48 protein-coding genes, 1 tRNA gene, 1 pseudogene and 1 riboswitch are annotated in these 55,470 nt (G+C 70.3%); of the genes and pseudogenes, 29 read left to right on the top strand and 21 right to left on the bottom strand.

Going from position 1 to position 55,470, the window contains the following annotated elements:
- The 5 genes and pseudogenes from AC08OJ_RS01400 to AC08OJ_RS01380 all read left to right on the top strand — a co-directional run.
- Nucleotides 1–334: pseudogene (locus AC08OJ_RS01400) on the top strand (lipase); the annotation flags it as partial.
- A 341-nt stretch (nt 335–675) separates the two neighbouring features.
- Nucleotides 676–1,827 carry an alkaline phosphatase PhoX gene (locus AC08OJ_RS01395; protein ID WP_476594876.1) on the top strand — a complete coding sequence of 384 codons (1,152 nt, stop codon included), beginning with the start codon at nt 676–678 and terminating at the stop codon, nt 1,825–1,827.
- 765 nt (nt 1,828–2,592) lie between these two features.
- Nucleotides 2,593–3,180, top strand: a complete 588-nt coding sequence (locus tag AC08OJ_RS01390) for a helix-turn-helix domain-containing protein (RefSeq protein ID WP_476594875.1) — start codon at nt 2,593–2,595, stop codon at nt 3,178–3,180.
- Nucleotides 3,181–3,740: 560 nt separating this feature from the next.
- Entirely contained in the window at nt 3,741–4,166 is a 426-nt protein-coding gene (locus tag AC08OJ_RS01385) for a peptide deformylase (RefSeq protein WP_476594874.1), read from the top strand.
- A 602-nt stretch (nt 4,167–4,768) separates the two neighbouring features.
- A riboswitch (cyclic di-AMP (ydaO/yuaA leader) is annotated at nt 4,769–4,912 on the top strand.
- 2 nt (nt 4,913–4,914) lie between these two features.
- Nucleotides 4,915–5,295: a transglycosylase family protein gene (locus AC08OJ_RS01380; RefSeq protein ID WP_476591525.1), complete on the top strand. Its 381-nt coding sequence runs from the start codon at nt 4,915–4,917 to the stop codon at nt 5,293–5,295.
- Nucleotides 5,296–5,503: 208 nt separating this feature from the next.
- Here AC08OJ_RS01380 and rlmB read toward each other — a convergent pair whose 3' ends face one another.
- Nucleotides 5,504–6,595 (bottom strand): 23S rRNA (guanosine(2251)-2'-O)-methyltransferase RlmB, encoded by a 1,092-nt coding sequence (gene rlmB, locus AC08OJ_RS01375; protein ID WP_476591561.1) that lies wholly within the window; start codon nt 6,593–6,595, stop codon nt 5,504–5,506.
- Between the two features lie 664 nt (nt 6,596–7,259).
- On the opposite strand from rlmB, the gene AC08OJ_RS01370 reads away from it, so the two are divergent.
- From AC08OJ_RS01370 to AC08OJ_RS01360, 3 genes are all read left to right on the top strand, one after another.
- Nucleotides 7,260–8,372 carry a PP2C family protein-serine/threonine phosphatase gene (locus AC08OJ_RS01370; protein ID WP_476591526.1) on the top strand — a complete coding sequence of 371 codons (1,113 nt, stop codon included), beginning with the start codon at nt 7,260–7,262 and terminating at the stop codon, nt 8,370–8,372.
- Nucleotides 8,372–8,872 carry a hypothetical protein gene (locus tag AC08OJ_RS01365; protein WP_476591527.1) on the top strand — a complete coding sequence of 167 codons (501 nt, stop codon included), beginning with the start codon at nt 8,372–8,374 and terminating at the stop codon, nt 8,870–8,872. Before AC08OJ_RS01370 ends, AC08OJ_RS01365 begins: the two co-directional genes overlap by 1 nt.
- Nucleotides 8,873–8,947: 75 nt before the next feature.
- Nucleotides 8,948–10,090: an FHA domain-containing protein gene (locus tag AC08OJ_RS01360; protein ID WP_476594873.1), complete on the top strand. Its 1,143-nt coding sequence runs from the start codon at nt 8,948–8,950 to the stop codon at nt 10,088–10,090.
- Nucleotides 10,091–10,203: 113 nt separating this feature from the next.
- Here the strand turns inward: AC08OJ_RS01360 and AC08OJ_RS01355 are convergent, their stop codons facing one another.
- The 5 genes from AC08OJ_RS01355 to AC08OJ_RS01335 form a co-directional block, all read right to left on the bottom strand.
- Entirely contained in the window at nt 10,204–11,784 is a 1,581-nt protein-coding gene (locus AC08OJ_RS01355) for a cysteine--tRNA ligase (RefSeq protein ID WP_476591529.1), read from the bottom strand.
- Between the two features lie 47 nt (nt 11,785–11,831).
- Nucleotides 11,832–12,224, bottom strand: a complete 393-nt coding sequence (locus tag AC08OJ_RS01350; protein ID WP_476591530.1) for a PPOX class F420-dependent oxidoreductase — start codon at nt 12,222–12,224, stop codon at nt 11,832–11,834.
- Nucleotides 12,225–12,328: 104 nt separating this feature from the next.
- The gene (gene ispF, locus AC08OJ_RS01345; RefSeq protein WP_476591531.1) at nt 12,329–12,889 is read right to left on the bottom strand and encodes a 2-C-methyl-D-erythritol 2,4-cyclodiphosphate synthase; all 561 of its coding nucleotides are present in this window, start codon (nt 12,887–12,889) and stop codon (nt 12,329–12,331) included.
- Complete coding sequence (ispD, locus tag AC08OJ_RS01340) at nt 12,886–13,656, bottom strand: 2-C-methyl-D-erythritol 4-phosphate cytidylyltransferase (RefSeq protein ID WP_476591532.1); 771 nt, start codon at nt 13,654–13,656, stop codon at nt 12,886–12,888. Before ispD ends, ispF begins: the two co-directional genes overlap by 4 nt.
- Before the next feature lie 242 nt (nt 13,657–13,898).
- On the bottom strand, nt 13,899–14,381 hold the full coding sequence (locus tag AC08OJ_RS01335) for a CarD family transcriptional regulator (RefSeq protein ID WP_476591533.1): 483 nt from the start codon (nt 14,379–14,381) through the stop codon (nt 13,899–13,901).
- Nucleotides 14,382–15,267: 886 nt separating this feature from the next.
- Between AC08OJ_RS01335 and AC08OJ_RS01330 the strand changes: the two genes are divergently transcribed.
- The 4 genes from AC08OJ_RS01330 (at nt 15,268) to AC08OJ_RS01315 (ending at nt 19,698) form a co-directional block, all read left to right on the top strand.
- On the top strand, nt 15,268–15,933 hold the full coding sequence (locus tag AC08OJ_RS01330; RefSeq protein ID WP_476591534.1) for a copper chaperone PCu(A)C domain-containing protein: 666 nt from the start codon (nt 15,268–15,270) through the stop codon (nt 15,931–15,933).
- A 99-nt stretch (nt 15,934–16,032) separates the two neighbouring features.
- Complete coding sequence (gene radA / locus AC08OJ_RS01325; protein ID WP_462185932.1) at nt 16,033–17,490, top strand: DNA repair protein RadA; 1,458 nt, start codon at nt 16,033–16,035, stop codon at nt 17,488–17,490.
- Between the two features lie 131 nt (nt 17,491–17,621).
- Nucleotides 17,622–18,701, top strand: a complete 1,080-nt coding sequence (disA, locus tag AC08OJ_RS01320) for a DNA integrity scanning diadenylate cyclase DisA (protein WP_476591536.1) — start codon at nt 17,622–17,624, stop codon at nt 18,699–18,701.
- A gap of 97 nt (nt 18,702–18,798) precedes the next feature.
- Complete coding sequence (locus AC08OJ_RS01315) at nt 18,799–19,698, top strand: HhH-GPD family protein (RefSeq protein ID WP_476591537.1); 900 nt, start codon at nt 18,799–18,801, stop codon at nt 19,696–19,698.
- A 17-nt stretch (nt 19,699–19,715) separates the two neighbouring features.
- On the opposite strand, the gene AC08OJ_RS01310 is transcribed toward AC08OJ_RS01315, so the two are convergent.
- The 5 genes from AC08OJ_RS01310 to pstS all read right to left on the bottom strand — a co-directional run bounded on the left by AC08OJ_RS01310 (nt 19,716) and on the right by pstS (nt 25,006).
- Nucleotides 19,716–20,411 (bottom strand): response regulator transcription factor, encoded by a 696-nt coding sequence (locus AC08OJ_RS01310; protein ID WP_476594872.1) that lies wholly within the window; start codon nt 20,409–20,411, stop codon nt 19,716–19,718.
- 225 nt (nt 20,412–20,636) lie between these two features.
- Nucleotides 20,637–21,413: a phosphate ABC transporter ATP-binding protein PstB gene (pstB, locus tag AC08OJ_RS01305; RefSeq protein WP_462185928.1), complete on the bottom strand. Its 777-nt coding sequence runs from the start codon at nt 21,411–21,413 to the stop codon at nt 20,637–20,639.
- Between the two features lie 121 nt (nt 21,414–21,534).
- Nucleotides 21,535–22,599 carry a phosphate ABC transporter permease PstA gene (gene pstA / locus AC08OJ_RS01300; RefSeq protein WP_476591539.1) on the bottom strand — a complete coding sequence of 355 codons (1,065 nt, stop codon included), beginning with the start codon at nt 22,597–22,599 and terminating at the stop codon, nt 21,535–21,537.
- Nucleotides 22,596–23,642 (bottom strand): phosphate ABC transporter permease subunit PstC, encoded by a 1,047-nt coding sequence (gene pstC / locus AC08OJ_RS01295; RefSeq protein ID WP_476594871.1) that lies wholly within the window; start codon nt 23,640–23,642, stop codon nt 22,596–22,598. Before pstC ends, pstA begins: the two co-directional genes overlap by 4 nt.
- Nucleotides 23,643–23,896: 254 nt before the next feature.
- Nucleotides 23,897–25,006 (bottom strand): phosphate ABC transporter substrate-binding protein PstS, encoded by a 1,110-nt coding sequence (gene pstS / locus AC08OJ_RS01290; RefSeq protein WP_476594870.1) that lies wholly within the window; start codon nt 25,004–25,006, stop codon nt 23,897–23,899.
- Nucleotides 25,007–26,012: 1,006 nt separating this feature from the next.
- Between pstS and AC08OJ_RS01285 the strand changes: the two genes are divergently transcribed.
- Nucleotides 26,013–26,321, top strand: coding sequence for a hypothetical protein (locus AC08OJ_RS01285; protein WP_476591542.1), 309 nt, complete (start codon nt 26,013–26,015; stop codon nt 26,319–26,321).
- 169 nt (nt 26,322–26,490) lie between these two features.
- Nucleotides 26,491–27,897, top strand: coding sequence for a proline--tRNA ligase (gene proS, locus AC08OJ_RS01280; RefSeq protein WP_476594869.1), 1,407 nt, complete (start codon nt 26,491–26,493; stop codon nt 27,895–27,897).
- A gap of 324 nt (nt 27,898–28,221) precedes the next feature.
- Here proS and pyrH read toward each other — a convergent pair whose 3' ends face one another.
- From pyrH to AC08OJ_RS01265, 3 genes are all read right to left on the bottom strand, one after another.
- Complete coding sequence (gene pyrH, locus AC08OJ_RS01275) at nt 28,222–29,025, bottom strand: UMP kinase (protein WP_462203087.1); 804 nt, start codon at nt 29,023–29,025, stop codon at nt 28,222–28,224.
- 824 nt (nt 29,026–29,849) lie between these two features.
- Nucleotides 29,850–29,926, bottom strand: a tRNA-Pro gene (locus tag AC08OJ_RS01270).
- A gap of 28 nt (nt 29,927–29,954) precedes the next feature.
- The gene (locus AC08OJ_RS01265; RefSeq protein ID WP_476591544.1) at nt 29,955–30,899 is read right to left on the bottom strand and encodes a metallophosphoesterase; all 945 of its coding nucleotides are present in this window, start codon (nt 30,897–30,899) and stop codon (nt 29,955–29,957) included.
- A 114-nt stretch (nt 30,900–31,013) separates the two neighbouring features.
- Between AC08OJ_RS01265 and AC08OJ_RS01260 the strand changes: the two genes are divergently transcribed.
- A complete protein-coding gene (locus tag AC08OJ_RS01260) occupies nt 31,014–31,472 on the top strand; it encodes a GatB/YqeY domain-containing protein (protein WP_476591545.1) in 459 nt (152 codons plus the stop codon).
- A 27-nt stretch (nt 31,473–31,499) separates the two neighbouring features.
- On the opposite strand, the gene AC08OJ_RS01255 is transcribed toward AC08OJ_RS01260, so the two are convergent.
- Nucleotides 31,500–34,142: a penicillin-binding protein gene (locus AC08OJ_RS01255; protein ID WP_476594868.1), complete on the bottom strand. Its 2,643-nt coding sequence runs from the start codon at nt 34,140–34,142 to the stop codon at nt 31,500–31,502.
- Between the two features lie 552 nt (nt 34,143–34,694).
- Here AC08OJ_RS01255 and AC08OJ_RS01250 point away from each other — a divergent pair.
- Nucleotides 34,695–35,051: a WhiB family transcriptional regulator gene (locus AC08OJ_RS01250; protein ID WP_462185921.1), complete on the top strand. Its 357-nt coding sequence runs from the start codon at nt 34,695–34,697 to the stop codon at nt 35,049–35,051.
- A 164-nt stretch (nt 35,052–35,215) separates the two neighbouring features.
- On the opposite strand, the gene bagB is transcribed toward AC08OJ_RS01250, so the two are convergent.
- Nucleotides 35,216–36,511, bottom strand: a complete 1,296-nt coding sequence (gene bagB, locus AC08OJ_RS01245; RefSeq protein WP_476591547.1) for an ATPase BagB — start codon at nt 36,509–36,511, stop codon at nt 35,216–35,218.
- Nucleotides 36,508–37,539 (bottom strand): ATPase BagA, encoded by a 1,032-nt coding sequence (gene bagA, locus AC08OJ_RS01240; RefSeq protein WP_476594878.1) that lies wholly within the window; start codon nt 37,537–37,539, stop codon nt 36,508–36,510. Before bagA ends, bagB begins: the two co-directional genes overlap by 4 nt.
- Before the next feature lie 232 nt (nt 37,540–37,771).
- Between bagA and AC08OJ_RS01235 the strand changes: the two genes are divergently transcribed.
- The 5 genes from AC08OJ_RS01235 (at nt 37,772) to AC08OJ_RS01215 (ending at nt 44,348) form a co-directional block, all read left to right on the top strand.
- Entirely contained in the window at nt 37,772–37,936 is a 165-nt protein-coding gene (locus AC08OJ_RS01235) for a DUF4177 domain-containing protein (RefSeq protein ID WP_462185919.1), read from the top strand.
- A gap of 1 nt (nt 37,937) precedes the next feature.
- Nucleotides 37,938–38,402, top strand: coding sequence for a RidA family protein (locus AC08OJ_RS01230; protein WP_476594867.1), 465 nt, complete (start codon nt 37,938–37,940; stop codon nt 38,400–38,402).
- A gap of 102 nt (nt 38,403–38,504) precedes the next feature.
- A complete protein-coding gene (locus tag AC08OJ_RS01225) occupies nt 38,505–39,443 on the top strand; it encodes an NUDIX hydrolase (protein WP_476591549.1) in 939 nt (312 codons plus the stop codon).
- A gap of 2 nt (nt 39,444–39,445) precedes the next feature.
- Nucleotides 39,446–40,333 carry an MBL fold metallo-hydrolase gene (locus AC08OJ_RS01220; protein WP_462185917.1) on the top strand — a complete coding sequence of 296 codons (888 nt, stop codon included), beginning with the start codon at nt 39,446–39,448 and terminating at the stop codon, nt 40,331–40,333.
- A 391-nt stretch (nt 40,334–40,724) separates the two neighbouring features.
- The gene (locus AC08OJ_RS01215) at nt 40,725–44,348 is read left to right on the top strand and encodes a tetratricopeptide repeat protein (protein WP_476591563.1); all 3,624 of its coding nucleotides are present in this window, start codon (nt 40,725–40,727) and stop codon (nt 44,346–44,348) included.
- Nucleotides 44,349–44,452: 104 nt separating this feature from the next.
- On the opposite strand, the gene AC08OJ_RS01210 is transcribed toward AC08OJ_RS01215, so the two are convergent.
- The gene (locus AC08OJ_RS01210) at nt 44,453–45,154 is read right to left on the bottom strand and encodes a Crp/Fnr family transcriptional regulator (protein WP_476594866.1); all 702 of its coding nucleotides are present in this window, start codon (nt 45,152–45,154) and stop codon (nt 44,453–44,455) included.
- Between the two features lie 105 nt (nt 45,155–45,259).
- Nucleotides 45,260–45,496, bottom strand: coding sequence for a hypothetical protein (locus tag AC08OJ_RS01205; protein ID WP_023840719.1), 237 nt, complete (start codon nt 45,494–45,496; stop codon nt 45,260–45,262).
- Between the two features lie 144 nt (nt 45,497–45,640).
- Between AC08OJ_RS01205 and nth the strand changes: the two genes are divergently transcribed.
- From nth to AC08OJ_RS01185, 4 genes are read left to right on the top strand one after another with little or no spacing between them, the layout of a single operon-like run.
- The gene (nth, locus tag AC08OJ_RS01200) at nt 45,641–46,375 is read left to right on the top strand and encodes an endonuclease III (RefSeq protein ID WP_476591551.1); all 735 of its coding nucleotides are present in this window, start codon (nt 45,641–45,643) and stop codon (nt 46,373–46,375) included.
- Nucleotides 46,372–47,202: an NUDIX hydrolase gene (locus tag AC08OJ_RS01195; protein WP_476594865.1), complete on the top strand. Its 831-nt coding sequence runs from the start codon at nt 46,372–46,374 to the stop codon at nt 47,200–47,202. The genes nth and AC08OJ_RS01195 overlap by 4 nt, the downstream gene beginning before the upstream one ends.
- The gene (locus AC08OJ_RS01190; protein ID WP_476591553.1) at nt 47,202–47,753 is read left to right on the top strand and encodes a hypothetical protein; all 552 of its coding nucleotides are present in this window, start codon (nt 47,202–47,204) and stop codon (nt 47,751–47,753) included. The genes AC08OJ_RS01195 and AC08OJ_RS01190 overlap by 1 nt, the downstream gene beginning before the upstream one ends.
- Nucleotides 47,754–47,771: 18 nt before the next feature.
- Complete coding sequence (locus AC08OJ_RS01185) at nt 47,772–48,956, top strand: MarP family serine protease (RefSeq protein ID WP_476594864.1); 1,185 nt, start codon at nt 47,772–47,774, stop codon at nt 48,954–48,956.
- A gap of 35 nt (nt 48,957–48,991) precedes the next feature.
- On the opposite strand, the gene AC08OJ_RS01180 is transcribed toward AC08OJ_RS01185, so the two are convergent.
- Entirely contained in the window at nt 48,992–49,906 is a 915-nt protein-coding gene (locus AC08OJ_RS01180) for an alpha/beta fold hydrolase (protein WP_476594877.1), read from the bottom strand.
- 176 nt (nt 49,907–50,082) lie between these two features.
- The gene (locus tag AC08OJ_RS01175) at nt 50,083–50,580 is read right to left on the bottom strand and encodes a phage holin family protein (protein WP_476594863.1); all 498 of its coding nucleotides are present in this window, start codon (nt 50,578–50,580) and stop codon (nt 50,083–50,085) included.
- 374 nt (nt 50,581–50,954) lie between these two features.
- On the opposite strand from AC08OJ_RS01175, the gene AC08OJ_RS01170 reads away from it, so the two are divergent.
- From AC08OJ_RS01170 to AC08OJ_RS01155, 4 genes are all read left to right on the top strand, one after another.
- Nucleotides 50,955–51,968 (top strand): hypothetical protein, encoded by a 1,014-nt coding sequence (locus AC08OJ_RS01170; protein WP_476591556.1) that lies wholly within the window; start codon nt 50,955–50,957, stop codon nt 51,966–51,968.
- Between the two features lie 288 nt (nt 51,969–52,256).
- Complete coding sequence (gene ssd / locus AC08OJ_RS01165; protein WP_476591557.1) at nt 52,257–53,465, top strand: septum site-determining protein Ssd; 1,209 nt, start codon at nt 52,257–52,259, stop codon at nt 53,463–53,465.
- Nucleotides 53,462–54,730 carry a TadA family conjugal transfer-associated ATPase gene (locus AC08OJ_RS01160; protein ID WP_476594862.1) on the top strand — a complete coding sequence of 423 codons (1,269 nt, stop codon included), beginning with the start codon at nt 53,462–53,464 and terminating at the stop codon, nt 54,728–54,730. Before ssd ends, AC08OJ_RS01160 begins: the two co-directional genes overlap by 4 nt.
- Nucleotides 54,731–54,795: 65 nt before the next feature.
- Nucleotides 54,796–55,470: type II secretion system F family protein (locus AC08OJ_RS01155; RefSeq protein ID WP_476594861.1), on the top strand; the 675-nt coding region annotated here is incomplete at its 3' end.

Here is a 55,470-nt window from a genome sequence, read left to right as displayed (position 1 = left end):
CGGCATTGGGATAAGGGGGGACGCCGACGACGTCCTCAGCATCGATGGGAAGAACGTGCTGAATGCCGCCGACGCACCCCGGTTCAAAATGGCCCTGGGCGTCTACCTGTTCGACCGGAATTCCGATGGCGTCACCCACCTCATGATGCCGATTCCGGCGTATTTCTGGATCGGCTTCATTACCGGCGTAGATGTGTTCATCCCGGCGGGTGAGCGTTCGGTCGAAGTCGCGATGACGCCGCGGGGAAAAACGGCCCACCGGGACGTTCTCCAGGTGCCCGCCTGGCCGTCGGACCGGCATCGCGTCACCCTGCACTTCACCGGCGATGGCTGAACGGATCGCCAGGCCTCGCTGGGACTCTGCCGCACGCCCGCCTGGTCGTCGACCCGTTCCACGTGAGTAACCAGCGCCCTCTCCGACGCGACCGCACAAGGCCAGCCCCCACCGCAACATCCGAATTACATCGAACATTGGGTAAGATTTCAGCTCGAATAATTACCGGGTCGATCTTGACTCTACGTTGATATTGTTGTCCAGCCGGTTTCACAATGTTCACGCCACAATTCTGTCGTATTTTCTCACCGTACGTTAGATTGCCAGCGGCACGGAATACTGTGGCTCGGGCGGAGACGCTCGGGCGAGCGCGGCATCCTCACGTGGAGATGGGAGCAGGAATGGATCGTCGAACTCTCCTTCGGACCGGTCTTGTTAGCGTCGGCGCGGCGGCCTTCAGTGGCTCGCTGTGGCGCGCGGCGGCCGTGGCCTACCCGGCGGTACCGGGTAACAGCCCCTACGGGCCGCTGCAGTCAGCCGACGCCAACGGAATCATGTTGCCGTCAGGCTTCACCAGCCGGGTGATCGCCCGATCCACCCAGACCGTGTCGGGCACCAGCTACACCTGGCACAGGGCCCCGGACGGCGGCGCCTGCTTCGCCAACGGCACGGGCTGGATCTATGTGTCCAACGCCGAGGTAGGCAGCGGCGGCGGCGGCGTGAGTGCCGTGAAGTTCAACAGCAACGCCAACATCATTGGCGCCTACAGCATCCTGTCCGGCACCAACCGCAACTGCGCGGGCGGGACCACCCCGTGGAACACCTGGCTGTCGTGTGAGGAGACCAGCACCGGCTACGTGTACGAGACCGACCCGTGGGGGGTCAACGCGGCTGTCCGGCGGGCCGCGATGGGCCGATTCAACCATGAGGCTACTGCCGCCGACCCGGACCGGAAGGTGATCTACCTGACCGAGGACGCGTCCGACGGGTGTTTCTACCGGTTTATGCCCACCACCTGGGGCAACCTGTCCTCCGGCACCCTGCAGGTACTCAAGGAGATCTCCGGCGTGCTGTCTTGGGCAAACGTGCCCGACCCCGACGGCAGCCCCACACCCACCCGCGACCAGGTCTCGGGCGCCAAGCTGTTCAACGGCGGCGAGGGCGCCTGGTACTCGGCCGGCAAGTGCTACTTCACCACCAAGGGCGACAACCGGGTGTGGGCCTACGACGCGGCGGCCAGCACCCTGGCGATCGTCTACGACGACAACGTCTCCGGCGCCCCGCTGACCGGTGTCGACAACATCACCGTCGCCGCCGTCGGTGACCTCTACGTCGCCGAGGACGGCGGCAACATGGAGATCTGCATCATCACCCCCGGCGACATCGTTGCCCCCTTCCTGCGCATCACTGGCCAGAGCTCCTCGGAGATCACCGGACCGGCGTTCAACCCGGCTGGTAACCGGCTGTACTTCTCCTCCCAGCGCGGCACCTCGGGCTCCAGCAGCGGCGGCATCACCTACGAGGTGACTGGTCCGTTCCGCACCTCGCTGTGATCGAAATCCTGTAACGGAGGAGCGGCGCGGGCATGCGCCCGACTGCGCGGAAGGCCTCCCCCTCGGGTCGGAACCGGCCGCCACCGTGACCGCCCAGCGGTCGAATCCCCGGGGTGTGGTTGCGACGGTCGACTCAAGCGCGGCCGGGCCCGTCGGTTCGGCGGGCTCCCCGGACTCGGGCAAAGGCCGAGGGTGGCCCTGCTTGGGCAGGGCAGGGCCACCTGTCCACGGACCCCTCCCGGAGGTCTCGGGCGTCACGCCCGGCTGCGGCTCGCCGTCACGCTGGCCCCGCCCGGCGGAGGTCGCGGCTCGACGCAGGGCGGGACCGGCCTGCCGCCAAGACTGACGCGGGCGACCGGGATCCGGAAACGTCAGTCAGGCATGCCTTTCTCGTATGGGCCGCGCGGATGTCGTCGTCTGCGCCACAGGCAACCGGGCGCTGGAGGGGAAGACTTCACCTATCTACGGCCCGGCTCCTAGGTGGCGTCCGTGACACCACCCCGGCCAGCGGCGACAGCACGCCACCAGCAGCCGTCGCTGTCCGCAAGGAGTCAGAAACGACATCCGCCATACACCGCGAAGACCCGGGAAGACCCGGGAAACCGCCGAGCCCGTGCTGTCGGATATCCGATAGTCGAGCATTCAGCCGAACATCTGTGCCCGTTTGGCATGGCGTCGTTATCCTGATGTGTCGACTGACGGAGGACTGATCGCCCGATTTCACTCCGGCCTTCACCGACCGTACCGACATGGAAGGCCGTTTCGATGTCGTACGAATCTGGACCTTACCGGGTATCGCCCAAGCTGCTGGCCCGGGAGGACTTCCGGACGGCGTGTGCGACGCGAGACTTCCGCGCGGTGTTCCGGCTGATGAAGAAATATGACGGTGCCAGTCAGAATCGCATCGCCTCGCCGGTGGAAGGGCTCAGCCAGAGCAGGGTCAGCCGAATCATGCAGGGCGAGGACCGCATCGCCCGGCTCTCCCTGATCGAACGCATCGCCGACGCGCTGCGTATCCCGGGTAGTTATTTCCACCTGGCCGCACGGCCGTGGGAGGCGGCACGGGACGTGCGCGAGCCGCCCGGGCCGCCGACGGTTCCGGCCGGACCCGGCCCGACGCCGGTGGCCCACGTCGCGACCCCCTCCGTCGACCCGGCCCCGGCCCCCCGGGCCCGTCGTCGCCGAGAGCCCGGGCCGGGTCCCCCCCGGACCGGGGGGCCTGGTCGTCGAGGAGGACCGGGCCGAACTCCGCTACGACTACGACGACAGCATGTACGTCGCCCACCAGCGAAGACGTCTTCTCAACGCCGGCAGCGAACCGGTCACCCGGTATCTGATGCGGATATCGGTTGACCGGTTCCCGGGAGATCCGGAACGCTCCGCGCGGTTGTACCGATCCGATCCACTGCGCTGGGAGGACCTCCAGCTCAGCGCACACTGCGGCGGCGAGCAGATGGCCTGGCAGGTCAAGACCGACTGGGACGCGCTCAAGGAGGTCTGGCTGCTCTTCGAGAACAGTCGAGGGCGATTTCCGCTCTATCCCGGCGAATCGGCATGGATCAACTACAGCTACCAGGTGAGCAGGGAGAAGTGGGGGCCGTGGTTCCAGCGTGCCGTGCGGGTACCGACGAGTTTCCTCTCGGTGCAGCTGGACTTTCCGGCCGAGCTGGATCCCGTGGTCTGGGGCATGGAAACGTCGATGACCGCCGATGCCTTCCCGTTCCGGACCGCAATCGCCCGCACCGACTCCGGCGACCGGCGGATCTTCACCTGGTCGACCACCGAGCCGCCGCTGCACGCCCGCTACCGACTGGAATGGAACTTCCGGGCCACCGTGCCGGAACGTGATCCGGCCGCGGAGACCGGAACACGTCCCAGCGATCAGATGGCGGCCGTTGGCATCGTGCAGGAGGGTGAGGCGATCCTGCGGCAGTCGGCCCGCCCGTTCGCCCTGCCCGACGAGGCCGAGGACGCGCGTCGGGTCGTCGGCCGAGCTGTCCTCCGCCCTCGAACGGGTATCCGCCCTGCACACCTTCGGCAAGGGCATGGGCATCGCCGCGCCGCAGGTCGGCATCAACCGCGCCGCAGCGATCGTGCGTACCCCGGGCGGCGACACGCTCACGCTGCTCAACCCCAGCGTCATCGAAACCTCCCGGGAGACCGACGAGCAGTACGAGGGCTGCCTGAGCTTCTTTGACGTCCGTGGCCTCGTCCCCCGGCCGCTGGAGCTGCACGTCGAACACACCGATATCGACGGCAACCGGCACATCACCGTCTATCGGCAGGGGCTGGCGCGGCTTGTCGCCCACGAGATCGACCACCTGCACGGTCAGCTCTAAACGGATCGGATGCGGGCCGGAACCACACCGATCCCGGTGGAGCAGTACCGGGGTACCGGCTCGGCCTGGTCCTACAACCGCTGACCGACCCGAACGCACCCGCCTCGCGGGCGGCATGACGGCTGGCGGCTGGCGGCTGGCGGCGACGCAGCGCCGGGACCGGGTGTCCGGCACCGACTGGTAGATCCGACATATGACATGATTCCCTCGTGCCGTATAGTCCGGAAAGCGGGCGATAGGTGCGGGCCCGCCGGAACGCCGGCACAGATTTTTCCAGATCCTGGTTAGAGATTGCCGGCAGCGGGTAGCGGAGGCTTGATCACTACGCGGCGGAACAGTTTCTCCACGCACCGCGTATTGTTTACCGTCAACGTGACGACCCAGCTACGGACTAGGGATTTCCAGCCCGCTGGACAACCTCTAGAATCGGGCGCGCACGCGGGCGCGAAACACCATTAAAAAGATCGGGATAAGTAAACAGGATGCACTGTGTGCATCCTCACATACTCTTGTTTTTCCTGGGTCGCTCTCAGCTATGTTCATTGCCGTGCCGTCACCTGATGGCATGCGTCGGGCGGCACGCCGCATCCTGCCCCCGCTCGACGAGAATCAAACCTTCGGCAGGAGCGGGGGAACCAATTCCGGGCGCCACGAAAAGGCGTTCTCGGGGTGAAGCCGCGATGCGCGGCCGGGCATTCCCAGCCCGAACCCGACAGCTCACCTCGCAGGCGTGGGGAAGGGCAACTCAATGTCCAACGCTCGTTCGCTCGCTCGTGGCCTCAACCGCATCAGGCTCGGTTCCCGGGCCTTGATCGCCGCCACCACTCTCGCGGCCTCGATCGGCGGTGGCCTCGCGCTGTCCCAGCCGGTCAGCGCGTCGACGAATGCCGACCGCTTGCTCTCCAAGGTGATTCCGTGTGAGTCCGGGGGAAACCCGCGCGTGGTCAACTCCATCGGCGCCGGCGGGCTGTTCCAGTTCCTGCCCAGCACTTGGCGCGGGGTCGGCGGCAAGGGTCTGCCGCAGCACGCCAGCGTCGCCGAGCAGTGGCACCGCGCCCGCATCCTGTACGCCCAGCAGGGGACGAGCCCCTGGTACGCATCGAAGCCGTGCTGGGGTCACAAGATCTGAGCTGCCCGACTTCCCGCGCCAGCTTTCACTGTCCGCGCCCGGCCGGTACTGATCGGCGCGCGGCCAGCAGCCCCGTGTCCCCTCCGGGACACGGGGCTGCGCGCTACGTTTCCCGGTCACGGTTTCCCGGTCACGGCGACGCCGGCCAGGTCAACTTCCGCAGCCCCGCCCGGCGGCGGAGACCCGGCGGACCCACCGATCGGCCGGCTCAGCCGATCCGACGGCGGCGGGCGATCTCGGCCAGCGTGATCCCAGCGGCCACCCCCGCGTTGAGGGACTCCACCGCACCCGCCATGGGGATCCGGACCCTCACGTCGCAGCGCTGCTCGACCAGCCTGGACAACCCGCGTCCCTCGGAGCCGATCACCAGGACGAGTGGGTCGGTCGCCATCGTGAGCTCGTCGATGCTCACCTCGCCGCCCACAGCCAGACCGACGACGAACTGGCCGCCCGCCGCGTAGGAGACGAGCGTGCGGGCCAGGTTGGTGGCGCGCGCCACCGGCAGCCGGGCGGCGGCCCCCGCCGAGGTCTTCCAGGCCGCGGCGGTCATGCCGGCGGCCCTACGCTCCGGAACGACGACGCCATGGGCACCGAAGGCGGCGGCCGAGCGCACCACAGCCCCGAGGTTGCGGGGATCGGTGACCCCGTCCAGCGCCAGCAGCAGACCGGGGGGGGACGAGCGCGCGCGGGCGAGGAGATCATCCGGATGGGCATACCAGAACGGCGGTACCACGAGGGCGAGACCCTGATGCGGAGCGGTGCCACACATCCGGTCGAGATCCGTGCGGCCGACGTCGGCCACGGCGATCCCGGCCCGCCCGGCGAGTCGGCGGGCGTCGGCGAGCCGCTCGTCGAAGTCCAGCCCGCCGGCGATGAAAAGGGCCGACGACGGCACCCCGGCCCGCAGCGCCTCGACCACCGCGTTGCGCCCGACCACCAGCTCGTCGCCCTCGGTCCGCCGTGGGCGCCCGGTCCCCGCGGAACCCCCCGCGGCGCTCGGCCCGGTGGTGGCCGCAGCGGCGACGGCGCGGCCACCATCCCCGCGCCGGCCGGCGGCCGCTCGACCCCGCTCGGCTCCGGCCGATGCGGAACGGGCCGCAGCAGCCGCCGCCGCACGACGCTGGGCGGGATGGCCGGGGCGCAGCTGCGCGGGCGGCGTGGCCCCACGGCCCTCCAGCGCCTTGCGGCCGTGACCGCCGCTGCCCGTGGAGGCCCCCTTGCGGTGGGAACCGGACTTGGCGGCCCGACCGCCCTGACCGCCGCGGGCGATCCCATCGCCCCGGCGAGCGGCGCCGGCCATCAGGACCACCGACCAGTACACGCCCGGGGAATGACCATGTGACCACGGTATACGGCGGACGACACCGGCGTGTCGGGGCACGCTCAGCGAGAGCTCGGCAGGAGCTCGGCGGAGGACCTCTGCCATGGGCATACCTCGACATGGCCGTTTCCGGGGACCCGGCGCCCTATCCTGAGGGCCGGCAGGCCCACGGCCCGACCTGACGTGGTCCGGCCGCCCCTCACCGGCGTCAGGAGGGTCAGGTGCGCATCACCACGCCGACCGGCGGGCCCGGGGTTCCCCGGAGTGCGGGGGCCCTGCCACCATCCACCCCCGGCCTTTACGCTCTTTTAGGGTCGCCCGCCGGCGATGGCGGGCGCGTCGGATCAGGTCGCCGGCACGGCGATCTACACCCTCGACGTGCCGCGGGAGAAGCTGGGAGAATACGTCTCCATGGATGCGTGATGACCAGCTCGACGAGTGTGACCACCTCGGTCGATCATCGGGCGCGCGCCGTCGGTGTCCCGAGACGGCCACGGCGAGCATCGACGATCCGGCCGTTAGCGACCCGACCGTCAAGGACCCGACCGTCAGGGGCAGGAGGCACCCAGCACATGGCTCTGCGCACACCGCCCGCATGCGTTCCCCCGGCTGTTTCCGGCCGCGGCCGATTTCTCCCGGCGGCATGACGGTGGACCTCAACCCGCGTGACGACGCCCCCACAGTCGCCTACCAGATCACCGGGGGGCCGTTCGAACTCAACGACGACCTGGGTCGCTGCCCGGTGTGTGCGGCGCCGGTGTATGCCGACGACCGGTACTGCGAGGTCTGTGGTCACGGGCTGGAGGGCCCGGACCCCGGCCACGGCGACGCCGACCACAGCGAGGTCGACCTCGGCCAGCTCGCCGGCGTGTGCGACCGCGGCGTCCGGCACACCACCAACGAGGACGCCATGGGCCTGGCCGTCGTGTACGGCACGCTGATCGCGGTGGTGTGTGACGGCGTGTCGACCACTCCGGGCTCCGGGCAGGCCTCGGCCGCCGCGGCGACCACCGCCATGGCCGTCCTCGCGGATGCGGTGCGTGCCCACGGCCCGGGGCGCCCCGTCCACCACGACACCCGCCCGTCGCGCGGCGTCAGCCGGGCCGAGGAGATGCTCGACATCCTCGAACCATCGTATGCCGACTACAAGAAGCCACGAACATCGCCCCGCACGGTCGTCGGCGGGTTCTCCCCGGAGGACGCCGAGGCCGCGCTGCACGCCGCCGTCGACGCGGCCCAGGCGACCATCGCCCAACTCAGCGCGGCCGAGGGGCGGATGGCGCCGTCGTGCACGTTCGCCGCGGCCATCGTCACCCCGCCGACCCCGGACGGCCCGGGCATGGTCACGGTCGGCTGGGTCGGCGACAGCCGGGTCTACCTGCTCGGTCCGCGCTGGTGCGAGCGGCTGACCGCCGACGACACCTGGGCGGCTGAGGCCGCGCGCGCGGGGCTCATCCCAGCCAACGAGGCCGAGACACACCGGCGGGCGCACACCCTCACCTGCTGGCTGGGCGGCGACGTCGAGGACGTCGCGCCGCACACCGAGATGTTCCCAATCGAGGCGCCGGCCACGGTACTGGTCTGCAGCGACGGGCTGTGGAACTACGCGTCCCGGCCCGACGTGATGGCCGCGCTGGTCAATCAGCTCCCACCCCACTGCGAGGCCATCGACGTCGCCCGCCACCTCGTCGACTTCGCCATCGACTCCGGGGGACACGACAACATCACGGTGGTGGCCGCCCGGGTGGAGGACTGATGAGCGTCTTCACCGCGGAGGTCGCACCCGTGGTACGTGATCTGACGGGCGAGGCCACGCCCGCGGACGAACGCTGCTTCGGCTACCCTACCGGCGCGTGGGGAATCGAGACGTCGGCGGCGCGGGTCAGCCTCGTCGTCGACGGCCGGGTGGCGTCAAAGGCGCTGGTCCGAGCGGTTTGGACGGACGATGAGACCCAGTGGAGCCGGATCAGCGACCCAGTCACCCACTACACCGACCAGGTGGAACTCCCGGCCGCGGTGCTACGGGGCCTGGAGGCGCGTCGGGCCGGCGACGAGGCGACTGCGACACTGTTGCTCGGACGCGACGCTCAGCTGGCGCTCGCCTCCGGCAACGAAGACACCTACCGCCTCCTACAGAAGGTGGTTCGCGTCGACAATGCCACAACAGGTACGGTTCGGTTGAAGAAGAACGTCAAGAAGATCGATGAGATGGTCCTTGACACACGGTCGACGAGGACCCTCCGGGTGAACCGGTGATCAGGTGAGGGCACGATGCCCTACGGGGCACCTGTCTCACGACCCGACTACTGCGATCGGTGCGGAATTGGGATCATGAGTGGTCAGGAGAGGTACGAATACCGTCCGGAGGACGGCGGGCGAGCTCCCTACGGAGCAGATGCCCCCGGCCGCTCGGCTGACGGGAACCGTCGGCGTGGGCCAGCCGAACAGACCGGCCCGGATGCGGACGGTCCAGATGGCTACGACCCGTTGGGCATCCGCCGTTCGCCAGCCGACCTGCCCGGGGTGACGGACCCGCCGCGCGTCGGCGACCCGCGCGGTGGCGACTCGTACGGCGGGTATGGCCGTGACGGCTACCCCGACCAGTCCCGGGGGGGCCGCGGTTATCAGGAGGACCCCTACGGCCCGCCCGGTGGCTATGATCGTGACCCCTACCCACGCGGGCGTGACGAGCAGCCGGCCCCCGACGACCGGATCGACCACGGGCGCGATCCCTACGGTCGAGACTGGGGCACGCCGGAGAACCGTGGCGGCTACCCCGTCGGCCGCGACAGCCGGACGCCGGGTGGATATCCGGATCCGCGGGGCGACCTTGACCGCGAGTCGGACACGCACCGCCGGAGCCGACGCGACGCCGAGTACGGCTACGGTGCGGACCCGCTGGGCATGGACGCCTCCGCTCCACCCCCGCCATCCATCGACCGGGTCACCCAGAGCCGGGGCGGCAACCCGCGGCACAGCGGCACCCGCGGCGGCCACGTCGACCCCCGTGACGCGGTCCTCGACGACCCACGGGCCGGCGCCGGGCGTGGCGCCGGCTGGGATCGGGACCGCGCGCCGACGGGCAGCACCGTCTGGGAAGCCATCGTCGAGGCGGAGCGCGAGTACTACGACAGCGGCGACGACCACCGGGTCCCGTTCCCGACCTTCTACCCTCGTCGGGTCTTCGCCCTGGCCGGCTCTCAGATGCTCGTGGGGCGGCGCAGCGAGTCCCGTGGCATCCATCCGGACATCGACCTGTCCGGAGCGCCGGAGGACCCGGGAATCTCCCGCAGCCACGCCCTGTTCGAGCTGCTGCCCGACGGCGGTTACGCGGTCCGCGACCCGGGATCCACCAACGGCACCCGGCTGAACGACGAACCGGACCCCATCGAGCCCGGCCAGCCCGTTCCGCTACGTGACGGGGACCGGGTCTACCTGGGCGCCTGGACGCGCATCACATTACGCGCCCGCTGATCTACCGGGTCGCCTGCCGCCGTCCGGGGCGGCAGGCGGCCTGCCGATCAGATCAGTCAACTGATCGTCACGGCGTCAACGCTGATCAACCTGGTGAGACCTGGTCGGTCGGCTCAGGCCAGATGCCAGCGCTGGCCCTCTGGAGTGTCCTCCACGATCAGGCCGGCGGCTGCCAGTCTCGAGCGGATGGCGTCGGCTTCCGCATAGTCCCGCCGGGCCCGGGCCGCGGACCGCAGATCCAGCACGACCTGCATCGCGCCGTCCAGCGCCGGCCTGAACTCGGCACCTGCGGTAGGCCACTGCTCATGCGGGTCGAGACCGAAGATGTTCAGCATCCGCCGGGTCACGTCCACCCACCCGGCCAACTCCCGGCTGTGAGCCTTCGACAGCACCTGGTTTCCCTGACTCACCGCGCCGAACAGGGCCGCCAGCGCACGTCCGACGGCGAGATCGTCGTCCATAGCGGTGGTGAAATCGGACCAGGCCCGCCGCGGGGTGAGCCTCGGCTCACCACCCGGCCCGGGAACCGGCACCGGCCGGGCTCCGGCCACCGTCGGCCGCGTCCCGGCCTTCCCCGCCGTCCCTGCGGTCGACGACGAGACGACCTCGTCGGCTGCCAGTGCCGCCGCCTCCCCGGGCCCGCCGAGGATGTCCAACGCGTTGCGGACGAAGGTCTCCACCCGGTCGTGGGCCGCGGTGGATTCCGCCAGCGCCTCGGCGCTGTAGTCGAGCGTGGACCGGTAGTGCGCGGAAAGCAAATGATAACGCAGAACCTGCGGACGGACCTCGTCGAGGGCGTCGGCCACCAGGACGGAATTTCCCAACGACTTCGACATCTTCGTCCCGCCGGTCGTCAGCAGGCCGACGTGCATCCAGTAGCGCGCCATCTCGCCACCACCGGGCTCGCCACCACCGGGGCCAGGCGAATCGGCCGAAGCCGCGTTCGACACCGGGCGGGCCGTGGCGGCGCAGACCGTCTGGGCACGTTCGTTCTCGTGGTGCGGGAAAATCAGGTCGAGTCCGCCGCCGTGGATGTCGAAGACCGGGCCGAGGTATTTTCCGGCCATCGCAGAGCATTCCAGATGCCAGCCCGGCCGGCCGTCACCCCAGGGGGACGACCAAAACGGTTCGCCGGGCCTGGCTGCCTTCCACAACGCGAAGTCGCGGGGGTCAGCCTTGCCGGGCTCGGCCTCCACGGACGGTTGCATCGCGTCGGGTCGCTGGTGGGACAGCGCTCCGTAGTCGACGAACGCACCCACCCGGAACCAGACCGAACCGCCGCTGGCGTACGCGTATCCCCTCTCCACGAGGGCCGACACCAGCGCGATCATCTCGGGGATGTGACCGGTGGCACGCGGCTGGATCGTCGGGGGCAGGATCCCGAGAGTGCGGTAGGCGTCGTCGAACGCACGGGTCTGCCGGGTGGCGAGCTCCCAGACCGAGGTGCCGTCCCGATCCGCGTTGATGATAATTTTGTCGTCGATGTCGGTGACGTTCTGCACAAAGGTCACCGAGTGGCCGGACTGCACCAGCCACCGGCGCAGCAGATCGAAGGGCAGCGCCGTGCGGATGTGGCCCACATGCGGGGCCGCCTGCACGGTGGGCCCGCACACGTAGACGCCCACGTGACCGGGGCGTAGCGGCTCGAATGGCCGCACACGCCGCCTGCGCGTGTCGTGGAGGTGGAGACCCATCTGTCAAGGGTACGGCCCCGCTCGACCGACGGGACCCAAGGGGAGGGTCAGCCGACCGTCAGTACCCGGTCGGCCACGACCCGGACGACCACCCTGGCCTCATCCGGATCATCCCACCGGTACACGTCTCCGGTGTACTTCACCGACAGCCGGTCGATCAGTTCCCGGCCGCCATCCTCGATCAGGGTAGCGGTCCCGCGGACCTCGATGTAACCGTAGGGATCGCCCTGGTCGAGGAACATCAGTCCGACCCGCGGATCCCTTGCGATGTCGCGTTCCTTCGCGCGCCCCCGCACCGTGGACAGCAGCAGTTCGTCCTCGTCGCGGTCCACCCACAGCACCGTCATCCGCGGCGAGCCGTCGGGCTGGATCGTCGCCAGAACGACGTAGGTCCGGGCGTCGGCAAGGGCCCTCACCAACTCTGGAAGGCGGTCAGCCATCAGACTCCTCGGGGAGGGGCCAGGGTCAGCTCACCCTCTCATCTCCGCGCCGGCACGCGGTCAGTCGATGACAAAACGGCATATCACCGGTGACAGGCTCGCCGTCAGGCGCGGACGACGAGCGCGGTCGCGATGGCGGCCAAGCCTTCGCCCCGCCCAGTGAGGCCGAGTCCGTCGCTGGTGGTGGCCGACAGGCTCACCGAGGCGCCCAAGGCCACGGACATCGCCTTCTGCGCCTCCTCGCGACGCCCGGCCATCCTGGGCCGGCTCCCGATGACCTGGACCGAGACGTTGCCGATCGCCCAACCGGCGGCACCGAGAAGCCGCGCCGTCTCGGCCAGCAGGACCGCGCCCGACGCACCCGCGTACTCCGGTCGGTCCGTGCCGAAAACTCGACCCAGATCACCGAGGCACGAGGCGGTGAGAAGTGCGTCACAAGCCGCGTGTGCGGCGACGTCCCCGTCGGAGTGCCCGGCGAGCCCGGTCTCCCCCGGCCATTCCAGGCAAGCCACCCAGCACGGCCTGCCGGCGGCGAACGGATGCACATCGACCCCAACGCCGACCCGGGGCAGGATCACCGTGTTCACCAAACTGGACGCGGGAGCCTGCCGGCTGGTAGGCGCGGCGTCCACGACGGGTTCGTCCCGCCGCGGGCCGCCGGTCATCCGCCACTCCAGGCGTCCGTGGACCGGGCGCCCGCGAACTGGGGCTCCGCGGGCCGGGCGTCGTCCGCGGAGTCGCAGCGGGCGAGTAGCGCCTCGGCGAGCACGAGATCCGCCGGTCGAGTCACCTTGAATGCCTCCTGCGCGCCGGGAATGGTCGTCACCGGCACTCCCAGAGCCTCCACCAGTCCCGCATCGTCGGTCACGGCGATGTCCTCGAGCGCATACGCGGCGCTCAACACGTCGCGGCGGAATCCCTGCGGGGTCTGCACGGCTCGCAAGCCGTCCCGCGGCGGGGTACGCACCACCCGCCCGTCGGCGTCCACCTCCTTGACCGTGTCGGCTAGCGGCACGACGGGAATCACCGCGGGATGCCCGTCGAGCACCGCCGCCGCCACCGCGTCGACCAGCTCGGGGGGCGTCAGCGGCCGGGCGGCGTCGTGGACCAGTACCACGGAGACGTCGTCGTCCACGGCCCGCAGGGCGCGGCGGACCGAATCCACCCGCTCGGCGCCGCCGGCGATCACATGCACGCCCCCGCCGAGCAACTGGGCCACGGCATCGACCAGCGTCGGTGGCGCCGCGACAACGATCTGCGTCACTAGCCTGGAGCGGCGCAACGATTCCACCGTACGCACCAGCATGGGCCTGCCACCGAGGGCTCGCAGCGCCTTGGGAGTACCTCCCCCCAGCCGCTCACCCCGGCCGGCAGCCGGCACGATCGCCGCCACCCGGGGGCTCGCCACCGGCAACCGGTGACCTTCGCCCACCACAGGACCTCCCGTGTGCCATCCGCCACGAGGGCATGGCGGATCCAGCCGGCTCGGCGCGAGCCGCCGGTGGGCGCAACACCGCCCACCACCGTCTCGACGCCACTCAGCCGGAACCTGAGTCGGCAACGCGCTCGGGACGGCGGTCTCCCGGAAAGAGAATGCCTTTCCGGATTATCATGCCGTGCCGAATAGATCGCCTGTCGGCCGGACGAATTACGCCTGCGCCAACAAGCCCACGATCATCCGGCGAGAACCTCGTCGAGCATGGCCTCCGCCTTGTCCTCGTTGGTGCCCTCGGCGAGCGCAAGCTCGCTGAGGAGGATTTGCCGGGCCTTGCTCAACATTCGCTTCTCGCCCGCGGAAAGACCGCGTTCGCGATCGCGTCGCCATAGGTCACGGACGACCTCGGCCACCTTGTTCACATCGCCGGAGGCGAGCTTCTCAAGATTTGCCTTGTACCGTCGCGACCAGTTGGTGGGCTCCTCGGTGTGCGGGGCGCGGAGCACCTCGAACACCCGTTCCAGCCCGTCCTGCCCAACGACGTCACGCACCCCGACCATGCCGACATTGTCGGCCGGAACTCGGACAGTCAGATCGCCCTGAGCGACCTTCAGCACGAGATAGAGTTTTTCCTCGCCCTTGATGACGCGAGTTTCAATCGCGTCAATCAGAGCAGCACCATGATGCGGGTAAACAACGGTCTCGCCGACTTGGAACGCCATGTGTCACGTGCCCCTTCCGCCTCTACCAGCGTAACACGCACGCATCGCCGCAGGTCAGACGCACGCTGCAGGTACCAAGACCAGCAACGCCAAGGTGAGGGCCCCGGCGCCGCCTTCCGGCCACCCGCTCCGGAGGACGGGCATCCAGGGGCACAGATCCGCCCACCCACCCGCCAGATCGCCGCGCACCGACATCGAAGACGCCTACCAGGTAAAACGGGTGACGACCCGGCGGATGTTGGCTACACGTTGAGCGCGGCCGCGCGGCGAACCTGGCGCGGGGGCCGGCCCGTCCGCCCGCCGGCACGGCGTCCCGGCCAGGCCGGGACGCCGTGCCGGACCCGGGCCCACCCGACCCCGGTCCCGCCGCGACGCATCCCGACGCACCAGCACCCATCGCGCCACATCACCATGTAACGGTCGTCTTGACTATGAAACGGTCATCCCGCCATGAAACGGGCTATCGCCATGGAACGGACGGCGCCCGCCGGGTCGCCCGACAGGTCGTGGCTCCCCCCCACGCCATGATGCTGCCCACGTCCGGGGCCGCTCGGACCAACCGCCCAGGCCAGCCGGCCCGGCTACGGCGCCGGAATCCGGCCCGAGCGTGCTCCTGGGCCGGATCCACGGGTTTCGTACCGCCCACAGCCTCCGCACGTGATGCCGAGGGATGGCTAGTGTTAGCCCCGCACGGGTGAGTCGGGAGACGGACCGTCACGGACCGTCTTAGACCGAATCATCCGGGCACCGGGGGTGGCCTCTCCGCGCCGGTTACGACGGCCGGCGATGGAGGCGGCGCCACCGGTGATCACTCCACGGGACGACCGTCAACCAGCACCGGTGCGCACCCGAGGCACCGGTCTCGCGCAGGAGGAGCCACCGAGCTGTGAGCCGCCGTCTGGGTGCCCGTTCCACGTCAGCCACACCCGCCGTCGGCGGGGCGTCCGCCGCCCCGGAGCCGGGCCACGACGCCGGTCGACAGTCCACCTTCAGGCGGCGCATGGCCTCCCGCCGGATCGGTGCCGCGATCCTGGCCTCGGTGGTCGGGTCCGCTGGCCTGGCAAGCTGCGCTTCCGGCAACGACGCGCTGACGAACCTCGCCCGGACCACGACCAACAGCGTCTCGAGCGCCGTCGACAGCATCACGCTGCGCAACGTCTATGTAGCAGGCCCGCTGTCCCGGGGAGACTCCGCACAGATCGTCTCGGCGTTCTTCAACGCGGGCACCGAGCCTGACACCATCATCGGCGTGTCCTCCCCCCTCGCGGCGGGCGGCAAGGTACCGAGCCCCGCCGAGCTGCCACCCGGTTCCGGAAAGATCTTCATTGCCGACGGCTCCGCGCCGACCCTGCAGAACGTCCAGAAGAACCTGTTGATCGGGTCCCAGGTGCCCGTCACCATCACCTTCGCCAAGGCCGGCAGTATCACCCTGGACGTTCCGGTGGAGCAGCCCGCACCCGGCGCCTCGGCGGCGCGGGGTGCGGTTACCGGGACCCCGGGGGCAGGGCAGGAGCCCGCCTCGCCGTCGGCCGGCGCCACCACCGCGGGCTGACCCACCGCCGGCCGATCCGCCCAGCGGGATCCGGCCGGGTATCCCCATTCGCGGGTACCCGACGCCCGGGGACCCATTCCGCGCGCCGCTGTCACCGACATGTCGGACCAGCGGACTAACGTTGCGTCCATGGCATCCACTCGCCCGTCGGCCGGCGGTCGCCCGTCGAGCCGTGCGGCCTCAGGCGGGTTCCGGTGTAACAGCTGCGGCTCGGAGTCCGTGCGGTGGGCGGGACGATGCTCGCGCTGCCAGGAGTGGGGCACGCTGGAGGCGCAGGCCCCCGCCCCACGCCGCGGGGCCGGCCTGGTCGCGGGGGGTCGCTCCGCCTCGTCCGCCGCAGTGACGGCACCGGCTCTGCCGGTCATGTCCGTCGACGTGACCGCGACGAGGCGTCGCCCGACCGGGATAGACGAGCTCGACCGCGTGCTGGGCGGCGGCCTCGTTCCCGGCGCTGTGATCCTGCTCGCCGGGGAACCGGGGGTCGGCAAGTCCACCCTGTTGCTGGAGGTCGCGGCCCGCAGCGCCGCCGCCGGTGCCCGCGCGCTGGTCGTCACCGGGGAGGAATCCGCGGCGCAGGTCAGGCTGCGGGCGGGTCGGACGGGTGCGCTGCACGAGGACCTGTGGATCGCCGCCGAGACGGACCTCGGCGCCGTCCTGCGTCACGTCGAGGAGGTCTCACCCGCCCTGCTGGTGGTCGATTCGGTGCAGACCATCTCCGCGGCCGGGGTAGACGGAGCCGCGGGCGGGGTCACCCAGGTCCGTGAGGTCACCGCGGCCCTGATCCGGACGGCCAAGGCGCTGGGACTCGTGACGGTGCTTGTCGGCCATGTCACGAAGGATGGTCTGGTCGCCGGACCGCGCCTCCTGGAACATCTGGTCGACGTGGTGCTGCATTTCGAGGGCGAGCGGCACTCCGCACTGCGCCTGGTCCGCGCGGGCAAGAATCGGTATGGACCGGCCGACGAGGTCGGCTGTTTCGAGATGGACGATTCCGGTATCCATGGCATCGCCGACCCGAGCGGGCTGTTCCTGTCCCGGTCCGGCGGCGCGGGGCTGGAGGCGGTGCCGGGAACCTGTGTCACCGTAACGGTCGAGGGCCGACGGCCACTCGTCGCCGAGGTTCAGGCTCTGGTGGCGGAGACCTCGGCGCAGATCCCCCGGCGCGCCGTGTCCGGGCTCGATCCGGCCCGGGTGGCGATGATTCTCGCCGTGGTCGAGCGCCGGGCGAAGGTGCGCTTCGGCCGGGCCGACGTGTACGCCGCGACCGTCGGCGGGGTTCGGTTGGCCGAGCCCGCAGCGGACCTCGCGACGGCCTTGGCGATCGTCAGCGCGGCCAGAGACCGTCCGTTGCCGGCCGATCTCGTCGCTGTCGGCGAGGTCGGCCTGGCCGGGGAGGTCCGCGCGGTGGGCTCGGTACGCCAACGGCTCGCCGCCGCGGCCCGGCTCGGCTTTCGCCGGGCGCTCGTTCCGGCGGACCCCGGCCCGGCTCCGGACGGCATGAAAGTCACCGAGGTACCCGACCTGATCGGCGCGATCGGCAAAATGCATGAAACGTAGAAAGTGTGTATTTTTCTAACCATATCGGTACTTCACGATGAGGTGGACCCCACCGGCTCCCGTCGCCCCGATAGCATCGCGACAGTGGTAATGGGAGACGGTGGGGGGAGCCGAGGAGTTGAGGGAGCCTAATGGCAGGACCACCCGGAGACGACATCTTCCGGGCGACACTGGCCGCGGTCGCGCCCGGAACCCCCTTTCGCGACGGCCTGGAACGCATTCTGCGCGGGCACACCGGCGCACTGATCGTCCTCGGCCACGACAAGGTCGTCGAGGGTCTGTGCACCGGTGGCTTCGAGCTCGACGTGGAGTTCTCGGCAACCCGGCTGCGCGAGCTGGCCAAGATGGACGGCGCGATCGTGCTGTCGTCCGACCTGCAGCGCATCGTCCGCGCGGCGGTGCATCTGGTACCGGATCCAACGGTGCCGACAGAGGAGTCCGGCACGCGGCACCGGACCGCCGAGCGGGTCGCCAAGCAGGCCGAGTTCCCCGTCATCTCGGTCAGCCAGTCGATGCACATCATCGCGCTGTACGTCGCCGGGCGGCGGTACGTGCTGGACGGCTCGGCCGCCATCCTGTCCCGGGCGAACCAGGCCCTGGCCACCCTCGAGCGTTACAAGCTGCGGCTTGACGAGGTCGCGGGCACCCTGTCCGCACTGGAGATCGAGGACCTCGTCACGGTCCGCGACGCGATTTCGGTGAGCCAGCGGCTGGAGATGGTGCGCCGCATAGCCGACGAGATCGAAGGCTACGTCGTCGAGCTCGGCACCGACGGCCGGCTGCTGTCCCTGCAGCTCGAGGAGCTGATGGCCGGAGTCGAGACCGAGCGTGAACTCACCGTCCGCGACTATCTGCCGATCGGGTCGAAGGCGGGGACGGCCGCGCAGGTCCTGGGCGAGCTGTCCGCGATGTCTCCGACCGACCTGCTCGACCTCACCGTCCTCGCCAGGGTGATCGGATTCTCCGGCGGGGCGGACATCCTGGACCGGCAGATCAGTCCGCGCGGTTACCGCATGCTGGCGAAGGTGCCCCGACTGCCACGGATGGTGGTCGACCGGCTCGTCGATCATTTCGGCACCCTGCAGAAACTGCTCGCCGCCGGGGTTGACGATCTGCAGGCCGTCGACGGCGTCGGGGAGACCCGCGCCCGAGCGGTCCGCGAGGGCCTCTCCCGGCTCGCCGAGTCGAGCATTCTCGAACGCTACGTGTAGTAACGCTGCGTACGGTAGTGCTAGGTGTAGTAGCCGAAGGCGACGGGAGGCCGCCTGCCGCCTCCGGCCGGCCTGGTCGCCTGGCACGATGGCGGGAATGACCAGCACAGCCGGAATCAGCAGCGCGCCCGGACCACTGGCCGATCTCGTCCTGGACTGGTTCGCCGTCTGTGGCCGGGACCTGCCGTGGCGCCGTCCCCTGACGAGCCCCTGGGCAATCATGGTCAGCGAGGTGATGCTGCAACAAACCCCGGTCAGCCGGGTGCTGCCGGTCTGGGAGGCCTGGCTGGACCGGTGGCCGACGCCCGCCGCGCTCGCCGCCGAGCCGGCCGGGGAGGCCGTCCGGGCGTGGGGCCGGTTAGGCTACCCCAGGCGCGCGCTGCGGCTGCACCAGGCGGCGACCGTCGTCGTCGAACGGCACGACGGCGAGATCCCCCGGCACCTCGACGATCTCCTCGCGCTGCCCGGCATCGGGACGTACACCGCGCGGGCGGTTGCCGCCTTCGCCTTCCGCCAGCGCCATCCGGTCGTCGACGTCAACGTGCGCCGGCTGTTCGCCCGGGCCGTCGAGGGAAGAGCCGACCAGCCGGCCACGGTCAGCCGCCGCGACCTGGTCGAGATCGCGGAGCTGTTGCCGCCGGACGCCGAGACGGCCGCCCGGGCCAGCGCCGCGTTCATGGAGCTCGGCGCGCTGGTCTGCGTTGCCCGGATGCCTCGCTGCGCCGCCTGCCCCCTGCTGGGACGGTGTGCGTGGGTGTCCGCGGGCAGCCCGCCGAGCGCGGGGCCCGCGCGCCGGCCCCAGGGGTACGCCGGCACCGACCGCCAGGTCCGCGGCCGGCTGCTCGCCGTCCTGCGTGACGCCAGTCCGGAGGTGGGTCAGGAGATCCTCGATCAGGTCTGGGACGATCCGGTGCAGCGGACCCGCGCCCTCGCCGGACTGATCGACGATGGCCTCGTGGTACGGGTGGCGCCGGGCGTCTACGCGCTGCCCGGCTGACGTCCCTGCGGAAGGGCTCAACCCGGATCGGCAACGGCGCGGAAGCGGTAGCCGACCCCGCGGATGCTCTCGATTACCGTCGGTTGGCCGGCCGTCTCGCCCAGCCGTCGCCGCAGCCGCCGCACGTGCACGGCAAGCGTGTTCGTCTCCGTCTGCGCCGAACCCCAGACCTCTCGCAGCAGCGTCTCGCGCGTGACGACCCGGCCCGTCTGTTCCAGGAGCAGCGCGAGCAGCCGGAACTCCCGCGGCGGGACCGGGACCACGGCCCCGTCGAGACGGACCTCGTGCGCCGCGCGGTCCAGCAGCACCCGTCCGCCGCGCAGCACCTCCGGCTCGTGCATCCGGGGCGGATACGTTCCGGCCCGTCCGGTTCCGATGAACCCCACCATCGCGAGGACCTCGGGAACCCGGTACGGCTTGCCCACGCAGGCGCTGGCCCCCGCGTCGAGTCCGGCGGCAGCTCTCGGCCGGTCATCGGGGCCGACCGCGAGGAGAATCGGCACGTCGTCGTGACCGGGCACGCTACGCACCGTCCGCACGACGGTCACCCCGTCCACCACGGGCAGCCGGGCACTGATCAGCAGCGCGGCCGGATGCCGCAGACCGATCTCCAGCAGGGCCAGCGCCCCGTCCGCCACCACACTGACCTCGACACCGTTCGCGACGAAGGCGTCGAGCATGCCGTCGTCGACGTCCTCGTCCGCGATCAACAACGCCGGGAAGCCCCCCGGCCCGGTGCTCGTCGTCCGTCTCCGCGTCCCACCGGATGGGCCGCGGTACCGACGCCCGTCGGCTGCCGGGTCTACTGCCACGACCGCCAGGCCTGCCGGAACGGCCGGGTCCTCGCCTGTCGAGCCACGGTTTTGCCCCCCCCGGTTGACCGGCCCCACGCGGTACCGGGAGCATCCGCGCGTCCTGTCCGCCAATCTCCCCGTCCGTCAGCCGAACCGTCCGGAGATGTAGTCCTCGGTCCGCTTTTCCTTGGGGTTGCTGAAGATCTGCGAGGTCTTGTCGTACTCGACGAGACGGCCGGGGTCGCCGGTCTTCTCCAGCGAAAAGAAGGCGGTCGAGTCGCTGACCCGCGACGCCTGCTGCATGTTGTGGGTGACGATGACGATGGTGAAGCTCGACTTCAACTTCGCGATCAGATCCTCGATCGCAAGAGTGGAGATCGGGTCGAGCGCGGAGCACGGCTCGTCCATCAGCAGGACCTGCGGCTCCACCGCGATCGCCCGGGCGATGCAAAGCCGCTGCTGCTGCCCACCGGACAGACCCGCGCCCGGCCGGCCCAGCCGGTCCTTGACCTCCTCCCAGAGGTTCGCGCCCCGCAGTGACTCCTCGGCCCGCTCGTCGAGGAGCGCCTTCTTGCGGATCCCGTTCAGCTTGAGCCCGGCGATGACGTTCTCGTAGACGGACATGGTCGGGAACGGGTTCGGTCGCTGGAAGACCATCCCGACGGTGCGGCGGACGGCCACCGGGTCCGTCCCGGGCCCGTACAGATCCTCACCGTCGAGGAGCACCTGCCCCTCGACCCGGGCCCCCGGAAGCACCTCGTGCATCCGGTTGAGCGTGCGCAGCACCGTCGACTTCCCGCATCCGGACGGCCCGATGAATGCGGTGACGTTCTTCGGCTCGATGGTCAGGTTCACGTCGGCTACGGCTTTGAACTTCCCGTAGTACGCCGTCAGCCCGGAAACGTCGATGCGGGTGGCCATGGCTACCTCGACTCACGATCTGCCTGGATGCTGTTTCAGAGGGTCGGATCAGATGGGATGGGACTAAATGGGATGAGATAGGGCATGATCTGTGCCGCGCTGTCATCCCGGGTCAGGGTCATCACAGCCGCGAGCGTCTGACGACCAGACGAGCGATGAAGTTGAGCAGCATGATGATGATGATGAGTACCAGGGCGGCGGCCCAGGCCCGGTCCACCGCCGACTGCTGCGGCTGGCCGGCCTGCGAGTAGATGTACAGCGGCAGTGCGGACTGCTCCCCGGAGAACGGGTTGGCGTTGATGAGGTTCGTACCGAAGACGGTCAGCAGCAGCGGCGCGGTCTCGCCGGCAACGCGGGCGACCGCGAGCATGACGCCGGTCACGATCCCGGGCAACGCGGTGGGGACGACCACCTTGAGGATGGTCCGCCAACGCGCCACCCCGAGGGCGTAGCTGGCCTCCCGCAGCTCGTCCGGAACGAGCTTCAGCATTTCCTCGGCGGAGCGCACCACGATCGGAATCATGAGCACCGTGAGGGCCAGGGCACCCGCGAATCCGGAGAAGCCCTGGTGGAAGGCGAGGATCCAGAACGCCAGGATGAACAGACCCGCGATGATCGAGGGAAGACCGGTGAGCACGTCGACGAAGAAGCTGATTACCCGGCTGACCCGGCCGCGGCCATATTCCACCAGGTAGATGGCCACCAGCAGACCGAACGGCACGGCCAGCAGGCTCGCCAACGCGACCTGCTCCACCGTGCCGATGATCGCGTGGTAGATGCCACCACCGACGTCACGGGCGCCGATGCCGTTCATCGAGTGAGTGAAGAACTCGGGGCGCAGCCGCCTCGCACCTTTCTCGATCACATTCACGAGCACCTCGAGCAGGGGGATGACCGCGAGCAGGAAGGCGGCGTAGACCAGGTTCGTCGCGAACCGGTCCCGGGCCCGGCGGCCGCCCTCGACCAGCGTCGAGGCCACGGTCATCGCGAGGATGAAGAAGACGGCGACCAGCAGGGGAAACTGGATCCTGCTGGAGATCGAGGTCACCAGGTAGATCAGGGCCGTCAGGACGACGGCACCGGCGACGGCAGCGAGCGGTACCCAGCGGGGCAGGACCCGGCCCCGCAGCTGCAGCCGGTCCTCACCGCCCTCGACGGCGGGGCCGGGAACGGTCGCGGTGTTCATGCGGCACTCCCCGAGAACTCACGCCGCCGCGCGATGATGGCGCAAGCGATGATGTTGACCAGCATGGTGACGATGAAGAGCACGAGACCGGACGCGATAAGCGCACCGCGGCCAATGTCGTTGGCCTCGCCCCATCCGTTCGCCACGTTCGCGGCGATGGTGTTACCGGCCGGCGCGAGGATCTGCCAGGAGATGTTGAACGACGCCGGCAGGACCAGGGCGACCGCGATGGTCTCGCCCATCGCCCGCCCGAGGCCCAGCATCGAGGCACTGATGACGCCCGGCTTGCCGTAGGGCAGGACGGCGGTTCTGATCATCTCCCAGCGGGTCGCGCCCAGCGCCATCGCCGCCTCCCAATGCGCAATAGGCACCTGCAGGAACACCTCGCGGGACAACGCGGCGACGATCGGCAGAATCATGATCGCGAGGACGACACTCGCAACGAAGATCGACCGGCCGACCCCGCGATCGGTCTCGAACAGCGGGATCCACCCGAAGTAGTCGGTCAGCCAGCTCTGGATGCCCTTCATGTGCGGCGCGAGCACGAGCAGTCCCCACAGGCCGTAGACGACGCTCGGCACGGCCGCCAGCAGATCGACGATGTAGCCGAGGGCGGAGGCCATCCGGCGAGGTGCGTACACCGTAATGAACAGGGCGATGCCCACCGCGACCGGAACAGCGATGATCATTGCGATGGCAGCAGTGATCATCGTGCCGAACAGCAGTGCGGCGATACCGAAAACCGGCGGCGTGGCGTTGGGGAACCACTCCTCCGTGGTGAAGAAGTTCCCGGTATTGGCGTCGAGGGCATTGGTGGCGCGCAGTACCAGGAAGGCCGCGATCGCGGCGATCAGTACCAGTAGCCCGACCCCGGCCGTGCGGGTGGCATTCTTGAAGATCAGGTCAGCGACGCCGACCTTGGCCTTGCCTGTCGAGGTGTCCGCCAGCCCGCCGGCCGGCCGATCACCTCCCGATGGGGCGGCCGTCGCCGAAGCGGCCCCCCGAGACTCGGCGTCCGCCGAGCTGTCCGGCTCCGTCGTCATGGTCCCTCTTCCCCTGGTGCTCCGAACTCGACTTCCGCTCGTGAATGCCCTGGCCGTCACCGTCTTGGCTGGTCTGGTGATGTTGGCCTGCTGTTGGTCTGTTCTAGTGTGTTGGTCTGTTCTAGTGCGCTGTTCTGGTCTGCCGTTCTGGCCCGGATGCTCTCGCCGTCGTCAACGAACAACGGACCCGCGGTGGGGCTGTTCACCCCACCGCGGGCACCGGATAGTCCAATCGGAGCTGCGTCAGATCGACGTCAGGACAGCTTGTCGACCACCGTGCGGACCCGGGTCGCTACCGAGTCCGGCAGCGGCGCGTAACCAAGGTCGGCGATCGAGGACTGGCCCGCGTCCGACGCGGTGTAGGTCAGGAAGGACTTGACCAGCTTGGCCTGGTCGGCCGGGAGACCAGCGGTGCAGGCGATCTCGTAGGTGACCAGGTAGATCGGGTACGCCCCCTTGGTCGCCGCGGCGTAGTCGAAGGTGAGCTTCAGGTCGTCACCGCTGGCGATCTTCGCGGTGCTCAGGCCGAGGGAGGCACCATCCGTGCTCGCCTTGACGTACTCGCCGGCACCGTTCTTGACCGCGACCGTGGACAGCCCGGCGTTCTCCGCATAGGAGAGCTCCACATAACCGATCGAGTTCTCGGTGGACTTCACGGTCGCAGTCACCCCCTCGCTGCCCTTGGCACCCTGGCCGCCCGGAGCCTTCCAGTCCGAGCCGGAGTCGAAGGTCCAGGCGGCGCCGGCCGCGCCCTTCAGGAACTTGGTGAAGTTGTCGGTGGTACCGGAACCGTCGGACCGGTGCACCGAGGCGATCGGCGCGTCAGGCAGAGTAACCCCACTGTTCTCCGCCGTGATCGCCGGGTCGTTCCACTTGGTGATGGCACCGGAGAAGATCTTCGCTATCGTCGGGGCGGACAGCTGGAGCTTGTCGACACCCGAAAGGTGGTACACAAGCGCGACCGGGCCGACCACCATCGGCAGGTCGACAGCCGTACCGGGGGTACAGCGATTGTCCGCGTCGGCCTTCTGCTGGTCCTTCAGCGCCGAGTCGGAACCGGCGAAGGAAATCTGCTTGGCGATGAACTGCTGCCGACCGGTCGAGGACCCCGTCGACTGGTAGTTGATCGTTGCGCCGTCGCAGGCGTTCTGGTACGCCTTGACCCATTCGTCCATCGCGTTCTTCTGCGCGGAGGAACCCGATCCGGTGATGGAACCCTTCTCGCAGGCGATCGCACTCGCCCCGTTCGACGGCTTCGCCCCGGTGCCGCCGGAGTCACTGTTGTCGTCGGTGCCACACGCCGCCACAGTGAGCAGTGCCACCATTGCAGCCCCGACGGCGGCCTGACGCTTGCCTCGGTTCACGAGCAGCCCTTCGTTCTTGCGCGCTACGGCGCCGAATCGTCCGCCCCCTGGACTGGGGCGCCGACAAGAATCGAAGCCATCTCGAATGAACGCAAGGTGAACGTCCGCGAACGCAGACCTATCACCAACCGGAACACATCCATGTCACTGGATTCGTGGTTGATTAGCCAGCCCGCGGCCAATCCGATCACAACCGTGCGTGTCGAATGATCGACAAATAGTCACTCTCACTCGTCACCCCAAACATCACGCCACACCCGGAGCGCCGTGGACGAGTGACTCTCGGCCACGGACAGGAGCGTGACGAGAACGGACGGAAGTGGACGAGAACGGACGGAAGCCTGGAGAGAACGGACAGGAACAGGCGAGAGCTTGACAGGAAGATCGCCGAGCCGCCGGAACTGGATCATTCACGGTCATCGAGCGGCACCATCGCTGCCAACCTTCCGACGCGGCAAGCACCGAAAGTTCACCGACGCGTGTCATGTCCGACCCGGGGCGCCGCGCCCTGCGACGCAGTGGGACGGAGCCGGCGAAGCGGCCAACCCGCGCGCCGCGCTACGCAGCTGATCGGGATCTTCGTCCTCTGTTACCAGACGTCCACTCTGAGCACAGATCGCCGGTAGCCAACCCCGCGTTCTCGTGCTTTGCTGTAAAGCAACATCGATGTGGCTGACAGCATCAACGGCGTATCCGAAGAGCAGCACGACCCGTCCGTTCCATCCGACCAGCGCATCCGCCTGCGCCGGCCCGCCCACCGGGAGCCGTCCCGCCCGGCGATGAAGCGCGCCACGACCAGCCACCGCCGCGTGGCGGGACGACGATGTCCCGTCACGCGGCGGATCGGCGGGGTCCGGCAAGCGGCAGACCGCATGGCGCAGAGCCCGCGGGTACCGCCGCGCCCGGTCGGCCGGACGACCCGGGGCCGGCGCTGCGCACCCCCGTGCCGGCGGCACCAACCAGACGCGGCACGACACGCGACACGACAACGGAGGACGACCAGAACATGAACACCGTCGACAGCGACGATCTCCTGCCGGAACCCCGTCCGGTCATCGGGGGACGGCCACGGTCACTGGCCGAGGTGGTCACCGTCAACGACGGCTTACTCGTCCAACACGAGCTGCTCCTCGCCCCGGGAGCCACCGCCGCCGACCTGACCACCGCGATGATCCTCGTCCCCCCCACGGCCGCGCTGGTCAGCCATCACGGCGACGTGGACGTCTCACTGGTATTCCAGGAGGTTTCGCGGGATTCTCGGCGCGGGGTCGACGGGCAGCCGGTCGGACGCGGCGGCGATCCGGGCCGGACCTGAACCGTCCCCTCAGCGACCGTCCACTCTGGCGACGGGCCGTCAGCCGAGACGACCGCGACCGGCGCGAGGCGCCTTCCGAGCGGCATCCGGGGACGCCCGCCGGGGCGGGGACACAACAAGTGCCGGTCCCCGGGGCCACGAGCCGTGGTCGAGGCAATATCGTGGCGGGGTGGCTGTACTCACCTCCCGCTCGACCGACTTTCCGCGCTGGTATCAGGACGTGCTCGCCAAGGCCGAGCTGGCCGACAACGGCCCCGTCCGCGGGACGATGGTCATCCGACCGTACGGCTACGCGATCTGGGAACGCATGCAGGCCGAGGTGGACTCCCGGATCAAGGCCGCCGGGGCCGTCAATGCCTACTTCCCCTTGTTCATCCCCGAGAGCTACCTGCGCCGGGAGGCCGAGCACGTCGAGGGCTTCAGCCCGGAGCTGGCGGTGGTCACCATCGGTGGCGGCAAGGAGTTGGAGGAGCCCGTAGTCGTCCGGCCCACCAGCGAGACCGTGATCGGCGAATACCTGGCCAAGTGGACCCAGAGCTACCGTGACCTGCCGCTGCTGCTCAACCAGTGGGCGAACGTGGTCCGGTGGGAGCTGCGTCCCCGGCTGTTCCTGCGCAGCAGCGAGTTCCTCTGGCAGGAGGGCCACACCGCGCACGCCGACGAGGCCGATGCCGCGGCCTACGCCCGTCGGATCGCGCTCGAGGTCTACCGCGACTTCATGACGCAGGTGCTGGCGGTCCCGGTGTTCGTCGGAGTGAAGACGCGCCGGGAACGGTTCGCCGGCGCGACCAACACGATGACCTGCGAGGGCATGATGGGCGACGGCAAGGCCCTGCAGATGGCGACCAGTCACGAGCTCGGCCAGAACTTCGCCCGCGCCTTCGACATCGACTTCCTCGGCGACGACGGAGCCCGGCACCTGGCGTGGACGACGTCGTGGGGCTGCTCGACCCGGATGGTCGGCGGGCTGATCATGGCGCATGGCGACGACAACGGCCTGCGTGTCCCGCCCCGGTTGGCGCCGACGCAGGTCGTAGTCCTGCCGGTGCGCGACGACGAGACCGTCGTCACGAATGCCCGCCAGATCGCCGCCGCGCTGACCGACGCCGGTCTTCGGGTGCGGGTCGACGCCCGTCCTGGGCTGTCCTTCGGCCGGCGGGTCACCGACGCGGAGATCAAGGGCATCCCGGTACGGGTCGAGGTGGGTCCGCGGGACCTGGCCGCGGGCAACGTCATCCTGGTGCGCCGGGACACCTCCGAGAAAGTGCCGGTGCCGCTGGCCGAGGCCGCCGCGCGGGTGCCGGTGCTGCTGGACGAGGTGCAGGCCGACCTGTACGCCGAGGCGCTGGCCCTACGCGAGAGCCGGACGACGGACGTCGCCACCGTTGCCGAGGCCGCCCGGGCCGCCCGGGCCGGCTTCGCCCGGATCCCCTGGCGCCTTGTCGGCGAGGAGGGCGAGGCCGAGCTCGCCGAGGAAGCGCTCACCGTGCGGTGCCTCCAGACACCGGACGACGGGATCCCCGAGGCCGGCAGCGACGCCGACGACCTCGTCTGCCTGATCGCCCGCTCCTACTGACGTCCAAGATCCCTGGCGTGGTGGCCGTCCGGAACAGAGACGATCAGCCGCGCAGGCGGACGGGGACCTGTCGGCGGCGACCGTGGAAACCTAGGTCAGTCGTATCTTCACGAACGTATCTTCACGAAGCTTGAATTATGGGACCGGGTTAGGAGTCGTCGTCTTCGTCCACGAAACGGGCGTAATGCGTCCCGCGGTGAGTCCGCCGCCGTGCAGACAAACCGCGCCCGTCCTTCGAGAAGCGGATTCGGTCTTCCTCGACCTGCCCCTCGGGGGCAGATCGGGACCGACGTCGAGATCGATTGTGTGGCCGGCGCCTCGGGATCAGGCCGTCGATTCGGCGGGGCTGGCCAGCACCTCGTTCCCGAACTCTTCGGACTTCTCCGGCGAAGAGGAGATGACCGTCCCCCGGTGCTCACCACGGCAGATCGCCGTCATCGCGCCCCGCTGCTCGATATCGAAGATATGCAGCGGCATATCGAAGTCACGGGCCAAGATGAAGGCCGACTGATCCATCACCCGGAGCCCGCGGCTGATCACCTCGTCATAACTGAGGTGCGAGAAGAGCCTGGCCCCTGGATTGATCTTCGGATCGCTGTCGTAGACGCCGTCCACGCCGTCCTTGGCGGCCAGCACCGCGTCGGCATTGAGCTCCAGCGCCCGCTGCACCGCCGGGTAGTCGGTAGTGAGGAAGGGCTGGCCGTTGCCGCAGGCGAGGATGACCGTCGCCCCCTTCTCCAGCAGGTGCACCGCTCGCAGCCGGATGTAGGGCTCGGCCACCGCCGGAACGGGAACCGCCGTCATCACCCGCAGGTTGTCCTCACCCAGCGCGGTGAGCTTCCCCCGGAGCAACAGACTGTTGATGACCGTACTCAACATGCCGATATTGTCGGCTTCGACCCGGTCAATACCCCACCGGCCCGACTGGTTACCACGGAAGAGGTTCCCACCGCCGACGACGATCGCCACCTCCACGCCGGACTGGCGGACGGCGATGATTTCTCGGGCGAGGTGCTCCAGCGCGTTGGAATCGAAGCCGAATTCGGCGGAACCGGCGATCGCGCGACCGCTCAGTTTGACGACCACTCGGCGATATCTCGTCACTGTCTCCCGCTTCCCCTTTTCCATGGTGCGATCTTAACGTAGGCGGACCAATGATCGATCATGAGCCTATGACCCCTCCGGTACACGGTAGAGCACCCGGCTCCCGGGCACGTCGCACGACGGGCGCGTCCGGGAGATCCGCCGACGGCGGACCGTACCCGCAGCACCTTTCGCCGGCGGCCCACCGACGACCGCCGTCGCGATCAACCGCCATTAGGCTCCGGGGGCGGCCGGAGGTCGGGCCCGGCAGTGCGTGGACGCCGGCGGTGGGGACGAGACGGCGGCGATGGATCAGTATCCCGCGCCCGGCCGGCACCACCAAGATCACCCAAGGACTACGTCATCACTCCCGCCGACCCGAACAACCGCTCCACGCGATCACGAATCTGGATTACCGACAGACGACTTCGCCGGAGCCCGGCAGGAGAATACTGGATATGCTCGAAGCGAGGCCACCGACGGTGAGCGGCGCGACGGATCCGATACCGCAGAGGAGAACTGTTGCGATGTTCTTACCCGGAAGGCCGTCGTTATTACGGTCGACTGCACTGATCCCTATCCTGAGTGGCCTGATCGGACTGGTTGCGTCCCCCGTCTGGGGGGGATTTCGGCGAATGCAAGCCGCGCAACGCGGCAGGGCAGCAATCGGCCGAAGACGGCAGGCCGATCGGTGCCCTGCCGGCGCCTAGCTGCCGGCTCAGTGCTCGCGGCCGAGGAGGATGTGCGGGTAAGGGAGAGCGGCCGTGGGGTGGACGGGTAATCGGGTAGGACGCTCAGAAGCGGCCGATCCCCCCTGGGCGGCAGGAACCCCGCCTCCCTGCCGGGGAGACGGGGTGCGACGCGTCATCTGGTCGGGGTGGCGGGATTCGAACCCACGACCTCTTCGTCCCGAACGAAGCGCGCTACCAAGCTGCGCCACACCCCGCGACCGAGCTGAAGCATACCCGACGGGCTCAGTGGTCCGACGGGGCGGGGTCGCCGGCCGGCACCCCGGCCGGCACCAGGGTGAGCAGGGTCGCCTCCGGCCGGCAGCCGAGGCGCAGCGGCGCGAACGGGGACGTGCCCAGCCCGGGCGACACGTGCAGCCAGGACGACCGCCCGTCGACCTCGTGACGGGACAGTCCGCGAACCCGAGCCCGGTCCAGCCCGCAGTTGGTCACGAGCGCCCCGACTCGGGGCAGCCGGATCTGGCCCCCGTGCGTGTGCCCCGAAAGGGTGAGCCCCACCCCGTCCGCCGTGAACGCGTCGAGGACCCGCGGTTCCGGTGTGTGGGACAGTCCCAACGCGAGCTCGACGCCGGGCTCCGGGGGGCCGGTCACGACCGCGAGCCGGTCGCGGCGCAGCCGGGCGTCGTCCACGCCACGCAGGTCGATCCGGCGACCGTCGACCTCGATGACCGCCCGCACGTTGGTCAGCTCGGTCCACCCGCTGGCGGCGGCGAGACCACCGGCGAAGGCCGCCCAGTCCAGCGGAGCGCCCTTGGGCTCGGCCTCGTCGCCCCGCCGGAGGTAGCGGTGCGGGCTCTTCAGGGCCGGGACGAAGTAGTCGTTGTTCCCCGGTACGAAGACCCCGGGGAACGAGTAGAGCGGCTCCAGCGCGGCGAGCAGGGGATCCCGGGCGTCGGCCGCGGACAGCACGTCACCAGTCAGGGCGACCAGGTCGGGGACGAGCCGGGCCAAGTCCCCCAACCAGGCGAGCTTGCCGTGCTGACGGGGGGTGACGTGCAGGTCGGAGATGTGCAGCACGCGCAGGGGGCGCGCGCCGGCCGGCAGCACCGGGATCCGCACCCTCCGCAGGGTGTACGCCGTGCGCTCGTACAACCCGCCGTAGGCCGACACGAGCGCCCCCGCGGCCGCGACACCCACGAGAGTCCTCGCCGCTGTGTGACGCGCGTTCATCGTCTCAGTCTCACCCACCGCGGACGATGACCTGCCGCCACCCGGCCCGGTTCCGCGCGCCACCGACGGAACCGGCGTGACCACCGTGCCCGCAGACCATAGGCTCCGGTGGTTATGAGCACCCTCAAGGAACGTCTGCGCGCCGATCTGACCGTCGCGATGAAGTCCCGTGACGAGCTGCGGACGTCCACCCTGCGGCTGGCCCTGGCCGCGGTGAAGGATGCGGAGGTGGCCGGCAGCTCCGCGCGGGTCCTCGACGACACGGAGGTTTCGAAGGTCCTGACCCGCGAGGTGAAGAAGCGCCGGGAGGCGGCCGACGCTTACACCGCGGCCGGTCGCGGCGACCAGGCGGACCGCGAGCGGGCCGAGGGCGAGGTGATCGAGGAATATCTGCCGAAGCAGCTCGGCGACGACGAACTGGCCACGATCATCGACCAGGTACTCGCGGGTCTGGATGTCAGCGGTCCACGAGCGATCGGTCCCGCCATGAAGTCCGTGCAGGCCGCGGTCGCCGGCCGGGCCGACGGCGGCCGGGTCGCCGCACTCGTGAAGGCCCGGTTGGCGGGCGGCTGAGCGAGCCGCGCGGCCCGCGTGAGCCGGTCAGCGCAGCCGGCTCTCGCCCTGGCCCCGGCCACCCCTGCCGTCCTCCCGGGCCAACGGCCCCGAGCCGCCTAAAGCGTTCAGCTGCCGACGCAGGTCCGTGCCCGGCTGGCCGCCCCCGGCCGATCGGCCGTCATTCGGCTGGGCGAGCGTTCCGAAGCCGGGTAGCGCCGATCCACCCGGCAGGACGGCCGTGCCGGTCAGCCCCCCGGAGATCTGCAGGGTGACCTCGGTGTTGAGCGAGACCTCACTGCCTGGGGCGGGCGACATCGCCACGACGGTGCCGGGAGGCGCCGGATGCGGGACCGGCTGCGACCTGACATGGAAGCCCAGCTGGACGAGCGTCTGCTCGGCGACCTGCTGCGGCTGCCCGACCACGTCCGGCAGTACCTTCGTCGGCACCTTGGGCTGGGTGTTGTCCGGGGTCGGCAGCGGTTCGACCGGTAGCCCGAGGCCGGCGATCGTCCGGATCATCGTGCGGGACCACACCTGGGCGGGATATCCGCCACCGAAGACGTTGCGACCCTTCACATTGATCAGGGGATGCGACGTCGGTCCGCGCGGGTCCGCGAGGGTCACGGCCGCGGCGAGCTGGGGGATGTAACCCGCGAAGGAGGCGGTGCTGAACCCCTCCGCGGTGCCGGTCTTGCCGGCGGCCGGCCGGCCGATCTGCCCGTTCCCGCTGGCCGTCCCGTGGTTGATGACCCCCTGCAGCACGGCGCTGACCTTGTCCGCAATCTTCGGGTCGAGCACCTGCTGGCAGGGAGCGCCGGTGTCGAAGGGAAGCGGCCGGTCCGTCCCGCCCACCCGCTGGGTGATCGCGAGCACGGTCCGCGCGTCGCACTTCCTGCCCCGCGCGGCCAACGTCGCGTAGGCGGTCGCCAGATCGAGGGTGCTGATCTCGTTGGATCCGAGGGTGGAGGAGCCGTCAACCCGGCCGATCCCGTTCACCCCCCTGCATTCGGGATCGTTGTTGTTGTGCTGCCGGATCCGGCACGAGGTGACGCCCATGCGACGGGCCACCTCGGCCGTCTTCAGCACGCCCAGCTTCTCGGCGAGCTGGATGTAGTAGGTGTTGACCGATGACCAGGTGGCGGTCGTCAACGAGTAGAAACCGTCCTCGCTGGAATCGGCGTTGCCGTAGCAGTTCTTGCCCTGGGGATCCGGGTTCGGGAAGACGTTCGAGTGGTAGCAGAGGGGGGCGTGCAGCGTCGTGGAAAGCGGTAGTCCCGATTCGAGCGCGGAGATCAGAGTGAACACCTTGTAGGTCGATCCCGGGGAGAACGAGTCCTCGTCGACGGGATAGATCTCCTTGGTGTGGACGAAGTCCGTGGACAGAGCGGCGGGCTGTCCGTCCGCCGCCGGGCCGTAGACCCGGTTGATCGCCAGGGCGAGCACCTGGCCGGTGTTCGGCTGCACCATCGCGACGCTCGCCGCCACCCGGTTCCCGATCGGGATGACCTCGGTCGCGGCCGACTGCGCCGCCTGTTGCGCCACCGGGTCCAGCGTCGTTCTGATCGTGAGGCCGCCCTCGAACAGCAGTCTGCGCGCGTCCTCCTCCGTCGGGGCGAAGGATCTGTCGTTCAGCAGCCGCTGGCGCACGAGGGCGCAGAAGAACGGCGCGACCGAGTCGGCGCAGGGATCGGCCGAGTGGGGCGGCCGGTTGAGCACCACCTCGCCGTCGTGCGCCTGGTGAAAGGCCGCCGCGTCGATGTGATGAAGTTCGAACATGCGGTCGAGGACCACGTTGCGCCGTTCCCGCGCCGCCTGCGGATGCATCACCGGGTTGAAGGCGGTCGGGTTTTTCACCAGGCCGGCCAGCAGCGCCGCCTGCGGCAGGGTGAGCTTGTCGACGTCGACGTTGAAGTAGTGCTGCGCGGCTACCTGGACGCCGTACGCGCCATCGCCGAAGTAGGCGATGTTGAGATAACGCTCGAGGATCTCGTCCTTACTCAGATGGGCTTCGAGGTACAGCGCATAACGCGCTTCCCGAAGCTTGCGCTGGACGGTCTGCTCGGTCGCGGCCTCCTTCGCCTCAGCCGTCGTCGCGGACATCAGAAGAACGTTCTTGACGTACTGCTGGGTCAGGGTCGAGCCGCCCTGGGTGACCTCGCCGTTCTCCCGGTTGGTGAGATACGCCCGGACGAGACTCTTGTAATCCAGCCCGTCGTGCTCGTAGAACCGGGAATCCTCGATGTCGATGATCGCCTGACGCATCACCGGCGGAACGCGGCCCAGGGACACGACCTCGCGGTCCTGCTCCCCGCGCAGCACGGCGAGGACGTTCCCCCGCGCGTCGAGGACGCGCGACGCCTGGGCCAGCGGGGGGACAGCCAGGTTGGCCGGCAGGTCGAGGAAGTCGTCCGCGCCGCCCTTGACGGTCAGTCCGGCCGCCCCCACCACCGGCAGGGCCAGCATGCCGACGAGCACGCCCGCCACCACGCTGATCACACCGGCGCCGAGCAGCCGCGTGGCCACGAACCCCAGCCGGCGGGCCGATGATGCGATGGGACGAGGCGCGGGCTGGTCGGCGTCGCCGAAGCGGAGTTCGTCAGGCTCGTACCGGCGCCCCGGTACACGATCGCGGGCGGAATCCTCGAACTGCCCACGACCGGGCGTGGGGTGCCCAGGGGGCGCGGTCATCCAGGGACCTCCGTCCAGCCAGGCTGGGCCACCCGTCGGAGCATACGGGCCAACATTCGATCAACAAGCGCCACCCCCGCCGCCCCGATTTCCACGAACACCGCAAGGCGGCGGCCCATCGCAGCCGATAATGCCGTGAGCTGGGACGTCGCAGTTCCAGCCCCGGCCGGCGACCCTGCCGGTCCCGGGCGCGCCCCGGAGAACCGTGACAACCTCCACACCGGCTGCCCCGCCGTCCACGCTCCACACCTCTACTTTTAGGCGTCATCGCGATTTTTGTCCCACAGTGGGGCAATCTCGTCAAAACGGAAACGAAACGATGAAGAACCCGCACCACCTCCGAGCCGATACCTCATTGTCACGCAACAGACATGCGGAAGTCACAGACAGCACTACCATGGCGATCCGGATCAATGGCCCGGACTAGTCATTTGGACAACCACCCGTGTGGGGTCTGTGCCGTGGCCACGCCACTCCGTACGGTTTCGGGGCAACGCCACGTCACCACCCGCACGGGCCCCTGACCCGGACTCGAGAAGAAAGGCAGGTGGCATGACCAGAAGCCTGACCCCCACCGTCAGCACGCCACGCCGTGCCAACACGACCCATCTCGTGGGTTCCACCGTCGACGGCGACTGGACGGCCCACGCCGCCTGTCGCGACCTCGACCCGGATGAGCTGTTCGTCCAGGGCGCCGCCCAGAACCGGGTGAAGACCCGGTGCTTCGGCTGCGCCGTCCGCACCGAGTGCCTCGCGGACGCTCTCGACAACCACGTCGAGTTCGGCGTCTGGGGGGGCATGACCGAACGGGAGCGTCGCGCGCTGCTACGTCGCCGCCCGGACGTCACGTCCTGGCGGAAGCTGCTCACGGACGCCCAGGCCGATCACAGATCGGCCTCCGCCGGCTGATTCAGCGGTGGTCCGACCAGTCCCCCAAGGCCGATCGGATCCTTCGCCGGCTATACCCCGCCCGAGGACAACGTCGTCCCGGTCCGGGATCACACACATCCGCTGTCAACCGCGTTCTCTCGCCCGGATGAACCGGGGCTCGCCGATCAGGATGATCAATCTGATCAAGCGGTCCGATCCAGCCGTTCGTCACGCGCGAGCGCATCGCCGATCTCCCGCAGTCCGACCAGATCGTGCACGTCTTCCGACAACGCCTCCACCTCCACCATCGGGGTGTCGGGATGGGCGCTGGTGAACCGCTCCCGCAGCCGCGCCTCCCGGCTCGCTAGCCGGACCCGATCGGCGTGGATACGCAGCACCGCGGCGGCAAGCGGATGCTCCCCGTGCTCCTCGAGGTTCTCGGCGGCGGCGAGGCTGCGCTCGACGTTGAGCGCCTCGGCATCGCTGTGGTGCATCCGGTTCACGACCAGTCCGGCGAGGGGCATCCCCTTCGCGTCGAGCCGATCGACGAAGTAGGACGCCTCCCGTAGCGCCGCGGCCTCGGGCGCGGCGACCACGATGAACGAGGTGCCGGGATCGCCGAGCAGGCGGTAGGTCTCCTCCGCCCTCGCCCGGAAGCCACCGAACATCGTCTCCAGTGCCGCCACGAACTGGCTGACGTCGGTCAGCAGTTGGGCGCCGAGCACCTTGGTGAGGACTCGAGTGAACATGCCGAGGCCGGCGCCGAGCACCTTCACGTACGCCCGCCCGCCGGCCTTCGCCGGCGCGAGCAACAGTCGTAGCAGCCTTCCGTCGAGGAAGGCCCCGAGCCTCGTCGGAGCATCGAGGAAGTCCAGCGCCGACCGGGTCGGGGGCGTGTCGACCACGATCAGATCCCACGTGCCGGTGGCGTCGAGCTGGCCGAGCTTCTCCATCGCCATGTATTCCTGGGTGCCGGCGAAGGAGGACGACAGCGACTGGTAAAAGGGGTTGGCAAGGAGGGCCTCGGCCCGCTCGGGGGTGCTGTGCGCCAGGACGATCTCGTCGAACGTCCGCTTCATGTCCAGCATCATCGCGTCGAGGCGACCACCGGCGGCACCGGCCACCTCGCGTGGGGTGTTGTCGAGCGCGGTCAGGCCCAGGGCCTGGGCGAGTCGCCGCGCCGGGTCGATCGTCAGGACGACGACGTTGCGCCCGCGCTCGGCCGCCCGCAGCGCGAGCGTCGCGGCCATGGTCGTCTTGCCGACCCCACCCGAGCCACAGCAGACCACGATTCGTTCCGTGTCGAGCATCGCGTCGACGTCGAGCAGTGGCACGCCGGCCGGATGCGGACGCGTCCGGCGCGTTCCCGGCCCGCCGCGACGCGCCGCCGACTGCCGGACGCTCCCTGCTGCCGGCCTTCGCCGCCCCGCGGACGGCACGGCGGACGGCGCCCCGGGTTCCCGCCGTGGTGCACCGGGCGTCGGGCACGCGGAGCTCATGCCACCATCTGCTGCGCCCGCAGCATCTCCGCGAACCGGTAGACAGTGCCGAGGTCGACGCCGTCCGCGACCAGCGGCACCTCATACACGGGGCGGCCGAGCCCGGCGATCTCCGCACGCTCAGCCGCCTCCAGCGCGACGCGATCGGCGTGCTGGGCCGCCTCCCAGGCCAGCGCCTCGACCAGCTCAGGGGTGGGCTCCATCCCAGCCTCCTTGATCCCGGCGGCAATCTCCTCCCGGTCCAGCTCCCCGCGCCGGGCTAGGCGGGACTCCTTCGCGCGCAGCAGGGGCGGGCGGGTCATGTTGACCACCACACCGCCGAGCGGCAGACCAGCACGGGTCAGCTCGGCCACGCCGTCCACCGTCTCCTGCACCGGCATCTCCTCGAGGAGGGTAACCAGATGCACGGCGGCCCGATCGGGCGCCAGCACGGCCATCACGCTGTCGGCCTGGGCCCGGATCGGCCCGACCTTGGCCAGCCCCGCCACCTCCGCGGTGACGTTGAGAAACCGGGTGATCCGACCAGTGGGCGGCGCGTCGAGCACCACCGCGTCGTAGGCCAGCCCTCCCGGCCGGGTGGCGTCGGGCCGGTTGACCGCCTCCTTGACCTTGCCGGTGAGCAGCACGTCGCGAACCCCGGGAGCGACGGTCGTGGCGAAATCCACCGCGCCGATCCTGCCCAGGGCCCTCCCGGCCCGCCGCAGGTTGTAGAACATCTCTAGATACTCCAGCAAGGCCTCGTCCGCGTCGATCGCCAACGCGAACACCTCCCCGCCGCCGGGAGCGCTGGCCACCTTGCGCTCCCGGTAGGGCAACGGAGGGGTGTCGAACAGCTGCGCGATCTGCTGCCGGCCCTCGACCTCGGTGAGCAGGACTCGACGACCATCGGTCGCAAGCGCCACGGCCAGCGCGCCGGCCACGGTCGTCTTGCCGGTACCGCCCTTGCCGGTAACGATGTGCAACCGCCGGTCCCATGGACCGGCCACCTCGCTACTCACTTCCTTGGTCACGGTGTTCTCACTGTCGATCACAGCGTTCTCGCTGTCGGTCACGGTGTTCTCGCCGTTCACAGGCTTGACCGTACCCGCGTGCACGGTCCCCACCACGGTGGTGAGCCGGGAGAAAACCCGCGGCGCACCGCGGGGCGAGCCAAGGTAGGGGATGTGGGGAGAGGTGACCGGGACGATGTGGCGGCGAAGGCTCGGGCCCGGTGACACGGGTGTCCGGAACCGTCGGCGCGATGCTCTAAGGTCCGGTGTCATGCAGACGAAGTGGGAGTACGTGACGGCGCCGGTGCTGATCCACGCCACCAAGCAGATTCTCGACAACTGGGGTGAGGACGGCTGGGAGCTGGTCCAGATCGTTCCCGGTCCCAACCCCGAGAGCCTCGTCGCCTACTTCAAGCGTCCCAAGAGCCAGTCCTGACATGGCCGCACCGAGCGAACGCCTGGCGGCGCTGGGCCTGACGCTGCCGCCGGTCCCGACCCCGGCCGGCGCCTACCTTCCCGCGGTCCGGGCGGGCGGCCTGATCTGGACGGCCGGTCAGCTCCCGCTGGTGGACGGCCGGCTGGCCCACACCGGCCTGGTGGGCGCGGGCGCCGAGGTGACCGTCGAGCAGGCCGCGGAGCTCGCCCGGACGGCCGCGCTCAACGCGCTGGCGGCAGCGGCGTCGGTGGCCGACGGACTCGACGGGATCACCCGGATCATCAAGGTGGTTGGATTCGTCGCGAGCGCCCCCGGCTTTACCGGCCAGCCAACGGTCGTCAACGGGGCGAGTAAACTGCTCGCGGCGGTCTTCGGCGAGGCCGGTCAGCATGCTCGCTCGGCCGTCGGTGTCTCGGCGCTGCCGCTGGGCGCACCGGTCGAGATCGAACTGGTGCTCGGGGGGTAGTAGGCGGTCCCGCCGGTGCCGGCCTCGGGATCGCGGCGGCGCGCCGCGGCCGCCGGGACAAACAAACCCCGCCTCGGCACCAACGGCTCTAGCATCTGGGCAATGGTCGACCACAAGGCTGCCCTGATCGCTCGGCTGCGCTGGTCCCCGGCCGACGGAGGCCGCCGCGACGAGGTGACGGCGCGCCATCCGCCCGCGGCGGTGCGCGACGCCTCGACGGTCGTGCTGCTGCGCGACGCGCCGGGTAACCAGGGGATCGAGGCATACCTGCTGCGCCGGGCAGCGACCATGGCGTTCGCCGGTGGGATGTACGCATTCCCAGGTGGACGAGTAGATCCGGCCGATATGGGGCCGGACGTGCCCTGGGCGGGTCCATCGGTCGCCGAGGTCATGCACGCGCTCGACGCTGATCCCGCACTCGCCCGCGCGCTCGTCTGTGCCGCCGTGCGGGAGACCTTCGAGGAATGCGGGATCCTGCTGGCCGGCGCGGTGGCGGGCGAGGACGGCCGGCTCGGCGGCGGCCCGGAGGCGCTCAGCGATCAGCTGCGGGCCGCCGAGCGCCTCGCACTGGAACGGCACGAGCTCGGCCTGAGCGCCCTGCTCCGCAAATACTCCCTCGTGCTGCGGGCCGATCTCCTCGCCCCCTGGGCCAGATGGGTGACTCCCGAGACCGAGCCGCAACGGTACGACACCAGGTTCTTCGTCGCGGCGCTTCCCACGGGCCAGCATCCCGGCCAGCCCTCCAGCGAGGCGGACCGGATGCAGTGGATACGCCCCGCGGACGCCCTCGAGCGCCATACGGCCGGGACGATGGACATGCTGCCACCCACCGCGTTCACCCTCGCCGAACTGTCCGAATACGACGACGTCGCGGCGGTACTAGCCGCTGCCCACGCCCGCGACCTGTCGCCGATCATGCCGAGGATTCTGGTCAGCGGCGGCGAAGCGCGCCTCCTGCTGCCGCATGACGAGGCATACGACGACCCGGGAAACCACGACGATCTGCGGGACGCGGGCCCCGCCGACCGGGCGCAGCAGTAGCCATGGCCGCGCCTCGACAGATCACTCCCCTGGCCGCCGTGCTTCTCGCTCCGAATCCGGGCCCGATGACGCTCGACGGCACCAACACCTGGATCCTGCGCGCCGCCGGCGAGGAGAGGTGTGTGGTCGTGGACCCCGGCCCGGACCACGCCGGACATCTGGCGGCGGTCGCGGCGGCCGGCCGCGTCGACCTGATTCTGCTGACCCACGGCCATGTCGACCACAGTGCCGGCGCGGCCACGTTGCACGATCTCACCGGCGCCCCGGTCCGGGCGCTCGACCCCGTCTTCCGGCTGGGATCGGAGGGGCTCACGGCCGGCGATGTGATCGCCACGGCCGGCATCGAGCTCCGGGTCCTCCCCACTCCGGGGCACACCGCCGACTCGTTGTCGTTCTTTCTACTCGGGGAAGACAAACCACTCGGGGAAGACGGGCCGCCCGGCGGAGACGAGCACCCCGCGGATTACCGGGACCGGCCGGAGCCGGGCCCGGCCTCCGGCGGCCTCCTGCCCGGTCCGGCGGTGCTGACCGGAGACACGATTCTCGGGCGTGGCAGTACCGTGGTCGCCCACCCGGACGGCCGTCTCGGCGACTACCTGGACAGCCTGCGGCTGCTGCGGGAACTCGGCGAGACCACCGTGCTGCCCGGCCACGGCCCCGAACTGCCCGCGGCCGGCCACGCGGCCGAGCGCTATCTGGCTCACCGCCACAGCCGGCTCGACCAGGTGCGGCGTGCTCTGGTGGACGCCGGGGTCGACGCCGCGGAGGCGGATGCGGCCGACGTGGTCCGCCGGGTCTACGCGGACGTCGACCGCGCCCTGTGGTTCGCGGCGGAACTGTCGGTCCGCGCCCAGCTGACCTACCTGCGGGAGCACCCCGACGGCGCCTGATCAGCCCAGCCGGCCAGTCGGCCAGCCGGAAGGCCGATGGCGAGCGGCACGTCCGTGGCAGCGGTAGCCGGACGGCCGCCTCACACCACCGAGAGATATCGGGACACCACCGAGAGATATCGGGACACCACCGAGAGATATCGGGACACCACCGAGAGATATCGGATCGATACCACGCGGCGGTATCGCACCACGCAGCGGTATCGCAGCAGCATCGACGCGGCTGCGGTCGGTCATCCGACAGGACGGGATTCGGGGAAGGAGACCCAGGCCACTAAACTCTGGCACGGAGGGAACCGCCCGTGCGCAGGATGACGATTTCGACCAGCCGGAAACCGGGCGACCGGTCCGGCCCCCCACCCACCGGCCACCCGGACGGGAGGCCCCACCCATAGTGATCACAGCTCCGCACACGGGCCCGCTGCGGTGCCCCCGGTGCAGCTCGGCGGCCGTTCCGGGCGGACGATTCTGCTACCACTGCGGCTTGGAGTTCACCTCGGTCGAGAGTCCCGCGGTAGATGCTTCCGAGCGCCGGGTCGTCACCGTTCTGTTCGGTGATCTGTCCGACTTCACCGCCTGGGCGGAGGATCGCGATCCGGAACGCGTCGGGGAGATGACCGATCGGGTCCTCGCCGCCCTCGCCCACGAGATCGACGAGGTCGGCGGCCGCGTCGACAACCTTACCGGCGACGGCATCATGGCCGTCTTCGGGGCCCCCACCGCCCATGAGGATGACCCTGAACGTGCCGTTCGGGCCGCCGCCGCGATGCAGGAGACCGTTCGTCGGCTGGTGCTCACCTCCACGGGGGGTGACGATGACGGCCGGCTCGGCCTGCGGGTGGGCGTCAACACCGGCGAGGTCCTCGCGGGGGTGCAGGCCGCACTCTCCTACACCGTGATCGGCGATACCGTGAACACCGCAGCCCGGTTGTCGGCCGCGGCCACGATCGGCACCGTCTACGCCGGCCGGGAGACCGCGCTCGCCACCCGGTCCGTGGCCACCTGGCGAGAGCTGCCCGACCTGGTCCTCAAGGGCAAGCGGGAGCCCGTCCCAGCCTATGAGCTGGTGAGCCTGCGCCCGTCGAACGTCGCCCGCCCCGGACTCGCCGACGACGCCATGTTCCTCGGCCGGGACGCCGAGCTCGCCTCGCTGACCGATCTGTTCGACCTGGTCGTCACCAACCGGTCACCCGAGGTGGCGCTGATCACCGGGGAGGCCGGGATCGGCAAGACCCGGTTGGCCGTCGAACTCGCCTGTCGGGCGGAGCGGACCCCCCGCGCGACGGTGCTCTGGGGACGGACGGTCCGGCACGGTGACGGCCACGGGCTGGCGCCCCTGGTCGACGTCGTTCGCAACGCGTGCGGGGTGACCGACGGCGACTCCCTCGACCGGGTGGCCGACCGCGTCCGGCGAACTGTGGCGGGGCTGGCGCATCCGCACAGCGGTGCCCGGCTGCCACCCGGCATCGCCGACCGACTGCTGCTGCTGCTCGGCGTTCCGCTCGACCGGCGGTCCGCCGTCGCCACCGCGGCGGCTCCGGGGGATCCGGCGGTCCGGGCCTCGCACATCGCGGAGGCCGAACAGCGGTCCGTCGACGCGACGGTGGACGCGGTCGCCCTGCTCCTCGGCGCGCTCGCGTCCTCCGGGCCCATCCTGGTCATGATCGACGATCTGGAATGGGCGACCAGCCAGCTCAGCGACGCGATGAGCCGGCTGGCCTCGGCGTTGTCCGGACCGGTTCTGCTTGTGCTGCTGGACCGGACGGGTCCACGGCTCGCCGAGCTGCCCCACATCCATCGCATCGCCCTGCAGCCGCTGAGCCTCGAGGCCTCCAGCCGCCTGTTGCAGGATCATCTCGGCGGGGTGCAGCTGGAGCCCCGCGGCCGGGCCGATCTGCTCTCCCGGGTGCATGGCAACCCCTTCTTCCTGGTGGAGCTGCTCAACCTGCTGATCGACCGCGGAATGCTGCACCAGTCGGCCGAGACGACCAATGGGGAGTGGCCGGGCTGGGTCCTCGAGGGCTCCCTGACGGAGGCGACTCTTCCCGCCGGGGTGCAGTCGGTGCTGGCCGCCCGCATCGACGATCTCGACCCGGTGGCCAAGGCGGTGCTGCGCGCGGCGGCGGTGCTCGGCCCGCGGTTTCCAGCCGAGGCGCTGCCGGTGGTCGACGAACGGCCCGCCGAGGAGGTCACCCGCGCGCTGCGGGTACTGACCGAGCGCCAGCTCGCCCGGCCGCCCCGGACGACGGAGACGAGGTGGCGGTTCGTCCATCCCATGGCCCGCGACGCCGGCTACGCCGGGCTGCCCAAGGTCGAGCGGGCCCGCCGGCACGCCACGGCGGCGCGCTGGGGGGTGACGGCGATGGTCGGCAGCTCGCGGGCCGTCTCCACCTTTGTCGCGAACCACGCCCTGCGGGCCTATGACCTGGCCGCATCGATGAACCTTCCCGCCACCGATCCGGCCTGGTCGTCCCGGATGTCCGGGTTCCACGCACATGTCCGGCTGGCGCGCGAGGCGCTGGCCCGAGACAATCATCGGGCCGCCGCCGACCTGCTGGCCAACGCGCGCCGTCTGGGCCGCGGCATCATCGACCCGGATGAGGACAATGCCGCCCGCGTGCTGCACGCTGAGGCCCTGGTCGCGCTGCGCCAACTCGACGAGGCCGAACGCACGCTACGCCCCACGCTACGGGCCAACGCACCCGCCCGACGGGCCGCCGCCTTCTCCGTGCTCGGCGAGCTGCGCCAGAAGCAGGGACGCGCCGAAGAGGCGGCGCAGTGCCTGCTCACCGCCCTGGAATCGGCGCAACAGGCCGGTGACAACCACGCGGAGGCCGCCGCGTTGCGCCGGCTGGGCATGCTCGAATACAACGCTGGCCGCATCGACGCGGCGGAGGAGCGCTACCGCGAGGCCCTCGCGATCGCCCGCCAGGTCGACGACCCCCGCGGGGTCGGTTGGGCGTTGCAGCACCTGGCCTGGAGCGCCACCACCCGGGGGGACTACCCCCGCGCCGAGCGGACGCTGCGCGAGGCGTCCGCGGTGTTCGACCGGCTCGAGGACACCGGCGGCCTCGGCTGGTGCCGGGGCACGGAGGCGCTGGTGCTGCTGTTGTCCGGGCAGCTCACCCGGGCCCGCGAACTCACCCGCGAACTGATCGAGCTGGCCAGTTCCGTGGGCGAGCAGTGGGGGATGGCCGTCTGCCTCACCATCGACGCGATAGCGACCGCCGAGCTGGGCGACATCGCCACCGCCGAGGCCCACGCGGAGCGGGCCGCTGAGCTGTTCGCCAGCATCGGCGACGCGTGGGGAACGATGCTGACCCTGGTCGCCCGTGGGCTGGCGGCCCGTGGCACCGGCGAACCGGCCCGCGGGGCAGAGTACCTGGAACAGGCATGTGCCGAGGCGGCCGCCCGCGGGCACGTCGTCGTCGGCGCGCTGGCCCGGGTGCTGCTCGGGCTGACCTGGCTCGACGCCGGCGAAGTGGACAAGGCCGGACAGGCCGCCGAGATCGCGCAGGCGGACCTCGCGCAGCTGGAGTTGCGCCCGCATGCCCAGCTCGGGGCGAAGGTACTGGTCGCGCAGATCGCCCGGGCTCGCGGGCGGCTCGATGAGGCGACCGAGCTGTTGCGGGAGGCATTGTCGGCAAGCGAACCGGCAACCCTGATGTTCCCCCGCCGGCAGGCATACGCCCATCTCGCCGGCATCCTGTTGGATGCCGGGCAGCCCGCCCAGGCTCTCATCGTGGCCCGGCGCGCGGTCAACGTGGGTGCCGAGGACGTACGCGCCCAGGTGCTCGGTTACCGCGCGCTCGGCACCGCGTTGGTGGCCAACGGCGATCTGGAAGGCGGTCGTGCCGCCTATCTGCGGGCCCTGGCGGCCGCGACCGCCACGGGGGCTGTCAGCGAGGCGCCGCAGACCCGCCGGCTGCTGGGGAACCTGCCGGTCAGCGGGGCCGCCGACGCCGCCGGCGGCGCGACCACCACCCCCGCGGGCGTGGCCGGGACGACCGGATAACCCGCTGGAGCGGTCACCTCCCGTGGCCAGGCCTTGCGCGCGTCGACCGGCGCTCGAGGCCCCGGCGGGACCCCGAGCTTTTCGCCGGTCGCCGGTCGCCGGCCTCAGCGTGCGCGGCGGGACAGGCGTTCGCGATCGAGCAGCACGACCGCGCGGGAGTCCAGGCGCAGCCAGCCCCGGGTGGCGAAGTCGGCGAGCGCCTTATTCACCGTCTCCCGGGATGCGCCCACCAGTTGGGCCAGTTCCTCCTGCGTGAGTCCGTGCTCGACACGGACACCGGCGGCCTCATTGCCGGGCTGTGCCGGCTCTCCGAAGCGTTCCGCCAAGTCGAGGAGGGCTTTCGCCACTCGCCCCGGCACATCCGTGAACACCATGTCAGCAACGTTGTCATTGGTACGCCGCAACCGGCGGGCCAGCACTCGTAGGAGCATCGCGCCCGCCTCCGGGCGTGATCGCAGCCAGGGACGCAACGCGGTATGTTCCAGCGACAGCAGCGATGCATCCGTGACTGCCGTAGCGGTAGCCGTGCGGGGGCCGGGGTCGAACAACGACAGCTCTCCGAACAGGTCTCCGGGACCCATCACGGACAGCAGGTTCTCCCGGCCGTCGGCCGACTGACGTCCTATCTTCACCTTTCCGGACAGGACGACGAAGACCCGGTCCCCGACATCTCCTTCACGGAACAGCACGTCCCCACGGGTGACATCCTGCCGATCAAGATGGTCAGAGAGGGCCATTCGGTCCTGCTCGGACAGCCCTGCGAACAGTGGTACGCGGGCAAGCAGATCCTCCACGGTCCTGAGCATGCCAGGACTATCGGCAGAGAGCACGGCCAGGGACCCCCAGATGGCTCCGACAAGCCGATCGACAGGACCCGACAGGCCCGATCGGCCCGGCCTAGCCCCGCGCGGTCAGGCGGCTCGATGCTTGCCCGGCGGCGGTCGGCGCAGACGCCGCCGGTAGCGCTCCAACGCGGCGGGGAGGCCCTGATTGACGAAAGTGCTGACCTCGTCCGGCCGGGCGTTGTCGAGGAAGCCCTCGAGGCCCTTACCGGTGTCGGCGGCATTCAACGGACGTTCCACCCGTTCCATCGCCAGCAGAAGGCCGAGAAGCAGCAGGGGAAAGGTGACCGCGGCAATGACAAACATGACCTCTCCATGGTGGCCGACCGGCGACCATCGCATGCGACCGGGGGTGGGTGTGTCGCGCATCGGCCACCTGGCCGGAGCCCGTTCGGACCACCCGGCAGCGGTGCCGGACGGGCGGATCGACCGGCAGATACGCTGCCAGACATGCCCGCAACCGTCGACGCCGCGGCGGAGACCCCGCTCGCGAAGACCCGGCGGGCTCGCCGGATAGTGCGTCTGCTGGGCAATATCCATCCCGACGCCCACATCGCGTTACACTTCGACAACGCTCTCGAACTGCTGGTCGCCACCGTCTTGTCGGCCCAGTGCACGGACAAGAAGGTCAACGAGGTCACTCCTGGAGTGTTCGCCCGTTATCGGACCGCAGCCGACTATGCGGGCGCGGACCGCGCCGAACTCGAGGACATGCTGCGACAGACCGGGTTCTTCCGCGCCAAGGCGAACTCGCTGATCGGCATCGGCGCGGCCCTGACCGAACGCTTCGACGGTGAGGTTCCACGGTCGCTGGCGGCCCTGGTGACCTTGCCGGGCGTCGGTCGCAAGACGGCGAACGTCGTGCTGGGGCATGCGTTCGACCTGCCCGGAATCACCGTCGACACTCACGTCGGGCGGCTGTCCCGCCGCTTTGGGCTGACCACTCAGACCGACCCCGTCAAGGTCGAGTCGGACCTGGCGGCGCTCATCGAACAGCGGGACTGGACCATCGCCTCCGATCGCATGATCTTTCATGGGCGACGGATCTGTCACTCGCGCCGCCCGGCCTGCGGCGCCTGCGGGCTGGCCCGGCTGTGCCCGTCCTTCGGGCTCGGCCCCACTGAGCCTGCCGAGGCGGCCCGGCTGGTCCGGGGAACACGCAACGACGTCGAAACCCTGCGATGAACGAGATGCCAGCCAACGCCGACGGGGCCACCATCCCCCCGCCCCCGGCCTGGCTGCGCACTCTGGCGGAGAAGGCCGGGCAGGCCCTCGTGACCAGCCGGACCCATCCGGGTCATGCGGGCGCGGATGCTCGACCGGCCGCCGTACTCATCCTGTTCGGCGATGATGGCCCGGAGGGGCCGGACATCCTCCTGCTCGAACGGGCGGCCGAGCTGCGCAGCCATGCCAACCAGCCCGCGTTCCCCGGTGGCGCCACCGACGCGACGGACGAGTCGCGGGTGCACACGGCGCTGCGCGAAGCCGAGGAAGAGGTAGGGCTCGATCCCGCGGGGGTCGAGGTGCTCACCGTCGCCTCCCCGCTCTACCTGCACGCCAGTCGTTATCTCGTGACCCCGGTGATCGGCTGGTGGCGTATTCCGTGCGCGGTCGTGCCCGTCGATCCCGCCGAGACCTCGTCGGTCGCCCGGGTGCCACTCGCGGAGCTGGCCGACCCGGCCAACCGGGTCATGCTGCGCCACCGCACCGGCCTCGCCGGACCCGCCTTTCGGGTCCGCAGCATGCTGGTGTGGGGCTTCACCGCGGGCATCCTCGATGTTCTTCTCCGTCTCGGCGGGTGGGAACAGCCGTGGGACGACACCGAGCTCATCGACTACCCAGTCGCGCGGGCCACGACCAGCGGGACCCCGGTCATGCCCGCGCAGACGTCCCGCCCGCCGACACCGTCCCCTGCACCGCTACAGTCCGGTCCACTGGACAAGTCCCCGCCACTGGACAAGTCCAGCCCGCCGACGGCACCGGCATCGCCCTGCGACGAGAGGCACAGCTGATGACCAGCACCGCGGACCGTGACCATGCGGGACCGCGACCGTCCATCCACTCCCCCCGGCAGGGGCGGTCACGACGGCCGGGTGGTATCCAGCGCCCGCCCGCTCGGGTGGCCTGGATGGACCGGGCGGGCTGGACCGGACGGACACCCCGGCTGGGCCGGCTCACGGTAGCCCTCGGGCTGGCGCTCGGTCTGTTCCTGGGCGCCGCGGGCTGCGGCGGCTCGGGCAAGGACGGCGCGTCGACGGGGCCCTCCCTCACCCCCACCGAGGGAGCGGGCGGCCTGCAGATCTTCGCCGTCACGGGCCTGCCAAACCTGCACTTCTCCGCGATGGAACTGGTGGCCAGGCCGGGGCGGATCCGCGTCGACTTCTCGGTCACGCCGCAGTCCCCGCCGCACAACTTCGTCATTCCGCGGATTCCCGAGGCACACACGCGCATCGTCTCCGCGGGAGAGTCACAGAGCATCACCTTCTCCGTGACGGAACCGGGTAGCTACCCGGTGGTCTGCACTCTGCATCCCAACATGACAGCCACACTGAAGATCTCCTGAGTCGAACCGACGCCCGTCGTGCTCAACGTCCTGGACATCGTTCTTCTCCTGCTCGCCGTGCTCTTCGCGATCTCCGGGTACCGGCAGGGCTTCCTGGTGGGCGCGCTGTCGTTCGTCGGCTTCCTCGGCGGCGGTGTGCTCGGTGCCAAGGTCGCGAAGCCCTTCGCCGAACTGATCGGTCAGGAGAGCCACGGCGCCATGGTCGGTCTCCTGACCGTGCTCGGTCTCGCCCTGGTCGGGCAGGTCGCGGGCACCGCGGTCGGGGTCGCCATCCGGGACCGGGTGACCTGGCGCCCCGGCAGGGCCGTCGATGCCGCCGCGGGTGCGGTGCTCTCCGGCTTATCGGTGGTTCTTGTCGCCTGGCTGCTGGCGACGGCCGTCGATCGGTCGCCCTTCGAGTCCCTCGCTCGCTCTGTCCGGGAATCGCGGATCCTCGCCACCGTGGACGCCGGGATGCCCAACGAGGTCCGCAGTGCATTCGCCGACCTGCGCCAACTGGCTGACAACAACGGCTTCCCCGAGGTCTTCGCCGGGCTCGACGGCGGGCGCATCGTCGCCGCCGATCCGCCCGATCCCGCTTCCACCCAGACTGCCGGGGTCCGCAACGCGGCGGCGAGCATCGTGAAGATCCGTGGCGTCGCCAGGTCCTGCGACAAGCGGGTCGAGGGATCCGGGTTCGTCATCGCCCCGCAACGCGTCATGACCAACGCGCACGTCGTAGCCGGGGTGCACCGTCCGATGATCGTGCTGGCCTCGCGCACCCTGCCGGCCGAGGTCGTCCTGTTCGACCCCGACCGGGACGTCGCCGTGCTCCGCGTGCCGGACCTGCAACGGCCGCCGCTGCGGTTCCGGATAAACCCACCGGCCGCGGCCGAAGATGCCGCAGTGATTGCCGGTTATCCCCAGGACGGGCCCTACACCACTGTGGCGGCGCGCGTCCGCAACCATCAGACCGCCCAGGCCCCGGACATCTACTCGCACGGCCTCGTCCTGCGCGACATCTACGCGGTCCGCGGACGGGTGCTGCCGGGAAACTCCGGTGGACCCCTGTTGTCCGAAAGCGGGGACGTCCTGGGTGTCGTGTTCGCCGCGGCCGTCAACGACAGCGACACCGGTTACGTCCTGAGCGCCGCCGAAGTGGCCAGGCCTGCCGCCGCCGGGGTGATCGCCACGGCGGAGGTGAGCACGCAGGGGTGCAACTGACCGCCGGTACTCCCGCACCGACGGCCGGGCGACGCTCAGGGACGAAGCCAGCCGAGCAGTTCGGCGTTGACGAGGTCGGGGGCCTCCTCATGCGGGAAGTGCCCGATCTCACCGAGCAGGCGCCAGGTGTAGGGACCGCTGACGTAGCGCCCGGCGCCCTGGGCGGTGGACGGCAGGAAACAACGGTCCATTTCCCCGTGTATCTGCAGGGTCTCCATCCGCAGCGACCGACGGAGGACACTACCGAAACGCGCCCCATCGGGCCGGAACAACGACCGGAAGATCCACCGATGGTACTCCAGGGAGCTGTGCGCCACCCCGGGAATGCGCATTGCCGATCGATATCGCCGCTCGGCCTCGGCATCCGGATACCCCGGTCCTCCCCAGCCGCGTAGCAGCGTTGCGACGTGGGCGGCGTCCTCGGCCACCAGGACCCGTTCGGGCCGCCATGGCAGCTGAAAACCGAGCATGTACCGGCTGGCGGCACCCTGACCACGGGGATCCGCCGCGATCTGGTGCCGCAGCCGCAGCGGATGAGGCATGGCCAGGATCGCGAGCCGACGCACCACCATCGGGTGACGAACCGCGGTGGTCCAGCCAAGCAGCCCACCCCAGTCGTGGCCCACGACCGCGGCGTCCGGTTCCCCCAATGCCCTGACCAGACCGGCCACGTCATCGGAGAGAGTGAAGGCGTCATAGCCCCGAGGCGGCTTGTCACTCGCTCCATAGCCGCGCAGGTCCGGCGCGACGACGCGGTAGCCCGCCGCCGCCAGCGCGGTGAGTTGGTGACGCCAGGCCCACCAGAACTGCGGGAAGCCGTGCAGCAGCAGGACGAGCGGGCCACTCCCCAACTCCGCCACGTGCAGCCGGGTACCGTTGGCAGACACGTCACGATGCCGCCACGGCCCGTCGACCAGGACAGTGGCGGGCTCGGGAACGGTGTCCTCCATCGCCTGCCAGGATGGCAGACCAGCCATCGGCCCCGGACCGGCGGTGCTCGTGACGGGCCGGTCGTGGGGTCCGCAGTCGGCCCTCGAACGTCCGCCGCCGGCTCCGTCGCCAGACCCTCTGCCGACCGCCGGCAGGCTTGGGTACCGGCGGACACCGCGCACCCAGCGCGGGGGTGTCAGTGCCCGCGCTGGCCCGGGTGGGCGGCCGCATCCGCCGACCCGACCGCGTCTCCCGGTCCGACCGGGCCCGCCGACCCGACTGGGGCGGTCGTGGGATTACGTAGCCAGGTGATGTCGTCGCGCACGGTCTGGATGGTCCGCTCGGGCGGGGAGAGCTTGCGGAACCGCGCCATCGCGAACAGGGCCAGCAGCCCCGCAACGACGAGGTAGAGACCGGCCGTCAGCAGATAGGACCAGAAACGCTCGATGCCGGCCCAGGTGAACAGCTCCCCCAGAAAGATCGTGACGGCGATCAGAGCGCAGAACCCGAGGCCGGCCGCCACCGCCAGAAAACCGATTCCGAGCACAGCTGACACCGCCTGCTGGGCGAGCTCGGCCTTGGCCAGGTTGATCTCCTGACGAATCAGCAACGAGACATCGCGAGTGGCCAGGGCCACCAGCTCACCCAGCGTCGGCTCACGGCCGTCCCGAGCCTTCCCGGCTGCGATCGACACTTCTGGTCCTCCCTCTGGCGGCGACCCGCCCGTGCTGGACGGCGGGACAGTTCGCGCTACCACCCTGATCCGACCTGCGCCCTGATCCGACAGGGTCCGAACCGGCGGTGGACCGGGAAGCCCCACCGGAGGCCATCCGCCCTGGGCCCCTCCGGCCCATACCGTCAACACCCTCCCGGCAACACCCTCTCGGCCGACCGTCCCCCGTCGTGACGCGGTCCGCCGCCCCGGTCCCTCTACGCAGTCTCCCCCGCGCGGAGCCGCCCGGAGGCCCAACGACGCGGCTCAGACCTGTGACTCCTCCTACGGGTCTCACCGTCTTCCCGCTTGGCCCGCACGGCCCGGGTGGTCCGACCCCGCGTGGCCCAGCCCGCATGGCACGAACGGGTAGCGTGCGAGCTGTGAGTCTCCGCCCGTCTGGAACAGTCCTCGCCGCCGATCCACTCGCCCGTGTTGCCGCTCTGCCCGGAGTGCGCGAAGCGGCGGACAGCGCCCGATCCGCGGTGGACACGCTCCTGCGCCACCGCGTTCTGCGCCGCCAGAGCGCCGAGGTGACCGCGGAGGCATCGTTGCGGGCCGCCCGCGCCTGCGCCGCCCTCGAGGGATACGAGATCAGCCTGGACGAACTGCGGGCGCACCTGGCCCGACCCGGGCCCGAAGGTGTGCTCCCCGGTCTGGAGAAGACGGACGCGTCGGAGGCCGGAGCGGTCACCGACCGCGGTACACGGAACGACGCCGCCATGGCCGGATCCGGCCATCCGTTCCCTGTCGTCCTCGGCACGGTTCGGCTCTACGCCGAGCTGGGCATCCTGGTTCCGGCCTGGGAGCAGGCACCGCGACAGGCCCTGGCCCGCATGCACGTGTTGCTGGGCCGGGGTTTCGTCCCGGACGACGAGCTCGGTCGTCCGCGGGCCGATGCCGGCACCCGGGAGATCCTCGACCCGTTGCGGTTGGGCCCGCCTCCCCACTCGGTGGAGACCTCGGTCCGGCTGGATGGCCTGACCGGACTCCTCGTCGCGCCCACGAGCGCGCCGGCGATCGTGGTGGCCGCCGTGGTGCACGGGGAACTGCTGGCCCTGCGACCGTTCGGCGCCCTCGACGGGGTCATCGCCCGGGCCGCCACCCGCCTGGTCCTGATCGGCCGGGGCCTCGATCCCAAGGCGCTCACGGCGACCGACGTGGGGCATCTCGAGCTGGGGCAGAACCCGGCGAGCATCCTGCGGGTGGACCGCACCGGGGACGTCATCGCCGGGTACCGCGAGGCCGCCGCAGCCTATGTCGGTGGCGGCGCCGACGGCGTGGCCATCTGGGTACGGCACTGCGCGAAGGCCCTGGAACTCGCCGCACGGGAGTCCCTCGCCGTCTGCGAGGCGCTCGCCCGGACCTGATCCACACTTACGGCGCGATTGACGCACCTGACGGATCCGCTGCACGGATGGACCACAACGAACCTGCCCGTATGAACCACTCGGTACGGACCCCTGCGTGGGCCGCCGCCCCTCCTGCCACGTAGGCGGCAGCCACGCGTTCCCGGTCTGCGGTCTCGGCAGGGTCTCGGCCGGTCGAAACTTCCATCAGAAGATCTTCAGGCCCTGTGGAGGGCGGTCATCCACAGGGCCTGTCGCGGCGCATGGTGAGACCACGTCTTCCCCGACCCCGATGGGAACGAGGCCGCCATGTCCCCTGCGCCGCCCCTGCTGACCGCCGCGGAGAACCACGGTCCGGTCGTACGCCCGCTCATCGTCACCGCCATTCCGGACCTGCTTGACGATCTGTTGCGGCTTGCGGCGGCCGCCGGTGTATCGATGACGGTCGCCGCCGAGATGAGCGCGGTGCGCCGCAACTGGACGTCGGCCCCCCTGATCATCGTCGGAATGGACGAGATCGAGCCGTGCATCGCGGCCGCGCTGCCCGATCGACGGCATGTCGTCCTGGTCGGAGGACACGTCGACGACGGCCGGGTGTGGGACGCCTCCGTGCGCATTGGCGCCGATCACGTGGTCTTCCTTCCCGAAGCCGAGCCCTGGCTCGTCGACCTCCTCAGCGATCTCGACGGGCTCGATCGGCATCATTCGGTGACGCTGGGCATCATCGGCTGCCGCGGCGGGACGGGAGCCTCCACCTTGGCCGTCTCGCTAGCCCTGGCCGGGCTGAGGCACGACCTGCGCACGATGCTGATCGACGCGGATCCGCACGGTGGTGGGCTCGCCCCCGCCTTCGCCCGCCTCGTGCCGTCCATGTCCGGTGCCTTCCCTGGCGGGGAGACCTCCAGCCTGGCGTCGCTGTTTCCCGCGCGCCACGACCAGCACGACCAGATGGACGGGAACGGCCCGGTCGGGCCGATCGCCTGGTCCGGCCTGCTGCCCCGCCGGAGTGACCTCTCCGTGGTGTCCTGGGATCCCGCTGTCAGCCCAGCCGTTCCCCCGGCGACGATCGCCACCCTGCTCGCGACCGCTCGTTGCACGTCCGACCTGGTGATCCTAGATCTCCCCGGCCGAGGGAATCCGGCGGCCACCGCAACCGACGCGGGCACCACCGTGGCCCTGCGGACCTGCCAGACGGTGCTGATCGTCACGCCCGCGGACCTGCCGTCGATCGTGGCGGCCGAACGTGTCTGCTCGGCTGCCATCCGCCAGGCTGCCGATGTGCGCGCCGTCGTCCGGCTGCACCCATCCGACCGCCTCACCCCGGAGGCGATCGCCACGATGCTCGGCGTGCCACTGGCCGGGGTGATCAGCAGCCGACGGCACCGTCCGGTTCCCACTCGCGACCGCTACGGCGGCTCAGCCAGCGGGAACACCATCGATCGCCTCAGCGAGGAACTGCTGACCCGCCTCGGCGTTCTCGGGCCACGGGTGTGGCCCGATCCGGAGGCCTGGTCATGACCGGGCTCGGCGAGCGACGCAGGTCCCCATTCCCCGCCACAGGTCACGCGGCCGCACCGGCTGCCCGAGCGGCCGCGAGGCCCGCGGTCTCCACACGATCTTCACCGCCGTTCGCAATCCCGCCGGAACCGCTCGAACCACCGGAACCACCGAAACCACCGGAACCGACGACCGTACCCGCGGAGCCGCTCGGAGCCGGCCCGCTGGATCCCCTCCTCGCTGATCCACACGTCACCGATGTCCTGGTCAACGGGCCCGGCGAGGTCTGGGTGGAACGCCGGGGCCGGCTCATCCGTACCTCGGTCGCTTTCGCGGACGAGGAAGCGGTGCGGCGCCTGGCCGTTCGTCTCGCCGCGACGGCCGGGCGGCGCCTGGACGCCGCGATGCCCTTCGCCGACGTGCAACTGCGCGACGGAACCCGGTTGCACGCGGTTCTGGCACCGATTGCGGTGCAGGGTACGTGCCTGTCGCTGCGACGGACCCGGCGTCGCCCCTTCACCTTCGACGAACTCGTGCTCGCCGGAACAATGAGCCCGGCCGTGGCGGCCGTGCTGCACGCAGTCCTGAGCGCCCGACTTGCGATCGTGGTGACCGGGGGAACCGGCTCGGGCAAGAGCACGCTGCTTGCCGCGCTACTGGGAGCGGTGCGCCCCGACGAACGGATCGTGCTAGTGGAGGACACCGCCGAGCTCGTCATGGACCGTCCGGGGATGGTGCGACTCGAGGCCCGCTCGCCGAACATCGAGGGCGCTGGCGAGGTGACCCAGCGCGATCTGGTCCGCCAGGCGCTGCGCATGCGCCCGGACCGGCTGGTGCTCAGCGAGGTCCGCGGCCCCGAGGTGCTCGATCTCCTCGTCGCCCTCAACACCGGTCACGAGGGCGGGTTGAGCACCGTGCACGCCAACGACACCAGTGCGCTGCCCACCCGTCTGGAGGCTCTCGCCGCCCTCGCCGGGCTGTCCCGCCCAGCGGTCCACAGCCAGATCGCGGCAGCGCTCCACACCGCCGTTCATCTTCGCCGGGAGGCCGACGGCCGCCGCCGGGTCTGCGCGATCGGGGTGTTCCGCCAGGCGGGCAGCGGACTGGTTCAGGTCGTGCCGGCCCTGGTCGTTTCTGCCTCACCTTCCCGGAACGGGCTAGTCATGCGCGCCTGCGACCCGACGCCGGCGGAGGGCCTGCCGATCCTGCGCGACCTGCTGGACGTGCGCGGTGTCTCGCTTCCAGCCCTGGTCGACGCCGGGTCGCAGGTGCGGAGGCGAGCATGACCGTACTCGAGCGCGTGGGGACCGTCCCGGCAACCGTCGCAGTCACCCGGCCGAGGACCGGAACCGTGATCGGTTCGGGAATCGGCCTGGTCCTCGGTGCCGTCCTGCTCACGCTAGCCGCCGGACCGGTGGCGGCGGGCGTCGTGGCCGTGCTGCTCTGCTGTCTCGCCCGGGCGCGACGGCGGTCACGGGAGCGGCGTAGGCAGGTGGCGGTCCGCCAGTCCGCCGAAGACCTCCTCGCCGCGTTCGCGGCCGAGCTCGACGCCGGCGCAACCCAGCTCGAGGCCCTGCGCCGGGCGGCGGGCGGCATCGACGAACTCGTTGCGGCACCGGCGGGACGATCGGCCTGGGTGCCCCTGGACCAGCTCGGTGCCGCGCTCGACCGGACGGAGGAGCCCGGTCCATTGTTGTGCCGCAGTGAGGCGTCATCACTGCGGCAGCTCGGAGTCGCCTACCAGGTCTGCGCGGCCGTCGGCGCAAGGCTGGCTCCCGTCGCGACGATGCTCGCGGCGCCCGCCCGCGCCGACGCGGTGCGGGCGGGCGAGCTGACCTCGGCACTGGCCGGGCCCCGGTCATCCGGACGGCTGGTGGCCTCGCTCCCGCTGGCCGGAATCGTCCTGGGGTCGCTCGCGGGAGCAGCGCCGATCGCGGTGTTGCTGGGCACGCCGGCGGGGATCGGATGCCTGCTCGTGGGCGGGCTCGCCGACCTGGTCGGAGTCCGCTGGCTTCGCCGCTTGGGA

The organism is Frankia sp. CgKIO3 (genome assembly GCF_977946435.1).
The sequence above is the reverse complement of the archived record's forward strand: the minus strand, read 5'-3'. Positions and strand labels throughout refer to the sequence as shown.

What these genes read in the sequence shown, in the direction of transcription:
- nth (WP_476591551.1), top strand. Translation starts at nt 45,641, where the DNA reads ATGCCCGCAACCGTCGACGCCGCGGCGGAGACCCCGCTCGCGAAGACC.
- AC08OJ_RS01255 (WP_476594868.1), bottom strand. Translation starts at nt 34,142, where the DNA reads ATGACCGCGCCCCCTGGGCACCCCACGCCCGGTCGTGGGCAGTTCGAG.
- AC08OJ_RS01370 (WP_476591526.1), top strand. Translation starts at nt 7,260, where the DNA reads ATGACGGTGGACCTCAACCCGCGTGACGACGCCCCCACAGTCGCCTAC.
- AC08OJ_RS01395 (WP_476594876.1), top strand. Translation starts at nt 676, where the DNA reads ATGGATCGTCGAACTCTCCTTCGGACCGGTCTTGTTAGCGTCGGCGCG.
- pstC (WP_476594871.1), bottom strand. Translation starts at nt 23,642, where the DNA reads ATGACGACGGAGCCGGACAGCTCGGCGGACGCCGAGTCTCGGGGGGCC.
- pyrH (WP_462203087.1), bottom strand. Translation starts at nt 29,025, where the DNA reads ATGGAAAAGGGGAAGCGGGAGACAGTGACGAGATATCGCCGAGTGGTC.
- AC08OJ_RS01210 (WP_476594866.1), bottom strand. Translation starts at nt 45,154, where the DNA reads ATGCTCAGGACCGTGGAGGATCTGCTTGCCCGCGTACCACTGTTCGCA.
- AC08OJ_RS01235 (WP_462185919.1), top strand. Translation starts at nt 37,772, where the DNA reads ATGCAGACGAAGTGGGAGTACGTGACGGCGCCGGTGCTGATCCACGCC.
- bagB (WP_476591547.1), bottom strand. Translation starts at nt 36,511, where the DNA reads ATGAGCTCCGCGTGCCCGACGCCCGGTGCACCACGGCGGGAACCCGGG.
- AC08OJ_RS01380 (WP_476591525.1), top strand. Translation starts at nt 4,915, where the DNA reads ATGTCCAACGCTCGTTCGCTCGCTCGTGGCCTCAACCGCATCAGGCTC.
- disA (WP_476591536.1), top strand. Translation starts at nt 17,622, where the DNA reads ATGGCAGGACCACCCGGAGACGACATCTTCCGGGCGACACTGGCCGCG.
- AC08OJ_RS01250 (WP_462185921.1), top strand. Translation starts at nt 34,695, where the DNA reads ATGACCAGAAGCCTGACCCCCACCGTCAGCACGCCACGCCGTGCCAAC.
- AC08OJ_RS01350 (WP_476591530.1), bottom strand. Translation starts at nt 12,224, where the DNA reads ATGGCTGACCGCCTTCCAGAGTTGGTGAGGGCCCTTGCCGACGCCCGG.
- AC08OJ_RS01390 (WP_476594875.1), top strand. Translation starts at nt 2,593, where the DNA reads ATGTCGTACGAATCTGGACCTTACCGGGTATCGCCCAAGCTGCTGGCC.
- AC08OJ_RS01265 (WP_476591544.1), bottom strand. Translation starts at nt 30,899, where the DNA reads ATGAACGCGCGTCACACAGCGGCGAGGACTCTCGTGGGTGTCGCGGCC.
- rlmB (WP_476591561.1), bottom strand. Translation starts at nt 6,595, where the DNA reads ATGGCCGGCGCCGCTCGCCGGGGCGATGGGATCGCCCGCGGCGGTCAG.
- AC08OJ_RS01315 (WP_476591537.1), top strand. Translation starts at nt 18,799, where the DNA reads ATGACCAGCACAGCCGGAATCAGCAGCGCGCCCGGACCACTGGCCGAT.
- AC08OJ_RS01195 (WP_476594865.1), top strand. Translation starts at nt 46,372, where the DNA reads ATGAACGAGATGCCAGCCAACGCCGACGGGGCCACCATCCCCCCGCCC.
- AC08OJ_RS01220 (WP_462185917.1), top strand. Translation starts at nt 39,446, where the DNA reads ATGGCCGCGCCTCGACAGATCACTCCCCTGGCCGCCGTGCTTCTCGCT.
- AC08OJ_RS01160 (WP_476594862.1), top strand. Translation starts at nt 53,462, where the DNA reads ATGACCGGGCTCGGCGAGCGACGCAGGTCCCCATTCCCCGCCACAGGT.
- AC08OJ_RS01365 (WP_476591527.1), top strand. Translation starts at nt 8,372, where the DNA reads ATGAGCGTCTTCACCGCGGAGGTCGCACCCGTGGTACGTGATCTGACG.
- pstA (WP_476591539.1), bottom strand. Translation starts at nt 22,599, where the DNA reads ATGAACACCGCGACCGTTCCCGGCCCCGCCGTCGAGGGCGGTGAGGAC.
- ispF (WP_476591531.1), bottom strand. Translation starts at nt 12,889, where the DNA reads ATGACCGGCGGCCCGCGGCGGGACGAACCCGTCGTGGACGCCGCGCCT.
- AC08OJ_RS01225 (WP_476591549.1), top strand. Translation starts at nt 38,505, where the DNA reads ATGGTCGACCACAAGGCTGCCCTGATCGCTCGGCTGCGCTGGTCCCCG.
- radA (WP_462185932.1), top strand. Translation starts at nt 16,033, where the DNA reads ATGTCGGACCAGCGGACTAACGTTGCGTCCATGGCATCCACTCGCCCG.
- AC08OJ_RS01260 (WP_476591545.1), top strand. Translation starts at nt 31,014, where the DNA reads ATGAGCACCCTCAAGGAACGTCTGCGCGCCGATCTGACCGTCGCGATG.
- AC08OJ_RS01230 (WP_476594867.1), top strand. Translation starts at nt 37,938, where the DNA reads ATGGCCGCACCGAGCGAACGCCTGGCGGCGCTGGGCCTGACGCTGCCG.
- AC08OJ_RS01285 (WP_476591542.1), top strand. Translation starts at nt 26,013, where the DNA reads ATGAACACCGTCGACAGCGACGATCTCCTGCCGGAACCCCGTCCGGTC.
- AC08OJ_RS01360 (WP_476594873.1), top strand. Translation starts at nt 8,948, where the DNA reads ATGAGTGGTCAGGAGAGGTACGAATACCGTCCGGAGGACGGCGGGCGA.
- AC08OJ_RS01205 (WP_023840719.1), bottom strand. Translation starts at nt 45,496, where the DNA reads ATGTTTGTCATTGCCGCGGTCACCTTTCCCCTGCTGCTTCTCGGCCTT.
- AC08OJ_RS01335 (WP_476591533.1), bottom strand. Translation starts at nt 14,381, where the DNA reads ATGGCGTTCCAAGTCGGCGAGACCGTTGTTTACCCGCATCATGGTGCT.
- pstB (WP_462185928.1), bottom strand. Translation starts at nt 21,413, where the DNA reads ATGGCCACCCGCATCGACGTTTCCGGGCTGACGGCGTACTACGGGAAG.
- AC08OJ_RS01180 (WP_476594877.1), bottom strand. Translation starts at nt 49,906, where the DNA reads ATGGAGGACACCGTTCCCGAGCCCGCCACTGTCCTGGTCGACGGGCCG.
- AC08OJ_RS01190 (WP_476591553.1), top strand. Translation starts at nt 47,202, where the DNA reads ATGACCAGCACCGCGGACCGTGACCATGCGGGACCGCGACCGTCCATC.
- ssd (WP_476591557.1), top strand. Translation starts at nt 52,257, where the DNA reads ATGTCCCCTGCGCCGCCCCTGCTGACCGCCGCGGAGAACCACGGTCCG.
- AC08OJ_RS01170 (WP_476591556.1), top strand. Translation starts at nt 50,955, where the DNA reads ATGGCACGAACGGGTAGCGTGCGAGCTGTGAGTCTCCGCCCGTCTGGA.
- AC08OJ_RS01355 (WP_476591529.1), bottom strand. Translation starts at nt 11,784, where the DNA reads ATGGGTCTCCACCTCCACGACACGCGCAGGCGGCGTGTGCGGCCATTC.